Annotated in this window: 49 protein-coding genes and 1 pseudogene (2 of these 50 running past the window's edge); 31 read left to right on the top strand and 19 right to left on the bottom strand. The window is 63.5% G+C overall.

Annotated features, from left to right (window positions below; translation table 11 throughout):
- Positions 1 to 66: the final stretch of a M48 family metalloprotease gene (locus tag ACZ5WT_RS04135; RefSeq protein ID WP_464286121.1), read on the top strand. It extends 1,413 nt beyond the left edge of the window; 66 of the gene's 1,479 nt are visible here — the last part of the coding sequence; the start codon falls outside the window, past its left edge; its stop codon occupies positions 64 to 66.
- A gap of 42 nt (positions 67 to 108) precedes the next feature.
- Here ACZ5WT_RS04135 and ACZ5WT_RS04130 read toward each other — a convergent pair whose 3' ends face one another.
- From ACZ5WT_RS04130 to ACZ5WT_RS04115, 4 genes are all read right to left on the bottom strand, one after another.
- Positions 109 to 516 (bottom strand): (deoxy)nucleoside triphosphate pyrophosphohydrolase, encoded by a 408-nt coding sequence (locus tag ACZ5WT_RS04130; RefSeq protein WP_464286120.1) that lies wholly within the window; start codon positions 514 to 516, stop codon positions 109 to 111.
- Entirely contained in the window at positions 513 to 1,259 is a 747-nt protein-coding gene (locus tag ACZ5WT_RS04125; RefSeq protein WP_464286119.1) for a GNAT family N-acetyltransferase, read from the bottom strand. The genes ACZ5WT_RS04130 and ACZ5WT_RS04125 overlap by 4 nt, the downstream gene beginning before the upstream one ends.
- A 1-nt stretch (position 1,260) precedes the next feature.
- The gene (gene argJ, locus ACZ5WT_RS04120) at positions 1,261 to 2,496 is read right to left on the bottom strand and encodes a bifunctional glutamate N-acetyltransferase/amino-acid acetyltransferase ArgJ (RefSeq protein WP_464286118.1); all 1,236 of its coding nucleotides are present in this window, start codon (positions 2,494 to 2,496) and stop codon (positions 1,261 to 1,263) included.
- A gap of 151 nt (positions 2,497 to 2,647) precedes the next feature.
- Complete coding sequence (locus ACZ5WT_RS04115) at positions 2,648 to 3,550, bottom strand: peptidylprolyl isomerase (protein ID WP_464286117.1); 903 nt, start codon at positions 3,548 to 3,550, stop codon at positions 2,648 to 2,650.
- A gap of 373 nt (positions 3,551 to 3,923) precedes the next feature.
- Here ACZ5WT_RS04115 and secA point away from each other — a divergent pair, with 373 nt between their 5' ends.
- Positions 3,924 to 6,671 (top strand): preprotein translocase subunit SecA, encoded by a 2,748-nt coding sequence (secA, locus tag ACZ5WT_RS04110; RefSeq protein ID WP_464286116.1) that lies wholly within the window; start codon positions 3,924 to 3,926, stop codon positions 6,669 to 6,671.
- 73 nt (positions 6,672 to 6,744) lie between these two features.
- Here the strand turns inward: secA and ACZ5WT_RS04105 are convergent, their stop codons facing one another.
- The 5 genes from ACZ5WT_RS04105 to ACZ5WT_RS04085 all read right to left on the bottom strand — a co-directional run bounded on the left by ACZ5WT_RS04105 (position 6,745) and on the right by ACZ5WT_RS04085 (position 11,092).
- Complete coding sequence (locus tag ACZ5WT_RS04105) at positions 6,745 to 7,377, bottom strand: hypothetical protein (protein ID WP_464286115.1); 633 nt, start codon at positions 7,375 to 7,377, stop codon at positions 6,745 to 6,747.
- A 110-nt stretch (positions 7,378 to 7,487) separates the two neighbouring features.
- On the bottom strand, positions 7,488 to 8,516 hold the full coding sequence (locus ACZ5WT_RS04100) for a L,D-transpeptidase family protein (protein ID WP_464286114.1): 1,029 nt from the start codon (positions 8,514 to 8,516) through the stop codon (positions 7,488 to 7,490).
- Between the two features lie 267 nt (positions 8,517 to 8,783).
- Positions 8,784 to 9,737, bottom strand: a complete 954-nt coding sequence (locus ACZ5WT_RS04095) for an acetyl-CoA carboxylase carboxyltransferase subunit alpha (RefSeq protein ID WP_464286113.1) — start codon at positions 9,735 to 9,737, stop codon at positions 8,784 to 8,786.
- A gap of 228 nt (positions 9,738 to 9,965) precedes the next feature.
- The gene (gene xerD, locus ACZ5WT_RS04090; protein WP_464286112.1) at positions 9,966 to 10,874 is read right to left on the bottom strand and encodes a site-specific tyrosine recombinase XerD; all 909 of its coding nucleotides are present in this window, start codon (positions 10,872 to 10,874) and stop codon (positions 9,966 to 9,968) included.
- Positions 10,871 to 11,092: a hypothetical protein gene (locus ACZ5WT_RS04085; RefSeq protein ID WP_464286111.1), complete on the bottom strand. Its 222-nt coding sequence runs from the start codon at positions 11,090 to 11,092 to the stop codon at positions 10,871 to 10,873. The genes xerD and ACZ5WT_RS04085 overlap by 4 nt, the downstream gene beginning before the upstream one ends.
- 146 nt (positions 11,093 to 11,238) lie before the next feature.
- Between ACZ5WT_RS04085 and ACZ5WT_RS04080 the strand changes: the two genes are divergently transcribed.
- Positions 11,239 to 11,823, top strand: coding sequence for a shikimate kinase (locus tag ACZ5WT_RS04080; protein WP_464286110.1), 585 nt, complete (start codon positions 11,239 to 11,241; stop codon positions 11,821 to 11,823).
- Between the two features lie 4 nt (positions 11,824 to 11,827).
- On the top strand, positions 11,828 to 12,940 hold the full coding sequence (gene aroB, locus ACZ5WT_RS04075; RefSeq protein ID WP_464286109.1) for a 3-dehydroquinate synthase: 1,113 nt from the start codon (positions 11,828 to 11,830) through the stop codon (positions 12,938 to 12,940).
- A gap of 49 nt (positions 12,941 to 12,989) precedes the next feature.
- Here aroB and ACZ5WT_RS04070 read toward each other — a convergent pair whose 3' ends face one another.
- Positions 12,990 to 13,277 (bottom strand): BolA family protein, encoded by a 288-nt coding sequence (locus ACZ5WT_RS04070; RefSeq protein ID WP_464286108.1) that lies wholly within the window; start codon positions 13,275 to 13,277, stop codon positions 12,990 to 12,992.
- Positions 13,278 to 13,322: 45 nt separating this feature from the next.
- Here ACZ5WT_RS04070 and ACZ5WT_RS04065 point away from each other — a divergent pair, with 45 nt between their 5' ends.
- The 4 genes from ACZ5WT_RS04065 to ACZ5WT_RS04050 all read left to right on the top strand — a co-directional run bounded on the left by ACZ5WT_RS04065 (position 13,323) and on the right by ACZ5WT_RS04050 (position 18,070).
- Positions 13,323 to 13,949: a J domain-containing protein gene (locus ACZ5WT_RS04065; RefSeq protein ID WP_464286107.1), complete on the top strand. Its 627-nt coding sequence runs from the start codon at positions 13,323 to 13,325 to the stop codon at positions 13,947 to 13,949.
- A gap of 97 nt (positions 13,950 to 14,046) precedes the next feature.
- Entirely contained in the window at positions 14,047 to 15,030 is a 984-nt protein-coding gene (gene cobS, locus ACZ5WT_RS04060) for a cobaltochelatase subunit CobS (RefSeq protein ID WP_464286106.1), read from the top strand.
- Positions 15,031 to 15,188: 158 nt separating this feature from the next.
- The gene (gene cobT, locus ACZ5WT_RS04055; RefSeq protein ID WP_464286105.1) at positions 15,189 to 17,075 is read left to right on the top strand and encodes a cobaltochelatase subunit CobT; all 1,887 of its coding nucleotides are present in this window, start codon (positions 15,189 to 15,191) and stop codon (positions 17,073 to 17,075) included.
- Positions 17,072 to 18,070, top strand: a complete 999-nt coding sequence (locus ACZ5WT_RS04050; RefSeq protein ID WP_464286104.1) for an esterase-like activity of phytase family protein — start codon at positions 17,072 to 17,074, stop codon at positions 18,068 to 18,070. Before cobT ends, ACZ5WT_RS04050 begins: the two co-directional genes overlap by 4 nt.
- A 68-nt stretch (positions 18,071 to 18,138) precedes the next feature.
- Here the strand turns inward: ACZ5WT_RS04050 and ACZ5WT_RS04045 are convergent, their stop codons facing one another.
- Both ACZ5WT_RS04045 and rpmB read right to left on the bottom strand, forming a co-directional pair.
- Positions 18,139 to 18,825: a VUT family protein gene (locus ACZ5WT_RS04045; protein ID WP_464286103.1), complete on the bottom strand. Its 687-nt coding sequence runs from the start codon at positions 18,823 to 18,825 to the stop codon at positions 18,139 to 18,141.
- Between the two features lie 215 nt (positions 18,826 to 19,040).
- A complete protein-coding gene (rpmB, locus tag ACZ5WT_RS04040; protein WP_464286102.1) occupies positions 19,041 to 19,325 on the bottom strand; it encodes a 50S ribosomal protein L28 in 285 nt (94 codons plus the stop codon).
- A gap of 217 nt (positions 19,326 to 19,542) precedes the next feature.
- Here rpmB and ACZ5WT_RS04035 point away from each other — a divergent pair, with 217 nt between their 5' ends.
- From ACZ5WT_RS04035 to ACZ5WT_RS04010, 6 genes are all read left to right on the top strand, one after another.
- Positions 19,543 to 20,325 (top strand): DUF3108 domain-containing protein, encoded by a 783-nt coding sequence (locus tag ACZ5WT_RS04035; RefSeq protein WP_464286101.1) that lies wholly within the window; start codon positions 19,543 to 19,545, stop codon positions 20,323 to 20,325.
- An 867-nt stretch (positions 20,326 to 21,192) separates the two neighbouring features.
- Positions 21,193 to 24,168: a helicase-related protein gene (locus ACZ5WT_RS04030; protein WP_464286100.1), complete on the top strand. Its 2,976-nt coding sequence runs from the start codon at positions 21,193 to 21,195 to the stop codon at positions 24,166 to 24,168.
- A gap of 4 nt (positions 24,169 to 24,172) precedes the next feature.
- Positions 24,173 to 24,583 carry an RNA-binding S4 domain-containing protein gene (locus ACZ5WT_RS04025; protein WP_464286099.1) on the top strand — a complete coding sequence of 137 codons (411 nt, stop codon included), beginning with the start codon at positions 24,173 to 24,175 and terminating at the stop codon, positions 24,581 to 24,583.
- 11 nt (positions 24,584 to 24,594) lie between these two features.
- Complete coding sequence (locus ACZ5WT_RS04020) at positions 24,595 to 25,107, top strand: GNAT family N-acetyltransferase (protein WP_464286098.1); 513 nt, start codon at positions 24,595 to 24,597, stop codon at positions 25,105 to 25,107.
- A 136-nt stretch (positions 25,108 to 25,243) separates the two neighbouring features.
- Entirely contained in the window at positions 25,244 to 25,582 is a 339-nt protein-coding gene (gene fdxA, locus ACZ5WT_RS04015; protein ID WP_464286097.1) for a ferredoxin FdxA, read from the top strand.
- 440 nt (positions 25,583 to 26,022) lie between these two features.
- A complete protein-coding gene (locus ACZ5WT_RS04010; protein ID WP_464286096.1) occupies positions 26,023 to 26,583 on the top strand; it encodes a CarD family transcriptional regulator in 561 nt (186 codons plus the stop codon).
- Between the two features lie 61 nt (positions 26,584 to 26,644).
- Here ACZ5WT_RS04010 and ACZ5WT_RS04005 read toward each other — a convergent pair whose 3' ends face one another.
- Positions 26,645 to 27,481 carry an SAM-dependent methyltransferase gene (locus ACZ5WT_RS04005; RefSeq protein WP_464286095.1) on the bottom strand — a complete coding sequence of 279 codons (837 nt, stop codon included), beginning with the start codon at positions 27,479 to 27,481 and terminating at the stop codon, positions 26,645 to 26,647.
- Between the two features lie 120 nt (positions 27,482 to 27,601).
- Here ACZ5WT_RS04005 and ACZ5WT_RS04000 point away from each other — a divergent pair, with 120 nt between their 5' ends.
- From ACZ5WT_RS04000 to ACZ5WT_RS03985, 4 genes are read left to right on the top strand one after another with little or no spacing between them, the layout of a single operon-like run.
- Positions 27,602 to 28,318, top strand: coding sequence for a ComF family protein (locus tag ACZ5WT_RS04000; RefSeq protein ID WP_464286094.1), 717 nt, complete (start codon positions 27,602 to 27,604; stop codon positions 28,316 to 28,318).
- A gap of 35 nt (positions 28,319 to 28,353) precedes the next feature.
- Positions 28,354 to 28,608 carry a glutaredoxin 3 gene (gene grxC / locus ACZ5WT_RS03995; RefSeq protein WP_464286093.1) on the top strand — a complete coding sequence of 85 codons (255 nt, stop codon included), beginning with the start codon at positions 28,354 to 28,356 and terminating at the stop codon, positions 28,606 to 28,608.
- A 9-nt stretch (positions 28,609 to 28,617) separates the two neighbouring features.
- Complete coding sequence (locus ACZ5WT_RS03990; protein ID WP_464286092.1) at positions 28,618 to 29,445, top strand: carbon-nitrogen hydrolase family protein; 828 nt, start codon at positions 28,618 to 28,620, stop codon at positions 29,443 to 29,445.
- Entirely contained in the window at positions 29,442 to 29,867 is a 426-nt protein-coding gene (locus tag ACZ5WT_RS03985) for a DUF1178 family protein (RefSeq protein WP_464286091.1), read from the top strand. Before ACZ5WT_RS03990 ends, ACZ5WT_RS03985 begins: the two co-directional genes overlap by 4 nt.
- Positions 29,868 to 29,950: 83 nt before the next feature.
- On the opposite strand, the gene ACZ5WT_RS03980 is transcribed toward ACZ5WT_RS03985, so the two are convergent.
- The 3 genes from ACZ5WT_RS03980 to ubiG all read right to left on the bottom strand — a co-directional run bounded on the left by ACZ5WT_RS03980 (position 29,951) and on the right by ubiG (position 34,244).
- A complete protein-coding gene (locus ACZ5WT_RS03980) occupies positions 29,951 to 30,928 on the bottom strand; it encodes a VOC family protein (protein ID WP_464286090.1) in 978 nt (325 codons plus the stop codon).
- A gap of 279 nt (positions 30,929 to 31,207) precedes the next feature.
- Positions 31,208 to 33,052, bottom strand: coding sequence for a dihydroxy-acid dehydratase (gene ilvD / locus ACZ5WT_RS03975; protein ID WP_464286089.1), 1,845 nt, complete (start codon positions 33,050 to 33,052; stop codon positions 31,208 to 31,210).
- A gap of 451 nt (positions 33,053 to 33,503) precedes the next feature.
- Positions 33,504 to 34,244 carry a bifunctional 2-polyprenyl-6-hydroxyphenol methylase/3-demethylubiquinol 3-O-methyltransferase UbiG gene (ubiG, locus tag ACZ5WT_RS03970; protein WP_464286088.1) on the bottom strand — a complete coding sequence of 247 codons (741 nt, stop codon included), beginning with the start codon at positions 34,242 to 34,244 and terminating at the stop codon, positions 33,504 to 33,506.
- A 182-nt stretch (positions 34,245 to 34,426) separates the two neighbouring features.
- Here ubiG and ACZ5WT_RS03965 point away from each other — a divergent pair, with 182 nt between their 5' ends.
- Complete coding sequence (locus ACZ5WT_RS03965; protein WP_464286087.1) at positions 34,427 to 36,430, top strand: autotransporter domain-containing protein; 2,004 nt, start codon at positions 34,427 to 34,429, stop codon at positions 36,428 to 36,430.
- On the opposite strand, the gene ACZ5WT_RS03960 is transcribed toward ACZ5WT_RS03965, so the two are convergent.
- On the bottom strand, positions 36,427 to 37,329 hold the full coding sequence (locus ACZ5WT_RS03960; protein WP_464286086.1) for a LysR family transcriptional regulator: 903 nt from the start codon (positions 37,327 to 37,329) through the stop codon (positions 36,427 to 36,429). The two genes, ACZ5WT_RS03965 and ACZ5WT_RS03960, sit on opposite strands and share 4 nt — an antisense overlap.
- Positions 37,330 to 37,431: 102 nt before the next feature.
- Here ACZ5WT_RS03960 and ACZ5WT_RS03955 point away from each other — a divergent pair, with 102 nt between their 5' ends.
- A complete protein-coding gene (locus tag ACZ5WT_RS03955) occupies positions 37,432 to 38,328 on the top strand; it encodes an aldo/keto reductase (RefSeq protein WP_464286085.1) in 897 nt (298 codons plus the stop codon).
- Positions 38,329 to 38,340: 12 nt separating this feature from the next.
- Here ACZ5WT_RS03955 and ACZ5WT_RS03950 read toward each other — a convergent pair whose 3' ends face one another.
- Positions 38,341 to 40,563 carry a methyl-accepting chemotaxis protein gene (locus tag ACZ5WT_RS03950; protein WP_464286084.1) on the bottom strand — a complete coding sequence of 741 codons (2,223 nt, stop codon included), beginning with the start codon at positions 40,561 to 40,563 and terminating at the stop codon, positions 38,341 to 38,343.
- A gap of 384 nt (positions 40,564 to 40,947) precedes the next feature.
- Here ACZ5WT_RS03950 and ACZ5WT_RS03945 point away from each other — a divergent pair, with 384 nt between their 5' ends.
- From ACZ5WT_RS03945 to ACZ5WT_RS03895, 11 genes and pseudogenes are all read left to right on the top strand, one after another.
- On the top strand, positions 40,948 to 41,412 hold the full coding sequence (locus ACZ5WT_RS03945) for a hypothetical protein (protein WP_464286083.1): 465 nt from the start codon (positions 40,948 to 40,950) through the stop codon (positions 41,410 to 41,412).
- 735 nt (positions 41,413 to 42,147) lie between these two features.
- Positions 42,148 to 43,065 (top strand): aminoglycoside phosphotransferase family protein, encoded by a 918-nt coding sequence (locus ACZ5WT_RS03940; protein WP_464286082.1) that lies wholly within the window; start codon positions 42,148 to 42,150, stop codon positions 43,063 to 43,065.
- Between the two features lie 154 nt (positions 43,066 to 43,219).
- Positions 43,220 to 44,485 (top strand): aspartate kinase, encoded by a 1,266-nt coding sequence (locus tag ACZ5WT_RS03935; RefSeq protein ID WP_464286081.1) that lies wholly within the window; start codon positions 43,220 to 43,222, stop codon positions 44,483 to 44,485.
- 68 nt (positions 44,486 to 44,553) lie between these two features.
- A pseudogene (gene ptsP, locus ACZ5WT_RS03930) lies at positions 44,554 to 46,820 on the top strand (phosphoenolpyruvate--protein phosphotransferase).
- Between the two features lie 167 nt (positions 46,821 to 46,987).
- The gene (gene prfA, locus ACZ5WT_RS03925) at positions 46,988 to 48,064 is read left to right on the top strand and encodes a peptide chain release factor 1 (RefSeq protein ID WP_464286080.1); all 1,077 of its coding nucleotides are present in this window, start codon (positions 46,988 to 46,990) and stop codon (positions 48,062 to 48,064) included.
- Between the two features lie 44 nt (positions 48,065 to 48,108).
- Positions 48,109 to 48,927, top strand: coding sequence for a peptide chain release factor N(5)-glutamine methyltransferase (gene prmC, locus ACZ5WT_RS03920; RefSeq protein ID WP_464286079.1), 819 nt, complete (start codon positions 48,109 to 48,111; stop codon positions 48,925 to 48,927).
- A gap of 338 nt (positions 48,928 to 49,265) precedes the next feature.
- Complete coding sequence (locus tag ACZ5WT_RS03915; RefSeq protein WP_464286078.1) at positions 49,266 to 50,006, top strand: DUF4167 domain-containing protein; 741 nt, start codon at positions 49,266 to 49,268, stop codon at positions 50,004 to 50,006.
- A gap of 136 nt (positions 50,007 to 50,142) precedes the next feature.
- Complete coding sequence (locus tag ACZ5WT_RS03910; RefSeq protein ID WP_464286077.1) at positions 50,143 to 51,285, top strand: glycosyltransferase family 87 protein; 1,143 nt, start codon at positions 50,143 to 50,145, stop codon at positions 51,283 to 51,285.
- 147 nt (positions 51,286 to 51,432) lie between these two features.
- Positions 51,433 to 54,048, top strand: coding sequence for an ATP-dependent chaperone ClpB (clpB, locus tag ACZ5WT_RS03905; protein ID WP_464286076.1), 2,616 nt, complete (start codon positions 51,433 to 51,435; stop codon positions 54,046 to 54,048).
- Between the two features lie 115 nt (positions 54,049 to 54,163).
- Entirely contained in the window at positions 54,164 to 54,502 is a 339-nt protein-coding gene (locus ACZ5WT_RS03900; protein WP_464286075.1) for a VOC family protein, read from the top strand.
- Between the two features lie 42 nt (positions 54,503 to 54,544).
- A complete protein-coding gene (locus ACZ5WT_RS03895) occupies positions 54,545 to 56,017 on the top strand; it encodes an MFS transporter (protein WP_464286074.1) in 1,473 nt (490 codons plus the stop codon).
- A 2-nt stretch (positions 56,018 to 56,019) separates the two neighbouring features.
- On the opposite strand, the gene ACZ5WT_RS03890 is transcribed toward ACZ5WT_RS03895, so the two are convergent.
- On the bottom strand, positions 56,020 to 57,063 hold the 3' portion of the coding sequence (locus ACZ5WT_RS03890; protein ID WP_464286073.1) for a M23 family metallopeptidase. 927 nt of this gene lie beyond the right edge of the window; the window shows 1,044 of its 1,971 coding nt (coding positions 928-1,971); its start codon lies beyond the right edge, outside the window; the stop codon is at positions 56,020 to 56,022.

Below are 57,063 nucleotides of genomic sequence, written 5' to 3'. Positions count from 1 at the left end.
AACGACCTCTATCCCGGCGACGCGGTGGTCCCGGGCGAGAAGTACAAGATGGTCGTGCTTCAGTAGTCTTTCGCGGGCAGGCCTGATGCCTGCCCGACATCTCCATTGCTAGAGCAGGTCGCACAAGGCTGCGATGAGCGGTTCATCCGCGGGCGGCATGGGATAGTCGCGCAGATTTTGTGGTCGCACCCATTTCAGCGCCTGATGTTCGCGCAGCTGGGGTTCGCCCTGCCACTTCCGGCAGACATATAGCGGCATCAGCAGATGAAAGCCCTCATAGGCGTGGCTGGCAAAGGATGCCGGGGCCAGGCATGCGGTCTTGGTGGAGACACCAAGTTCTTCTTCCAGTTCGCGGATGAGCGCGTCCTCAGGGCTTTCCCCGGGCTCGACCTTGCCGCCAGGAAACTCCCACAGCCCGGCCAGGGATTTTCCCTCGGGGCGCTGGGCGATCAGCACGCGCCGGTCGGCATCGACCAAGGCGCAAGCAACGACGAGAAGCAACTTGTTCTGGCTCATGCTTGTCCCGGAATGCGATAGGAATAGTCGTATTGGTATTGATAGCCGAGCGAGGAATAGAGTGCCTGTGCGGCCACATTGTCGGCCCCGACATTGAGCGCGGCAAACTTCGCGCCTTCGCGTTTGGCCCAGGCGAGGCCAGAGCGCATCATCGCCGCGCCGAGCCCCTGACGACGGCGAGTGCCATCGGTCACAACATTGCCGGTGATGACGATTCCATTGGCGATAGACATGATCGACGACGCGACGGGCTCACCATCGCGCGCCAGCACCACGCCGGTCGCGGGCACTTTGAGGGCACCGAGGAGGTTCTTGAGCCCCGTCATGGTTGCGTCGTCGTAGCCCTGCAGTTTCTGCGCCGCCGCGAGAAACTTTGGGTCAAGCACGGGGAGGAATTCGGCTTCCTTGTCGGCCTCGTGCTCACCCAGTTCCATGGCCAGCAGCTGACTGTCTTCGATATGGCGCCAGCCTGACTCATCGAGCGTCGCGTTCAACTCCGGGCTCGACAGGGGCGTGATGCGAAACACCGGCTTGATGCCGCGAATGACCATCCAGGTGCTGGCCGAAATGACCCGGATATCGGCGTCTTCGAAGTCATCCGGGTCAAAGCATTGTGTGGAATTGGCGCGCTTGGTGTAGCCGCCTGCGGCGCGGCGCACCCAGTTTCCATCCCATTTGACTTCAATGCCGGGCCAGGCCTCTAGGCCCGCCCGCTCAAACGCTTCGACGTCCGGAAATGCCATCTCAGCTCCGATAGTCGCCATTGATGGTGATGTAGCCATGGGTGAGGTCGCAGGTATAGACCGTGGCCTTGCCCTCGCCGAGGCCGAGCGAGACGGTCAGTTCGAGGTCTTCGCCCTTCATGTAGGCCGATGTCGCTGCTTCGTCATAGACGGCAGCGCGCTCGCCGTCCTTGGCGACCAGCAGGTCCCCGAAGCGGATGGCGAGGCGGTCGCGGTCGGCGGGTTCACCCGCCTTGCCCACGGCCATCACCACGCGGCCCCAATTGGCGTCTTCGCCGGCAATGGCGGTCTTGACCAGCGGGCTGTCGGCGATCGCCTTGGCAATGCGGAAGGCCGAAGCGTCAGACGTCGCGCCCTCGACATTGATGGAAACCTGCTTGGTGGCGCCTTCGCCGTCGCGCACCACCTGGATGGCGAGATCGAACAGCACATCGCGCAGCGCTTCGCCAAAGATCTCGGCGCGCGGATCATCGAGGCTGGTGATTGGGTCAACGGCGACCTTGCCGGTGGCAAAGGCGAGCAGGGTGTCGGAAGTCGAGGTGTCGCTGTCGACGGTGATGGCATTGAAGCTGGTCTGCACGTGCCGGGTCAGCAATGCCTGCAGTACTGGGGCGGCGATGGGCATGTCCGTGACGACAAAGCTCAGCATGGTCGCCATGTCGGGAGCAATCATGCCCGAGCCCTTGGCAATGCCGTTGATCTTGACCTCGGTGCCGTCAAGATCGACCACGGCGCCGCTGAGCTTTGCAAACGTGTCGGTGGTCATGATGGCCTTGGCCGGGTCCATCCAGGGCTGATCGACGAGGCGCGTCGCCAGGTTGTCGAGCACGCCATCGAACTTGGCTGCATCCAGCGGTTCGCCGATGACGCCGGTCGAGGCGAGGAAGATTTCGCTCGGCGAACAGCCCAGGGCCCTGGCGGCGATATCTGCGGTCAGCGCGACGCTCTGCTTGCCCTTGAGGCCGGTAAAGGCATTGGCATTGCCCGAATTGACCACCAGCCCGCGCGCCACGCCGCCCGGCAGGTTGGCCTTGCACCAGTCGACGGCAGCGGAGGAGCACTTGGACTTGGTCACGACGCCAGCGGCCGTGGTGCCTTCGTCAAATGCCATCAGCAGCACGTCAGTGCGGTTCTTGTACTTGATCCCGGCTTCGGCCGTGGCAAAGCGCACGCCCGCAATGGCCGGCAGATCCGGATAGGATTTGGGAGCGAGGGGTGAAACCGGGATGGCAGCCATGGCGTGAAACTCCGAACTTGGTTGTTCGGATGTGCCTTAAACTCCTGCGGTTCGCAAGGCCGTCGAAAAGGCGCGGGCCGGGGATTTGCGGGCGAGCCAACAGGCGCGCCGGGTGGTCCAGGGGCTCATGGCCCCCGGACCGTATTTGGGCTTACTGGGCGCCAGTCTCGGACTGGGCGTCGACGGCTGCCTTGAGGGCGGCGTCGGGGATGTCGACAGTCACGCCGTCCATCAGCTTCTCGACCGTCTCGTCAAAGGTGCGCATCAGCAACTGCTGCTGCAACTGACCGGCGACCTGCTCGAAAGCCGGCGGGGTCGACTTGCGCTTTTCTTCAAGCTTGATGACGTGCCAGCCGAACTGGGACTCAACGGGGTCGGAAATCTGGCCCGGCTCGGTCATGGCAAAAGCCACAGCCTCGAACGGGGCAACCATCATGCCCTTGCTGAAGAAGCCGAGATCGCCGCCATTGGCAGCACCCGGATCGATCGACTTTTCCTTGGCGACGGTAGCGAAATCGGCGCCGCCATCGAGCTGGGTCTTGACGGCCTTGGCTTCCTCTTCGGTGGGAACCAGGATGTGGCTGGCGCGGATTTCGTCGGCCGGCACGAAGTCGGCAACGAACTTGTCATAGTCGGCGCGCACGGCGGCTTCCGTCACAGCACCGCCAATGGTCTCGGCGAAGAAGGCGCGACGCAGGGCGCGGTCCTTCAGGTAATTCAGGCGCTGCTGGAACAGCGGGGTGTCGGCCATGCCGGCATCCTGGCCAGCCTTGGCCATCACCTTCATGTCGATCAGCACGCGCAGCAGGAACGGCTTGCGCTGTTCGGGAGGCATCTGCTGAAGTTCCTGGGTCAGGTCTTCGGCGGCAAAGCTGAGGTCGGCTTCGGTGATCGGCTCGCCGCCAACGGTGGCAACGACGGTATCGGGAGAGATGGTTACTTCTTCAACGGCCGGCGCTGCATCCTGCGCGACCACCGGGGCAATGGCACCAGCGGTCAGCATGAGTGCGACGACACTCACAGTCCGGGCAAGGCGCGAGGGGGATAAAATCATCAGGACGGTCTCCTTGGCAGGCGCGTTTTGGGCGTCCTGGCTCGTTGGTGGTCGGCATCGTGCACGCCGTGGTACGGTCTGGCACCGCGATCGGGGGCCTGCCTCACACGTCATCGCGGCCAAAATGTGCCGCGCCGCATTGCGTGAACAACCAGCCCTCGCAACCACACGCTGCGGCCGGGGGCAGGCAGATGTCGCTGATTTCTGCAACGTTGACAAGACAAGGGTGCGCTCTTACATCTCACCCGCTTTTCCTCCGCATGGCGGAACATCAGAAATTCAAAGCCGGAAAGGCTTTCTCATCGCCTCGCTGCGGCCGAACGGGCCTATCCGCACTCCCAACCGGCGCGATGATAATAAAAGGACCTGACATATGGCACTTGCTGCGCTAGCCCGGCGGATCTTCGGGTCTCCGTCCGACAGGCATGTCAAGCGGTTCCAGGGCAAGGTAGCCCAGATCAACGCGCTGGAAGCCGAGTACGAAAAGCTCAGCGACGAGCAGCTGCGGGCCAAGACCGCCGAGTTCAAGGCGCAGCTGGCCAAGGGCACGCCCCTCGATGACCTGATCGTTCCCGCCTTCGCGACGGTGCGTGAAGCGTCAAAGCGCGTATTGGGCATGCGTCACTTCGATGTGCAGCTCATCGGCGGCATGGTGCTGAACGATCGCTCGATCGCCGAGATGCGCACCGGTGAAGGCAAGACGCTGGTGGCAACGCTGGCCGTCTACCTCAATGCCCTTACGGGCGAGGGCGTGCACGTCGTCACGGTGAACGACTACCTGGCGCGTCGCGACGCCGGCTGGATGGGCCAGATCTACAACTTCCTCGGCATGAGCTATGGCATCATCGTCCATGGCCTCAACGACGAAGAGCGCAAGGCTGCCTACGCCGCGGACATCACCTACGGCACCAACAACGAATTCGGCTTCGATTATCTCCGCGACAACATGAAGTATACGCGCGCCCAGATGGCGCAGCGCGGTCATGCTTTCGCAATCGTCGACGAAGTCGACTCGATCCTGATCGACGAGGCCCGCACGCCGTTGATCATTTCGGGTCCGTCCGACGACCGCTCCGATCTCTACATGAAGATCGACGCGCTGATGCCGATCATCGAGGAAGGCGACTTCGAACTCGAGGAAAAGCACCGCTCCGCAACCTTCACCGATCAGGGTATCGAAAAGCTCGAAGCCAAGCTCGCCGAAGAGGGCCTGCTCAAGACCGGTTCGCTCTACGACGTGGAAAACGTCGCGCTGGTGCACCACGCCAACTCGGCGCTGCGCGCCCACAAGCTTTTCCGCCGCGACAAGGATTACATCGTCCGCAACGACGAAGTCGTGATCATCGACGAGTTCTCTGGTCGCATGATGCCGGGCCGCCGCTATTCGGAAGGCCTGCACCAGGCGCTGGAAGCCAAGGAACGGGTCAAGATCCAGCCGGAAAACCAGACGCTAGCGTCGATCACCTTCCAGAACTACTTCCGCCTCTACAAGAAGCTGGCCGGCATGACCGGTACGGCAGCGACGGAAGCCGAAGAATTCGCCGACATCTACAAGCTCGAAGTCGTCACCGTGCCGACCAACGTGCCGGTGCAGCGTATCGACGACGAAGATGCGATCTACCGCACCGCCGCCGAAAAGTTCGACGCCATTGCCGACATCATCAAGCAGTGCCAGGAGCGCGGTCAGCCCGTGCTGGTGGGCACCACTTCGATTGAAAAGTCGGAAATGCTGGCCGAACTGCTGCGGGCCAAGAACGTTGGCCAGATGAACGTGCTCAATGCCCGTCACCACGAGCAGGAAGCCTTCATCGTCGCCGACGCCGGCCTGCCGGGTGCGATCACCATCGCCACCAACATGGCTGGCCGTGGTACCGACATTCAGCTGGGCGGCAACCTCGAAATGCGCGTCCAGAAGGAAGCCGCAGGCCTCGAGGGCGCGGAGCGCGAAGCCAAGATCGAAGAGATCAAGCGCACCATCGCCGAAGACAAGGCCAAGGCATTGGCTGCAGGCGGCCTGATGGTCATCGGCACCGAGCGCCACGAAAGCCGCCGCATCGACAACCAGTTGCGCGGCCGTTCCGGCCGTCAGGGCGACCCGGGCCATTCGGCCTTCTTCCTAAGCCTTCAGGACGACCTGATGCGCATCTTCCCGGTCGACAGCATGGATTCCATGCTCGGCAAGCTGGGGCTGGAACAGGGCGAGTCGATCACCCATCCGTGGGTCACCAAGGCGATCGAACGCGCTCAGGGCAAGGTCGAAGCGCGCAACTTCGATATCCGCAAGAACATCCTGAAATACGACGACGTGATGAACGATCAGCGCAAGGTGATCTTCGAACAGCGTCTGGAAATGATGGACGCTGAAGACGTCAGCGAGACCGTCATCGACATGCGCCACGATGTCGTCGAGAACATCATCAACAAGGCCATTCCGCCACGCTCCTATCCGGAGCAGTGGAATGTCGAGCAGCTCGAAGCTGCGGCCAAGACCTACCTTAACATCGAAATTCCGATCAAGGATTGGGCGGCCGAGGAAGGCATCGACGCCGAGATCGTGACCGAGCGGCTGATTGCCGCGGTCGACGAGCAGGCCAGGGCCAAGGAAGAGCGCACCATCGCCGCCATGGCCGCTGCCGGTTCGCCGAACCCCACCATCATGCGTCAGGTCGAGAAGTCGATCCTGCTGCAGTCGATCGATGGGCTCTGGCGCGAGCACCTGGTTACGCTCGATCACCTCTCCAAGGTGGTCGGCTGGCGCGGCGTTGCCCAGCGCGATCCGCTGAACGAATACAAGCAGGAAGCCTACGAGCTGTTCCAGAGTCTGCTGGTCAACCTGCGCGAGCTGGTGACCACCCAGCTCAGCCATGTCGAGCTGCAGCCGCGCCCGGTGGCGCCGCCGATGCCCGACCTCAGCCGCCTGCAGCAAACTCATATCGATCCGCTCACCGGCGAGAATGATGCCGACGAGGGCGATGCGAGCAATGCAGGAGCGCTGGGCGCCACCGGTGGTGATCCATCGCTCAAGCCGATCGACCCGGCCCTGCTGGTTGGCGTGTCGCGCAACGCGCCCTGCCCATGCGGCTCGGGCAAGAAGTTCAAGCACTGCCATGGCGCCTTCTAGGCACCGTTGATCCCAAAAAGAAAGGCCCGGAATGATCCGGGCCTTTTTTTGCCTGTGCGATGGCGTGCTGGCCTTAGCAGGTCACCTTGATCTCGGCATAGCCCGTCATGGCGTCTTCGCCGGCCGACACCACGCCGATCATGCAGGCGGTGCCCGGCAGGCCGATATTGCCGCCGGAGGCGATCACCGTGCCATCCGCGAGCGAAATGAAGCCGTTGTCCACCGAGCCGATCTCTACGCTCCCGGCCACGCCGCAGATGGGGTAGCGGTCGCCCGCTGTCACGAGGAAGCGTGTGCCGGTGGGCAGGCAGTCACCCAGATTGGCACTGGGTTGGGTGTTGGCTTGTGCCGCGGCCGGGGCGGGGAGCGCGGCCGTTGCCGCGCTCGGGGGCGCATTGCGCCAATTGTCTTCCAGGATCGCGATACGGTTGGAGAGATCCTGCAGGCTCGCGTCGTCGGTGCCCGAGGGCGTGCCCAGCTGGCGGCCGAACAGTTCGAGGCTCAGGCGGAACTGCGCGATGTCGGTGGAAAGCCGGTTGATGTCGCGCTGGGTCTGGGTGAACACCCAGGCACTGCTGGCGAGAGCGGCGACACCCACCAGCCCGACAACAATGCTCAGCACCGTGCCCATAGGCATGCGCGCGGACGCATTGGCGGGCGCTGGCCGGGGGTCCGGTTTGATGTCCACGGTTACCGAATCTTCCAAGGCGCTCGTCTCCATCCTGGATGCCAGCCTAGCAGATCGCCGCAGAATACGCCCTCAATAGGGTGGTCGCCAGCTAACCCCGTCTAAATCCTTCAGGCGGCGCGGCCGTCTCAGCGCTGCAGGGCCGGCTGCGGTGTAGGAGCGGGCTGGCCAGACATTACGGGCGCGACATTGGCGTCCTTGCCGCCGAAGAGGCCTCCAATGAAGCCGGAGATGGCTTGTCCCCGCTCCTTGGCGGCCGCAGCCTCGCGGGCGGCGCGTTCAGCGTCGGCCGCTAGCCGGGTAGCCTTCTGCGCTTCGCTCTCGACGGCGGCGGCATATGCGATCTCGTCAGCCTTCTGCTGGGCTGCCTGATCGGCGGTCAGCGTCACAGCCGGGCAGGCCCCCATGGGGTTGAGCGCGCCGCCGCCGCTGGCGTTGAAGATGTAGCGGCGTTCGCACACGTCCCAGGCCGGGGGCGCCTTGCTCACTTCGAACAGGTCATAGCCGGTCTTGATGTTCTTCCAGAAGCCGATGTGCTCGCTGCCGGCATGCTTGGCCAAGTTTCCGGCGGTCATGCGGAACGGAAAGATCTGCAGCTGGAAGCTCGGATTGCCGCCCTTGAAGGTTTCGCGCGCCAGCGAATAGATTTCGGCAATGCCCTCGTCGGTCATGGCGTAGCAGCCGCGCGACGAGCAGTCGCCATGCACCATCAGGTCGCTGCCGGTCCGGCCATGGGCGCGGTCGAACTTGTTGGGAAAGCCGGTGTTGAACGAGAGGTAATAGCTCGACTTGGGATTCATCAGGCCGGGCGTGATCGTATAGAAGCCCTCTGGGCTCTGGCGGTCGCCTTCGCGGATCTTGGGACCAAGGTCGCCCGAATAGGCGCAAATCTCATAGGTCTTGAACAGACGGAACTGGCCGGTATTGGTGCGCTTCCACACTTCCAGCGCCTGCTCCTGCTTGAAGATGCGGATCACCATGGCTTCCCCGGGCGAGGATCCCATGTTGCGCAGGCCCGCCTGGGTCACGCCCGACAGGGGCTGGTTGTGACGATTGTCGCTCGACTTGGGCAGGAAGCCGCCACAGGCGGCAAGGCCGAAAGCAACCCACACCAGGATCACAGCCGAACACAGTTTGCGAAGCAGAGTAGCGGTCACGATTTGCGGCCCGAAAGACGAGAATTGGAGCGGTGACCCATAGGGCCGTTTGGTTACCGCAGCATGAGTTTTGCTGGTGAAGGAAGCCTTACCACGGCGCAAAAAGCCGAGATAGCGGGCAAAAATCACGCAGATGTGTGGGGATTGTTGTGGCGCGCATCCGGTCCATCAAAACGCCATTCCCGCGCAGACGGGAATCCCCCATCTTTTGATGAGGGAGATTCTCACTTGCGCGGGAATAATGCCGAGTTTGGTCCGGTTTGGCGCCTAGAGCGTCGTGCCGATGGCGAGGAACTTTTCGCGACGGTGCTCGCGCGTTTCCAGGCGGCCCTTGCCGGCGAATTCTGCGAGGAAGCCGGCAATGACATTGCGCGTCGAATCCATGATCACGTCATGGTGGCGATGGGCGCCGCCGGCCGGTTCGGCGATGATGGAGTCGATCACGCCAAGGCCAAGCAGGTCCTGCGCGGTTATCTTCTGGGCCGTCGCCATGTCCTGCGCGCGCGCGGCGTCGCGGAACAGGATCGAGGCACCTGCTTCGGGCGAAATTACCGAATAAATCGAGTTCTCGAGCATGATCACGCGGTTGGCCACGGCGATGGCGATTGCGCCACCCGAGCCGCCTTCGCCGATGACGATGGCGATGTTGGGCACGCCCAGTTCAAGGCACTTTTCGGTTGAACGGGCGATGGCTTCAGCCTGGCCGCGCTCCTCGGCGCCGATGCCGGGATAGGCGCCGGCGGTATCGACGAACGAGATCAGCGGAACATTGAAGCGGTCGGCCATTTCCATGACCCGCACGGCCTTGCGATAGCCTTCCGGGCTCGCCATGCCGAAATTGTGCTTGAGGCGGGTCTCGGTAGAATTGCCCTTTTCCTGGCCCAGAATGGCGACCGATTGCCCGTTGAAGCGGCCGAAGCCGGCTTGCAGGGCCGGATCTTCTCGATATTTGCGGTCACCGGCCAGCGGCGTCCATTCGGTGATCAGCTTGCTGACATAGTCCGAGAAATGCGGACGCTGCGGGTGGCGTGCCACCTGCGTCTTCTGCCACGGGGTCAGGCGCTTGTAGATTTCCACCAGCGCCTCGTCGGCGCGGCTGGAGAGCCGGTTGACCTCTTCGTCGATGGACACGGCATGATCGGTTGCTGCCATCGCCTTGAGTTCGGCGATCTTGCCTTCAAGATCGGCCACCGGCTTTTCGAAATCCAAATAAGACTGCATCCCACCCGCCTGCTCGGGCCCGCGCGCTTGGTATTCCAAACGGCCGACCCACTGGTTTCGTTGTCGCGAAAAGTTGTTTCCGCGCCTTGCGTAATCTGGCCGCTGCTGTTGCGCCCTAAAGTGGCCGGAAAGTGACGATGGCGCAATGCCGAGTCAAGACTTGAGGGGCAATCTGTGCGGTTATGAGGCAGCAAAGCTAACAGCTTGCTGACACGGACCGTGCCCACGCTACTCCGCCAGCGGGTGATGGGTCTCCACCAGCGTGCGCAGTTTCTCATCGAGCACGTGGGTATAGATCTGGGTGGTCGAGATATCCGCGTGTCCCAGCAACATCTGTACCACGCGCAGGTCGGCGCCTCCCGCCAGCAGGTGGCTGGCAAAGGCGTGCCGCAACACGTGCGGGGCGATCCGGGCCGAGCTGATGCCGGCGCGCGCGGCCAGGCTCTTGAGATCGCGAGCAAAGACCTGACGGGTGAGATAACCATCGGCTCCGCTGGCCGGGAACAGGTAGGGGCCGGGCTCAAGCGTTTTCAGGTAGGCCTTGATCGCGTCGCGGGCCCGATCGTTGAGCGGCACCACCCGATCCTTGTTGCCCTTGCCGGTGACCGTCAGATAGCTGGTGTCGCGCATCACGGCGGTGCGGCGCAAGCTCACCAGCTCGCTGACGCGCAGCCCGGTGGCGTAGAGCAGTTCGAGCAGCACATAGAGCCGCACCGCGCCGGCCTGCTTCTGCGGCGACATCGGGGCATTGGCTTCCGCCTCGGCGGTGCTGAGCAGGCGATCCACCTCGGCGATGGAAAGCACCTTGGGCAAGGCACGGCGGCTTCTCGGGCTGGCGACGATCCGGGTCGGGTCGTCCCCGCGCAGAGCATCGGCGCAGAGAAAGCGGTGAAACTGGCGGATGGCCGACAGGCGCCGGGCTGCTGATGAGGCCGATAGCCCCTCGCTGTGCAGGCGGTCGAGGTAGGCGGTTACGGTTTCGCGGCCCACATCGAGCAGGGTCTGCTGCCGTCCCGCGACAAAACCCGAATAGTCAGCAAGGTCCCGTCGATAGGCAGCGATCGTATTCTTGGCTGCGCCGCGTTCGGCGCTCATCATTTCAAGGAAGGCGTCGATCAGATGGCCGCCGCCACTCATTGCGCGGGCGTCGCTATTGGGGCCGATGCCGGTTCTTCCGCCGGAGCTTCCTGTCCGGGCAAAGTGGGTTGCCCGCCGGCCAGTAGGTCGCGTGAGGGGATGCGAATCGTCACTTCCTTGGGCGTCGGCTCGACAAAGGCCACCAGCGCGAACATGCCGGCATAGACCAGTCCGGCCAGGAAAAGCAGTGTGATGACAAGGCGGATCAGAGTGGGCATGGCAGTCCGTCTGGCGATTTTGCGACAAATTGCCAGTAAAAGGTTTCGTTTCCGTAGGCATAGTGGGATGAGACGGCGACGGCTGCAAGTTCTTGACAGTCGGGGTGTGGACGGCTTGATAGCGGCTGATTGACTGGAGTGCCCACTTGAACCGACCCGACGCGGTATCGCGGCAGGCCCGCGCCGAACAACTTGCCGAGCGGCTCGGCGGCAAGCCGCTCGTGCTCATCGGTATGATGGGCGCTGGCAAAACCACGGTCGGCCGGCGACTCGCCGCCCGACTCAACCGGCAATTTCTCGACAGCGATGAGGAAATCGAGCGCGCCGCGCAGATGACCATCCCCGAGATTTTTGAGCAGCGGGGCGAACCTGAGTTTCGCGCCGGTGAAACGCGGGTGATTTCCCGCGTGCTCAAGGATCAGGGCGTCGTGCTGGCCACGGGGGGCGGGGCTTTCGTCAATGGCGAGACCCGCGCCCTGGTCAAGGCCGAGGCGATCTCGATCTGGCTCAAGGCTGATCTGGATGTGCTGTTCGAGCGCGTTTCGCGCCGCAGCAACCGGCCCTTGCTCCGCACCAGCAACCCGCGCGCCACGCTCGAAAAGCTGATCGAGGATCGCTATCCCATCTATGCCGAAGCCGATGTCACTGTGTATTCGCGCGACGTTCCGCAGGACGTGGTGGCGAGCGACGTGATCGACGCCGTACTTGCTTATCTCAAACGCCAGGACTGATCGCATGGCCGATATTGCCCACAAGGTTCACGTTGCGCTGGGCGAGCGGGCCTATGACATCCTGATTGGCGATCACCTGCTCGATGATGCTGGGGCGATCCTGGCTGAGCGCTTTCCTGGCCGGCGCTACGGTATCATCACCGATGACATGGTGGCCGCGGCGCAATTGCCGCGCCTGCTGGCCTCGCTCGACGCGGCGGGATTGTCGCATACCGAGATCATCCTGCCGGCTGGCGAATCGACCAAGTCCTGGGCTCTGTTGGGAGAGGCTGTCGAGGGCATCCTCGCGGCTCGGCTGGAGCGCGGCGATCTGGTAATCGCGCTGGGTGGCGGGGTGATCGGCGACCTCGCCGGCTTTGCCGCCTCCATTGCGCGGCGCGGCATGGATTTCGTGCAGATGCCGACGACACTACTCGCGCAGGTCGATAGCTCGGTCGGTGGTAAGACCGGCATCAACTCGCCGCATGGCAAGAACCTCATCGGCGCCTTCCACCAGCCCAAGCTGGTGCTGGCCGACCTGTCGACCCTTGATACGCTGAGTCCCCGCCAGTTCGCCTCGGGCTATGCCGAGGTGGTCAAGTACGGGCTCATCGACGATGAGCAGTTCTTCTTCTGGCTCGAGGAAAAGCAGCCCGAGATTTTCGCCGGCGGACCGGCGCGCGGCGAGGCGATTGCCCGCTGCTGCGCCCACAAGGCGCGCGTCGTCATCGAGGACGAGAAGGAGCTCGGCGTTCGTGCGCTGCTCAATCTCGGCCACACCTTTGGCCATGCGCTCGAAAAGGATACGGGCTATTCCGACCGCCTGCTGCATGGCGAGGGCGTCGCCATCGGCATGGTTCTGGCGCATGGATTTTCCGCACGGCTGGGCCTGGCGCCCAGCCAGGATAGCGGCCGCATCGCCGCGCACTTGAAGCGGGCCGGCCTGCCCACCACTTTGTCAGATATCCCCGGCACGCTGGGCTCGACGGATATCCTGATGGCCGCCATCGCGCAGGACAAGAAAGTCTCACGCGGGGCGCTGACATTCATCCTCACCCGCGGTATCGGCCAGGCCTTTATCGAAAGGGGCGTTGATCCGCAGGCCGTGGGTCATTATCTCGACGAGATGCGCAAGTAGACACCACGTCATCCCCGCCTGGGCGGGAATGGCGACCTGGGCTGGGTGACTACCCCTCTATGGCGGGGAACGGCCCATTCGCCGGCAAAACCTCGATGGCGAGGGCATGGACAGGGTTGTCCATCAACTCGGCCAGCACATCGTGAATGGCGCGGTGTTGCGCCACGCGGTTCATGCCGTCAAAATGGCGGGTCGCGATTCTGACACGAAAATGGGTTTCACCACCCTCGCGCCAGCCCGCATGTCCGAAGTGCTTGTTCGATTCGTCGATCACATCGAGGAAAGCGGGGGTAAATTTGTCGGTGAGCTTGGCGGCAATGATGTCTCTGGCACTCATGGCGTTGGGTCTCTAGTAGGTGGTTTAGGCTCGTAACTAGGCGTAATGAAACTGCAATCCAAGATATTCGATTCAATCCGCATCAAACCGCGTCGGGAAGAAAAGCCGGCGCCAGTCGAACACGTTTGCGATTGGGACGGCTGTGAAGCCGCCGGCGAATATCGCGCGCCCAAGGGCCATCGCAACGAGGGGGAGTATCACCACTTCTGCCTCGAGCATGTTCGCCACTACAATACCTCGTTCAATTTCTTCTCCGACATGGACAAGGACGAGCTCGACGAAGCCCTGCACGCGCCGCCCAAAGCCGAGTCGCGTTCAAGCTTCGCCACCGGCAATCCGGGTGTGCGCGGGGCCCGCAAGGCTGCCGAGTCGCTGCGCCCGGGTGATCGCTATGGCGATCCGTTCGGTGTCTTTGCCAAGTATCGTCACCGCCAGAGCCAGAAGCCTGCTGCCGAGCGAGTAAAGCCGCTGCACGAACCGGACCGGCGCGCGCTGGAAACCCTGGGTATTGTCGGCCACGCCAAGTCCGACGAGATCAAGGCGGCCTACAAGACCCTGGTCAAGATCCACCACCCCGATGCCAATGGGGGCGATAAATCCTCCGAGGACCGTCTGCGCGCGATCATCGCCGCCTATTCCCATCTCAAGAAAGCGGGCTTCGTCGCGAAGTAGCGTTGCCGTTGTGGTGGCTACCGCCACCGTCACAATGCTGCTATAGAGCCCGCGTCTTTTCTGCCCCCGCCTCGATTTCCCTGCCAAGAGCATTGTCATGACTGAGTACACCAATCTGCCCGATACCGAATATTCGGCCCGGGAGTTGTTCGGCATCGATACGGACATGAAGGTGATGGGCTACAAGGAAGCCAATAGCCACGTGCCGCCGGTCGACCCGGACTATCTGTTCGATCGCAACACCACTTTGGCCATCCTTGCTGGCTTCCAGCACAATCGTCGCGTGATGGTGCAGGGCTATCACGGTACGGGCAAATCCACCCATATCGAGCAGGTCGCGGCGCGCCTCAACTGGCCGCTGGTCCGCGTTAACCTCGACAGCCACGTGTCGCGTATCGACCTCGTCGGCAAGGACGCGATCGTGCTCAAGGACGGCAAGCAGGTCACCGAATTCCGTGACGGCATCCTGCCATGGGCCGTGCAGAACAACGTTGCCCTGGTGTTTGACGAATATGACGCCGGTCGCCCCGACGTGATGTTCGTGATCCAGCGCGTGCTCGAAGTGGCGGGTCGCCTGACCCTGCTCGACCAGAACCGCGTGATCACGCCCCATCCGGCATTCCGTCTGTTCTCGACCACCAACACGATTGGTCTGGGCGATACGTCGGGCCTCTATCACGGCACCCAGCAGATCAACCAGGGTCAGATGGACCGCTGGAGCTTGGTCACCACGCTGAACTACCTGCCGCACGACAAGGAAGTCGGCATCGTTCTGGCCAAGAACAAGTCGTATGGCGAGACCGAAAAGGGCAAGAAGCTGATCGCCAACATGGTGCGTCTGGCTGACCTCACCCGTTCGGCCTTCATCAATGGCGACCTCTCGACCGTCATGTCGCCGCGCGCGGTGATCACCTGGGCCGAGAACGCCCAGATCTTCGGCGGCGACGTCGGCTTTGCCTTCCGCCTGACCTTCCTCAACAAGTGCGATGAGCTCGAACGCCCCGTGGTTGCCGAGTTCTACCAGCGCGTGTTCGGCGAAGATCTGCCGGAATCCTCGGCCAATCTGGCTGTCACGGCTTAAGGAACTCCCTTCCGGCTTCGCCGGAAGGCCCCTCATCGGGCCCTGCGGGCCACCTTCTCCCGAAGGGTGAAGGAAACGCGGTGGCCCTCCATGCTCCGACGCAGCCCTCTCCCCAAAGGGGGAGGGTTGGCGTGAGGGGTCATCTGGATCGAACGATCATGGCACAACCACCACGCAGCAAAGCCAACAAGCCCGACCAGACCCAGCTGTTCAAGTCAGCCATGGGCGCAACGGTCCGCGCCATCGGTGGCAAGCCTGATCTCGAGGTGACCTTCACGGCCGACCGGCCGCTGTTGACCTCGGACAAGGCTCGCCTGGCCAATCTGCCGCGCCTGCCGTCGCGCCGCGATATCGCCATTGCCCGCGGGCAGGGCGATGCCATGGCGATGCGGCTGGCCAGCCACGACCCGGAAACCCACCGCAAGCGCTCGCCGATGGATCCCGTCGCTCGCGCAGCCTTTGACGCGTTGGAGCAGGCTCGTGTCGAGGCGCTGGGCTGTGTGCGCATGCCCGGCATGGTCGGCAATATCGGCGAGATGCTGGAAGACCGGCTGTTCCGCGCCAATTTCGCCGAAGTCAGCGATAAGGGCGATGCCCCGATCGCCGAGGCGCTTGGGTTGCTGCTACGCGAAAAGCTGGCCGGCGTGCCGGTGCCCCCTTCGGGCCATGCGCTGGTCGATCTGTGGCGCAAGGAAATCGAAGACAAGGGCGGCAAGTCGCTCGACGACCTGCTCGATGTTTATGAGGACCAGGAAGAGTTTTCGCGCGCCGCCAAGGCCCTGCTGCGCGATCTCAACCTCGTTCCCGAAAGCGATATGGACGATCCCGATTCCTCCGATGAGGAAGACGGCGAGCAGGACCCCGATCAGGGCGATAATTCCGAGCAGTCGCCCGAACAGGGCGAAGGCGAGAACGACAGCCAGGATTCCAGCCAGGACGAGCAGGCCGGCGACAGCGAGGAAACTGGCGACGTCGACGGCATGGAATCGGACATGGCCGATACCGATGAGGACGCGGCCGCCGAAGCGGGCGAAGACGCGCCCATGCCACCCCCGGCCAAGGATGGCGGCGAGCGGCTGACCAACCAGTTCCAGTACAAGGTGTTCACCACCAAGTTCGACGAAATCGTCAAGGCGGCTGAACTCTGCCCGCCCGACGAGCTCGACCAGCTCCGCGCGCTGCTTGACAAGCAGCTGGAGAACCTCGCCGGTGCCGTGGCCCGGCTGGCCAACAAGCTGCAGCGTCGCCTGATGGCCAAGCAGAATCGCAGCTGGCAGTTCGATCTCGAAGAGGGCCTGCTCGATACTGCCCGGCTCACCCGCGTCGTGACCGACCCGATGCAGGCCCTCAGCTTCAAGGTCGAGAACGACACCGATTTCCGCGACACTGTGGTGACGCTGCTGATCGACAATTCCGGTTCGATGCGCGGCCGTCCGATCACCATTGCGGCCATCTGCGGCGATATCCTCGCCCGTACGCTGGAGCGCTGCGGCGTCAAGGTCGAGATCCTGGGCTTCACCACGCGCGCCTGGAAGGGCGGCAAGAGCCGTGAAGCCTGGCTTGAAGCAGGGCGCCCGGCCAATCCGGGCCGCGTCAACGACGTGCGCCACATCATCTACAAGGCCGCCGACGAGCCCTGGCGCCATGCAAGGCGCAATCTGGGCCTGATGATGCGTGAAGGCCTGCTCAAGGAGAACATCGACGGCGAGGCCCTGGAATGGGCGCGCAAGCGCCTAATGTCGCGCCCCGAAGCGCGGCGCATCCTGATGGTGATTTCCGATGGCGCGCCGGTCGATGACAGCACGCAGTCGGTCAATGCCGGCAATTATCTCGAAGCCCACCTTCGCCAGGTGATCGAGGATATCGAAACGCGCTCGCCGATCCAGCTGGTGGCGGTGGGTATCGGCCATGACGTGACGCGCTACTACCGTCGCGCCGTGACCCTGCTTGATGCCGAGGAACTGGCCGGCGCGCTCACCGATGAGCTGGCCGCGCTGTTCGATGAGGAAATGCCGGGTCCGGCACGGCGCCGGGGGCGGGGATGACCCGTCGGCTCGCCGCAATCGCTGCGGCGTTGCTGGCGGGCCTCATGCCCGTTTCAGGGGTTGAGGTGAGCGTCACCGCTTCCCCGGTCACCCATTTCAAGGACGTAACGGTCGGCCAGAAGGTCGACGGGCTGATCTTTCGCGGCGGCATTGCCCTTGTCAGCCAGGATGACACGTTTGGCGGCCTGTCCGGTCTCACCATGACCGGGCCAGACCAGCAGGTGGTGTTTGTCAGCGATCGCGGCAATTTCGTTTCCGGCAAGCTGGTCTATGACGATGCGGGACAGCTCTTCGGCCTTATCGGGGTCCGGGTTGAGCCGATGCGCAATTCCAAGGGCGAGGTACTGCCCCGCCAATATGCGCGCGACGCCGAAAGCGTCGATACCGTCTATCGCGATGGCGAGCCGGTGGCGGTTCGCGTCGGGTTTGAAAACCTCACCCGCGTCGCCGATTTCGCGCTGACCGATGGCTTGCCTGGCGGCCCAGCCCGCGAGGTCGCCATTCCCGACTGGCTGAGCGATCTGCGCACCAATGAAACGCTAGAATCGGTCTGCATTGCGCCCCCGGCGTCCCCGATCGCGGGCTCGACCTTGCTCCTGACCGAAGAAGCCCTCGACGAGAACGGCAATCATCGCGGCTGGCTCCTGGGGCAGAACGACAAGGGTCCCATCGCCTATCAGAATAGCCCGGTGGTCAATCCGACCGAATGTGCGTTCCTGCCCAATGGCGACCTGCTGGTCCTGGAGCGCGGCGTTTCGATGCTGAGCTTCGTGATGAATCTGCGCCGCGTCCCGGCGGCCGAAGTGCGGCCCGACAACCTGATGGTCGGCGAGCTGCTGCTCTCGGCGACTGGGGGTACTATCGACAATATGGAGTCGATGACCGTTCACACCGCGCCCGACGGCGAGCTGCGCATCCTCATCGGCTCGGACAACAATTTCAACGACTGGCAGCGCAGCCTGTTGCTGGAATTCGCCCTGCCAGCGGCCCCATAGGCGCTAGCGCCCGGGCGCAGAAATGCCCGCGGACTGGATCCGCGGGCAGATAATGTGATCGGACAAAACTAGGCGCGCGCCCCAATCGGGGGCAGCGGCATGATCCTGCCCATCAGGGCGCGATAGGGCGCCAGCAGCAGCAGGGCTGCAAGGAACTTCACCATGAAATCGCCGGTGGCCAGCGAGGTCCAGAGTGGCACGTCCGGGCCGACGCCCAGCCAGGGGGCGGGGAAGCCGAGCGAGCCGTCTTCCAGGCCGAACAGCGCATCAATCCCGGCCAGAGCGGGCGCAAAGGCTACGGTGAAGAAGATCGTCGTATCGATGATCGACCCGAACAGCGATCCGGCAAGCGGGGGCAGGAACCAGGACTTGTTGGCCCGCAGGCGCGAGAACACCGCGATATCGAGCAATTGGCCGGTAAGGAATGCCGCAGCGGAGGCCAGCGCAATTCTCTGGGTCGTCGCCGGACCGCCCTCGGGGTTCCAGGGCAGGGGATTGTAGCTCAGGTAGAAGGACAGCCCCAGGCCGACGAGAAAGCCCACCAGCACGACCAGCCGGGCATTACGCGGGCCGTCATAGCGGTTGGTCAGGTCGGTGATGAGAAAGGCAAAGGGGAAGGTGAAGGCGCCCCAGGTCAGCAGGTCGGCCAGACTAACTGAGCCAAGGTGTGCCTGCAGCGGGTAGAGCACCAGGATATTGGACGCGGCAACAACCACGACCATGGCGGCAAGGGCCGCCATGAAACGAGCAAGCATCAGAATGCACCTCTATGTACCCGCGGCCCGGCATCAGACCGGCGCGGAAATCTAGTCTAGCAAGCCGGCTCCCGCAGGGCCAGCCAGTGGATTGTCGGGCGCGGGGTAATCCCGCTCCGTCGGTGTGCCGTCGGCAGCCTGGCCACCGCGATACCAAAGGAAAACCGCGTGGAGAGAACTCCACGCGGTTGAAATCTAAATCAGCGTCCGGTCGCTTAGGCAGCGAGGGCGGCGCGGATTTCCTTCTTGATGCCTGCGGCCAGCGGCGACAGGGTGTCGTCGCTCTGCTTGAGCAGGAAGGCATCGAGACCGCCGCGGTGCTCGACCGTGCGCAGGGCTGCAGCCGAAACGCGCAGCTTGATGGTGCGGTTCAGCGCATCGGAGATGAGCGAAACGGTAACCAGATTCGGGAGAAACCGGCGACGGGTGCGGTTAAGAGCGTGCGAAACGTTGTTGCCAACCATTACGCCCTTGCCAGTCAGTTCACAGCGACGTGCCATTATTCGATATCCTATTTGTGTAAAGGTCCTGCGTGGCGGACAATTCCGCGACGGGCCTCGATTGTTATGAATTCTGGCGTGTCTCTAGAGAAAATGGGTGCTCCCGTCAACCCGAAGCGGTCTCAAAGGGCCGCGAGCGCCTTGCATGGGCCATATCGGGCAGGCAGTTTTGCCTGATCACCTGATTCGTTCCGCCCTTCGCAGAGACCTTACGCCCTTGAACCCGTTCCGCCTTGCCCCGCTGGCCGCGCTGGCCCTGTTTATCAGCCATCCGGCGACCGCAGCCGAGGTCGATGCGACGGCCAGCTATGTGATGACCCTGGGTGGCATCAATATTGCCGCCATGAAGGTCGACCTCAAGGACGACGGCAGCCGGTATAGCCTGGATCTGTCGGCCAATGTGGCGGGGCTGGGCACGTTCGTTGCCAGCGGCACTGCCAAGGCCAGTTCCAGCGGCCGCTCTTCGGGCGATGGTCTGGCCGCCCAGAAATTCGATCTTCAGACCAAGGCCAATGGCGAAACCTTCTCGGTCGACGTCACGTTTGCCGGGCGCGATGTGTCCGCCTTCAAGGTCGAGCCGCCTATTCTCGACAATTATGATCGCGTCCCGCTGGAGCGCCGTCACCTGACCGGGGTGGGCGATTTCCTCTCGGCCTTCGTGCTCAAGGGCAAGGCGCTCGACAAGAACCTCTGCCAGCGCAAGGCCAATATCTTTACCGGGGTCGAGCGCTTCAACATCGCCATGACCTATGCCGGCGAAGACAAGGCAACCTCGCCGCGAACCGGCTATCAGGGGCCGGTCGTGCTCTGCACCGTCAACTACGATCCAATCTCGGGCCATTTTGCGAGTTCGGAGATCACCACCTACCTCGCCGAGAGTGAGCGCATCATCGTCTGGTACGCGCCACTGGGCGAAACCGGTTACTACATCCCCTATCGCGTGCTGCTGGGCACCAATATGGGCGATCTGTCGATGATCCTGACCGGCCTCAAATCCTGATCGCGCCGTCCCGCTTCGGGACGGTCAACGGGTTTTTCGTTAGGATAGGCTTTCCAAGGCCCCGCGCCGCCTGTGCCGGGGCCTTAATTGTGTCTGGGTGTTCGCGCTTTTGTGCGCAACGCTCTGGTCACACTTCCCACAAACCCGCCGGAATTAACCGCGCGATAACCAAGCTGAACGGGTTTCGGCCGCGGGCGCGTGCGTTCGGCTATCACGGCGCAGCGCTTGTGGCTCCCAGCGCAGGGCCGCCACCATCTATCGTGGTGAACAAAGCGGCATTGGGCGAAATGCCCCGATTCTGCCCCTGTTCGTTCCGGGTTTGGGCTGTGTATGAACTCCTTGGCGGCATTTGAGCTAAATTTGTGCCAATCTGAGACGTTGCCGTTCTGATCTCGTTGGGAGCACCGTCCGGGCCTGGTCCCCACGGCCGGCCGGCTGATGCTGTGTCCCAGTTTGGGGCGGTCAATCGGTGATTTCGTCAATTTGTGCGCTGCAGCCCCAGGCATGCCGGGCCATTGCGAATAAATCTGCAAAAAACACCATGGGGCCAGCCCTTTACCTTCCGTTGAGGATTGGCGCTTTCCATCGAAAATTAACCCGTCATTAGCGATGTTGAAGGGCCGGAGGCTGTTTTGGCCAGTTGCGACGGGCCGGGTGTGCTCTCTGGTGGCATGGCCATGCCGCACCCACCATCCCTAGCCGTGAACGAATCCAGATTCAGCGATTCACACCGATTCGGTTCCGTTTCGTTCTCTTTGTGTTCTGCGCGTTAAGCTCGGTGACAAAACCGTGGCAATCCTCGTCCTTTCTTGGGACAATGCGCGCCACCTCTCGCATCGCCGGTTTCGACGTCCTACATTGCGCCAAATGACTTTCGCGCCCCCCCAATCGGTCAAGGCGATCCTTGGCCCCACCAATACCGGCAAGACCTACTTTGCCATCGAGCGCATGCTGGCCCATCCCACGGGGATGATTGGCCTGCCGCTGCGTCTGCTGGCGCGGGAGGTCTATCAGCGCTGCGTCGAGCGGGTCGGCGTGCAGGCGGTAGCCCTGGTGACCGGCGAGGAGCGCATTGTTCCGCCCAAGCCGCGCTATTGGGTGTGTACGGTGGAAGCAATGCCCACCGATATCCGTGTCGATTGCGTCGCCATCGACGAAATCCAGACGGCGATCGATTTCGACCGCGGCCATGTGTTCACCGATCGCATCCTCAATGCGCGGGGCAGCAGCGAGACCCTGCTACTGGGGGCCGCCACCATGGCTCCGGTGATCCGGAAGCTCCTGCCCCATACCGATATCGTCGACCGGCCGCGCTTCTCCCAGCTGACCTATTCCGGGTCCAAGAAGATTTCGCGCCAGCCGCCGCGCTCGGCCATCGTCGCCTTCTCGGCGCGGCAGGTCTACGCGATCGCCGAACTGATCCGCCGCGAACGGGGCGGGGCGGCCGTGGTGATGGGCGCGCTGTCGCCGCGCACCCGCAATGCCCAGGTCGATCTCTACCAGAATGGCGATGTCGATTTCCTGGTCGCCACCGACGCCATCGGAATGGGTCTGAACCTCGATATCCATCACGTGGCCTTCGCCGATGACAGCAAGTTCGATGGCCATACCAGTCGTCCGCTGACGCCGGCCGAGCTGGGCCAGATCGCCGGCCGGGCCGGCCGGCATGCCCACAATGGCACCTTTGGCGTCACCGGCGGCACCGAGGGATTCGATGAAGAAATGGTCGTTGCGCTCGAAACGCACGACTTCGAGCCGCTGAAAGTGCTGCAATGGCGCAACAATCAGCTGGATTTCTCTTCCATCAATGCCTTGCGCAACAGCCTTGAAGTGGCCCCCGAGCACCGCAGTCTCACCCGGGTCCCGATAGCGACTGACCAGCATGCCCTGGAGTTCGTGGCGCGCAATGAAGCGGGGGCCCTGGCACGGGGGCTTGATGGCGCGCGCCTGCTCTGGGAGTGCTGCCAAATCCCGGATTACCAAGGAATTTCGCCTGCCAATCACGGCGAAATCGTCACGCGGATTTACTCGGACTTAGTCAAGCGGGGCAAGGTCAACGAGGACTGGATTGCCGAGCAGGTTCGCTTTTGCGACAATGCGAGCGGCGATATTGACACTTTGAGCAACCGGATCAAGCAGATCCGGACTTGGACCTTTGTCGCGAACCGCAAAAACTGGCTTGCAGACCCTTCACATTGGCGCGAAAAGACCCGAGACATTGAAGACCGCCTGAGCGACGCTTTGCATGAGCGTCTCACACAGCGGTTCGTCGACCGGCGCACCAGTGTGCTGCTTCGTCACCTGAAAGACAAACGTATGGCATCTCCCGAGATCAATGAGCGCGGCGAAGTACGGCTGGAAGGCCACCTCATCGGCACGCTTGAAGGCTTCCGATTCACTCTGGCGCGCAATGATGGTGATGCCGATATCCGGGGCCTGCGGGCGGCGGCCGATCAGGTCGTCGCGCCGGAGATCCACAACCGGGCCGACCGGCTGGCTGGTGCCCCCAATGAAGAATTCGTACTGGCCACTGACGGCCGCATGCGCTGGAAGGGCGATATCGTCGCCGAACTGATCGAGGGCGATGCCCTTTATCGTCCGCGCATCCTGATCCTGGCCGACGAGTCCCTCACCGGCACCGATCTCGAACGCGTGCAGGATCGCCTCAATCTCTGGCTGCGCCACCATATCAATACCGTGCTTGAGCCCATCATGGCGCTCGAAGCGCCAGCCGATCTCGACGGCGCGGCACGCGGCATTGCCTTCCAGCTGTTTGAGCATCTGGGCCTGCTGCCACGCAGCCAGGTCGCCGATGAGGTCAAGGGCCTCGACCAGGACGTGCGCGGCAAGATGCGCAAGCTTGGCATCAAGTTCGGCGCCTATCACATCTACCTGCCGCTCAGCCTCAAGCCCGCCCCGCGCGAGCTGGCGCTGATTCTGTTTGCGCTCAAGCATGGCGGCGTGCGCCAGGCCGGCGTCACCGATATCCCGCACATCGTGCTGTCGGGCCGGACCAGCTTTGTGGTCGATCCCGAAGTCGATACGCGCCTCTATGAAGTTGCCGGCTTCAAGGTCGCCGGCAAGCGTGCCGTGCGCGTCGACATCCTCGAGCGCCTGGCCGATATCATCCGTCCGTTGATCGCGCTCGATCCGACCCGCCATCAGGGCGAGCTGCCGGCTGGCGCGGCTGAGGGCAATGGCTTCCGCGTCACCGTGGAAATGACCTCGCTGCTGGGCTGCTCGGGCGAAGATTTCGCCTCGATCCTCAATTCGCTCGGCTATCGCGTCAAGCGCATCCCCAAGGTGGCGGCCCCCGCCGCCGAGGCAAGCGCTGAAGCCCCGGCGCTGGAAGAAGTGCTGTCGGAGAACCCGGCCGCCGTCGAACCCGCTGCGGAAGCCGCCACGGTTGAGGCAGAGGTTGTGCTGCAGGATGCCGTGCCCGCCACCACCATCGTGGAAGCTGCACCGGCAGATGCCGCCGCAGAACCCGAATTCGACGAAATCTGGTCGCCTGCCGGCAAGCGTCCCGATGCGCGGCGTAATGAGCATCGCCGTCGTCCCGAAGGCGAAGTTCAGGCCAAGCGTCCTGAACGCCACCAGCGCCCGCAGGCGCCGCGCCGACCCGAGGGTGAAGTGCAGGACCTGTCCAAGGCCCAGCATCTGCGTCCCAAGAACGACAATCGCGGCCGCAACGACAACCGCCGTCCTGCCGACCAGCAGGGCGAGCGCGCCAAATTCGAGCGGCCCCGCGAAGAGCGCAAGGAAAAGGCTTTCGATCCCGATAGCCCCTTTGCCAAGCTGATGGCGCTCAAGGCGCCGGCTGGCAACAAGTCCGGCCAGTAAGCGATTGAGCGAACCTGTCGAACCGACCCGCAAGGAGCGGCTCGACAGGTTTCTGTTCTTTTCGCGCGCTATCAAGTCCCGCACCCTGGCGCAAAAGATCATCGAAACCGGCGCGGTTCGCGTCAATTCGGAACGCACGGATCGCTCCGACCACAAGGTCGGGGCGGGCGACGTGCTGACCATGAGCCTGCATGGGCGCATCGTGGTCTGGCGCATCATTGACTGCGGCACGCGTCGCGGTCCCGCCACCGAAGCCCAGGGGCTCTACGAAGACCTCTCGCCCCCGCCGCTCCCCAAGGCCGAGCAATCTCCATATGACGCTGTCGTCGCCCCGCGCGGCGAGGGGGCGGGCCGCCCTACCAAGAAGCAACGTCGCGAGACAGATCGCCTTCGCGGCGGCGGCGACGAGGATTAACGAGGGGCGACATGGCCGACATCCCAACGATCACCACTGAACGGCTGACGCTGCGCGCCCCCACCCTGGCTGATTTCGATCCCTTGGCCGCATTGCTCGCCTCGCCGCGCTCGATAGGCGTTGGCGGCCCCTATAACCGATTTGCCGCCTGGGGCCTGTTCTGCCATGACCTTGCCTGCTGGCAGCTCTTTGATCACGGGGCGCTGATGATCGATCTCAGCGCCACCGGAGAATGCGTCGGCCAGATCGGTATCAACCATGGTCCACTATTCCCCGAAAAAGAACTCGGCTGGATGCTCTATGAGGGTCACGAAGGGCATGGCTATGCCCTTGAGGCTGCCGCGGCGATGCGCGACTGGGCCTTTGCCGAACGGGGCTTTGACTCGCTGGTAAGCTATTGCGATCCCGCCAATACCCGCTCGGTTGCCGTCGCCAGGCGTCTTGGCGCTGTGCTCGATCCCGACGCCCCCAGGCAAGACCCCGAAGACCTGGTGTTCCGCCACCTCCGCCACGCGCCGCGCTGAGTCTCGGCGGCGCCGGAGGCATGGCTTTCCAAGGGCAGGGCCCCCTGCGCCAATCCATCCCCTGCCGCAGCCTTGCAGCGGGCGGCAAAAGGGTTTAGCACCGGACCGTTGAGACCCTGCCGGACTGCCGCCCGAGATGACCTACATCGTCACCGACAATTGCATTGCCTGTAAGTACACCGACTGCGTGGAAGTGTGTCCCGTGGACTGCTTCTATGAAGGCGAGAACATGCTGGTGATCCACCCGGACGAGTGCATTGACTGCGGCGTCTGCGAGCCGGAATGCCCGGCCGAAGCCATCAAGCCCGATACCGAGAGCGGGCTGGACGAATGGCTGGTGCTCAACACGAAATATGCTGCCATCTGGCCCAACCTGACCGAGCGGCGTGATCCGTTGCCCGACGCCAAGGACAAGGACGGCGAAGACGGCAAGCTGGCCAAGTATTTCTCGGAAGCGCCGGGCGAGGGCGACTGATACTCGCCGGTTCGGGCTGCTTGCCCGAACCCAACCCGTTGGTCGGCGAGTGGCCGCAGGCGGGATTCCCCAGCAGGCATGCCCCTGCTGTGGATAGGTTGTGGATGACGACTGGCATGGGCATTTGCCACGACATTGCCCCATTGAACGGTGTGCTCGGCACGCCGGACTTTGTGCTGATTCGTATTTTTTGATTTTGCTGAAATTTTGTGCTACGGTGCTTGCAGTTGCAGTAGAGCCCGTCACCAGCCCGTGCCTTAAGGCACGATTTTTTTGACAACATCACCCGATGCCTGGACTTCCGGAGAAAGCGGACCGGATGGCCATGGGGCTTGCGCTGCGCGCGGCGTCCCGTCTGGACGCAGGTAAAAGAGTATACGTGGACGGTCTTTCCCGCGAGGAACTGTCCATCTGGGGCGTCAACAAGGAGTTCCACGACTATGGTAGCCAAGAAGTCACAGCAGCGGCTGGGGTTCAAGACGGGCGAGTATGTTGTCTATCCGGCGCATGGCGTCGGCGTGATCGTCTCGATCGAGGAACAAGAAGTCGCCGGCCTGACCCTTGAGTTGTTCGTCATCAGCTTCGAACAGGACAAGCTGACCCTTCGCGTGCCCGTCGCCAAGATCAAGTCCGTCGGCATGCGCAAGCTCGCCGAGGAAGATCTGGTTACCCAGGCGCTCACCACCGTCACCGGTCGCGCCCGCGTCAAGCGGACCATGTGGTCGCGCCGTGCGCAGGAATATGAAGCCAAGATCAATTCCGGCGACCTGATCGCCATCTCCGAGGTCGTGCGTGACCTCTACCGTTCTGAAGAGCAGCCCGAGCAGTCTTACTCGGAACGCCAGCTGTTCGAGCAGGCGATGGATCGCATGAGCCGCGAAATCGGCGCCGTCAACAAGCTCACGCTGACCGAAGCCGTGCAGCTGATCGAAAAGAATCTGGCCAAGTCGCCCAAGCGCACCAAGGCCGACGCTGCCGAAGCCGACGAAGAAGCTGCATAAGCGCGACGTCGCAATCAGTATTATGGGGCCGGTGGCAACACCGGCCCTTTTTGTTTGCGCGCTACTGCGGCGTTTTTCCTAGCACGTCGCCGAGCCGGGTCGTGGCGCTCCCCGGGCGGAGGGGCTTTTGCTGGCTTTCGTGTGGCACCCAGCCTGAAAGCCAAATGATTTCAAGCGTCGCGCGAATGCGCCCATCGGGGTCGCTGTCCCGCTCGGCATAGGCCGCGGCGGCTGCGGCCAGCAGCGCTGGCGTCGCCAGCCGCCGCGGCCGGTCAGCCAGTGGGTTGGAGGCGCCGAGGGCTTTCAGTTCCACCATCAGGGCGATCGGATTGCCATAGCGCACGACGTGGGTTTCCACATCGGCCACTGGCAGCGCCAGCCCGGCGCGTTGCAGCAGTGCCCCGGCGTCACGCACCTGGATCATCGGCGCCACCCGGGCCGAGGCGCCCCCAAATACCTCGGCGTCGGCTGCCAGAAAGGCTTCGCGCAATTCGGTGAGGGTCTCGCCACCCAGCGCGGCGACCATTAGCAGGCCATCGGGCACCAGAAGCGCGCGCAGCCGGGCGAGATAGCCGGGCACGTCGTTGATCGCCTGCAGTTGCAGCACCGAGACGATGAGGTTGTAGTCGCTGCCGATGCCGTCCGGCAGGTCATCGTCGGGGCAGAAGGCGGCCACCCGTTCGAAGGCAAATTGCGCGCTGGCGGTCTGGCCGCGGGCCGGGAGCCTCTCGACATCCGGCCCGATGATCAGGGCTTTGGGGAAGTCGCGGATCAGCGCGCCGAGGCGATCCTCGAGATCGCTCAGCACCAGGTCGGTGACGAAATCGGCGGCTTCTGTCCGCCGCGCCAGATGGCGGGCGATCAGGGCGGTATCGAATATGGCGGGTGGTTGGCTCATGGACTTGCGCCGGGTTCCGGACATGGCACTATGCGCCTTATGGAGAGTGCTGGGGAGCTTGTCAAAAGAGGGTTCTGGCGCTAGTGGCTCGTTGCGGGCGCGCGACGGCTCGGCGATGCCGTGCTCGATCTGGCCTATCCCCCGGTTTGCCTGGCCTGCGAGGCGCCGACCGACATGGCCGATACGCTCTGTGCCGGTTGCTTCAAGCAGATGCGCCCGATCACCGCGCCGCTCTGCCCCCGGCTTGGCCTGCCCTTCGAGGTGGCTTTGGGCCCCGATGCCCTTTCCGCCGAAGCCCTTGCCGATCCGCCTCCCTTTGGCCGCGCCCGCAGTGCGGTGATCTATAACGCGCTGGCCCGCACCATGGTATCGCGCCTCAAATATGGCGACCGGCCCGAACTGGCCCGCTTCTGCGCGCGGCTGATGGCCGGGGCCGGCCACGAGCTCTGGGGACCCGATGCCCTGCTGGTGCCGGTGCCGCTCCATCCCGCCCGCCATCGTGCGCGGCGTTACAACCAGTCGGGCGAACTGGCCAACGCCCTGGGGCGCCTCACCGGTGTGCCGGTTGATGCCCAACTCGTTCGGCGCGGCCGCATGACCCGCCAGCAGGTGGGGCTCAGCGGCAGCGCGCGGCAGCGCAACGTGGCGGGAGCCTTTACGGTCCATCCCGATATTCTGGTCCGGGCGCGAGGCAAAAGGGTGGTGCTGGTCGACGATGTGTATACGACCGGTGCAACGCTCAAGGCGCTTACCCGCACCCTGATCCGGGCCGGGGTGGAGCAAGTCGACGCGGTCAGTTTCGCTCGCGTTGTCATCGGCGCGGACTTACCCATATAAGGAACAAACGCCTTGTCTCGATTGAGAAAAGTTTGATGGCCAGAATCGAAATCTACACCACCCCGACCTGCCCCTATTGCCACGCCGCCAAGTCGCTGCTGGCCGACAAGGGGGTCGAGTACACCGAGATCAGCGCGCTGGATCCGGAAGTGCGCGAAGCCATGACCGTGCGCGCCCATGGCCGCCGCACCGTGCCGCAGATCTTCATCAATGACGCCCATGTCGGCGGTTATGACGATATGGCGGCGCTTGATCGCAGTGGCGGGCTCGATCCGCTGCTGGCGCAATAGGAAAGCCCGATGAAGATCGCCGCCATCCAGATGCGGTCGGGGCTCGACCCCGCAGCCAATCTTGCCGCGCTGGAGCCCATGCTGGCCGAAGCCGCCGCTGCGGGTGCGGAATATGTGCTGACGCCCGAAGTCACGATGATCTTTCCCGAAAGCCGGGAACAGCTGACCAGCGTCGCCGCTCCGTTCGAAGGCCACCCGCAACTGGCCCGGATTGGCGAACTGGCGCGCGAGCATGGCATGCATGTTCACATCGGATCGCTGGCTGTGCCGCTGCCCGACGGGCGCTTCGCTAACCGCTCCGTGTTGTTCGGGCCCGATGGCGCCATTGCTGCCACCTATGACAAGATCCATCTGTTTGATGCCGATATTGCCGGGCTCAACGCCTATCGCGAAAGCGCCACCTATGCGGGTGGCGAGGCGGCGGTGATTGCCCCGCTTGGTGGTTTCACCCTGGGCATGAGCATCTGCTACGACATGCGCTTCCCCAAGCTCTACAATGCGCTGGCCAATGCCGGCGCCAACCTGATCGCCGTGCCGGCCGCCTTCACCGTGCCAACGGGGCAGGCGCACTGGCATGTGCTGCTGCGGGCGCGGGCCATCGAAACGGGGTCCTATGTGATTGCCGCGGCGCAGGGAGGCCAGCATCCCAATGGCCGGGCGACCTATGGGCATTCGCTGGTGATCGATCCTTGGGGCCGCATCATCGCCGAGCTCGATCACGACGAGCCGGGTGTGCTGATGGCCGAGATCAAGCCCGAGCTGGTTGTCGAAGCGCGCGATCGCATTCCGGCGCTGGCCAATGCGCGCAGCTTTGCGCTGCCCGAGGTTTCGCCGTGATCCAGTATTCACTTCATTGCTCCAAGGGTCACCAATTTGACGCCTGGTTCAAGAATGCTGCCGCCTATGACGACCAGCAGGCGCGGGGCATAGTGACCTGCGCCGTGTGCGGGGACGGGGCAGTTGAGAAGGCCCCCATGGCCCCCGCCGTGGCCCGGACCGATGGCGACAAGCCGTCGATGGGTGCCGTCAATCCGGACGCCGCCCGTTTCCGGGAACTGCTGCGCGCCTATCGCAACAGGATCACCAAGGACGCCGACTATGTGGGCGACAAGTTCGCCGAAGAGGCCCGCAAGATCCATTTCGAGGAAGTGGAAGCGCGCGGCATCTATGGCGAAGCGACCCGCGACGACGTCATGGGACTGCTGGATGACGGCATCGACTTCGTCCCCCTGCCGGACCTGCCTGAAGAGCATAACTAACCCGCGGCCCTTGGCGTAGCCTGTGCCGGATTGCGCGAGGCCCGCGGATCAAGTCCGCGGGCAGCGCCGGTGGTATGGGCTCGCTAGACCACGGCGACACGAATGGCGGTTCCCCAGGGGTCGGCCGCGATGAGTTCACCTTCATTTTGTTCGATCGCATGCCCGGCGGCGGCGAGGCGTGCCCGCATGTCTTCGATCAGCCGGGCTTCCGTCACCGCCAGGGTGAATTGGGCGAGGCCTGTTGCATCGGGGTCGCGCATGCCGGCTCCGGCGCTTTGCCAAGTGTTGAGTGCCACATGGTGGTGGTAGCGCCCTGACGACAGGAACACCGCGTCTTCGCGGCCGCTGGTGATGTCGAGGCCGAGCGCAGCATTGTAGAAGGCGCGGGCCGCTTCGATGGCGCCGGCGCGCAGATGGATGTGGCCGATGCGCAAGCCCTTGGGCGCGGCGGGATAGGTGTCGATGTCGTTGCGCACCAGTCCGAGCAGGCTGTCGAAGTCGATGGCTTCGGAGCCCATCACTACGGTGTCGCCGTTCCAGCTCCACAGCTCGGATGCCCGGTCGGCGTAGACTTCGATGCCATTGCCCTCGGGGTCATCGAGATAGATCGCCTCGCTGACGCGATGGTCGGCGAAGCCCGAGAACTGGACCTGCAGCATGGCGGCATGCACGAGCCAGGCGGCGAGATCGCTGCGCGAGGGCATGAGGAAAGCGGTGTGATAAAGCCCGGCCTCGGTGGGCGCGCCAAAGGGCGCGTCGGGGCGGTGGTCGAGGGTCAGTAGCGTGACGCCATCAACGCCAAGCCGGGTCGAGGTGGCGGAGCTGTCGAGCACGGCAAAGCCCAGTACCTGCACATAGAAATTCGTCATCAGCGCCATGTCGCGCACGCGCAGGGTCACGTCGCGGACATGGAGCGGGGTATTGGTGGCAAACATTTCGCCGGTGCTGGGCGGCAGCAGCGACCAGCCGCCTTCGGCCCGCACCGCACCGGCCAGGGCCGCAGAGGCGCTCGCGGCGCCGGCAAGGGCAAGCAGGGTGCGGCGGGTGATAAAGGAGGTCATGGCACGGCTCGCGCTGGTATCGGTGGCAAACCGCTAGCATGGCCGCGGCGTGGCGCGCGCCACAAAAGCCCGTGTAGGGACGGGGTCTCAAGCGAACGCGGTGTTCGCTGTCACAGTACAATCATGTCGGGGGAGGGGGATAAGGTCGGTTCGATAGGGAGGGTGGAATCCCCGCTATCGAACCTAACCCAACAGCAGCCTTGGCAGACCGCTGAGAGGCTGGCCGTGCGAATAGCACCAGCCAGCCGTCATGTCACGTTCATATTCCCGTCAAAGCGATCAGGAATCGAGTTTCCCCAGATCGCGCACGGCGCCACGGGCGGCGGAGGTCACGAAAGCCGCATAGGCCTTGAGTGCCTGGGTGACGTTGCGCTGGCGGGGATGCGCCGGCTTCCAGCCCAGGCGATCCTGATCGTGACGGCGCTGCACCAGCTCGTCATCGGTCACCAGCAGCGTGATGGTGCGGTTGGGGATGTCGATCTCGATCGTATCGCCTTCGCGAACCAGGCCGATCGTGCCGCCTTCGGCCGCTTCGGGTGAAACGTGGCCGATGGAGAGGCCCGAAGTGCCGCCCGAGAAGCGCCCGTCGGTCAGCAGGGCACAGGCTTTGCCGAGGCCCTTGGACTTGAGGTAGCTGGTTGGGTAGAGCATTTCCTGCATGCCGGGGCCGCCGCGCGGACCTTCGTAGCGGATGACCAGCACGTCGCCTTCCTTGATCTGGTTGGCGAGAATGGCGCGCACGGTATCGTCCTGGCTCTCGAAGACGCGGGCCGGGCCGGTGAACTTCAGGATCGAGTCATCGACGCCGGCCGTCTTCACGATGCAGCCATCGATGGCGATATTGCCCTTGAGCACGGCCAGGCCGCCATCCTTGGAGAAGGCGTATTCGGACGAGCGGATGGCGCCGTCCTTGCGGTCGGTGTCGAGCTCGGTCCAGCGGTTGGACTGGCTGAAGGCCTGCGTGGTGCGCACGCCGCCGGGTGCCGCCATGTAGAAATTGCGCACTTCTTCGGAATTGGTGCGGGAAATGTCCCACTTGTCGATGGCATCGCCCAGGGTTGGAGCATGCACGGTAGGCTCGGCGCGGTTGAGCAGGTTGGCGCGATCGAGCTGGCCCAGGATCGACATGATGCCGCCGGCGCGGTGCACGTCTTCCATGTGAACGTCGTTCTTGGCAGGGGCGACCTTGCACAGCACCGGAACCTTGCGGCTCAGCTTGTCGATGTCGTCCATGGTGAAATCGACGCCGCCCTCATGGGCCGCGGCCAGAATGTGCAGCACGGTATTGGTCGAGCCGCCCATGGCGATATCGAGTGCCATGGCGTTTTCGAAGGCCGCCTTGGTGGCGATGGAGCGCGGGAGCACCGAGGCGTCGTCCTGCTCGTACCAGCGCTTGGTGATCTCGACGATGGTGCGGCCGGCTTCCTCGAACAGGCGCTTGCGATCGGAGTGAGTGGCCAGGGTCGAGCCGTTGCCGGGCAGGCTGAGGCCGAGCGCTTCGGTGAGGCAGTTCATCGAATTGGCGGTGAACATGCCCGAGCAGGAGCCGCAGGTGGGGCAGGCGGCTTCTTCGACGGCCTGCACTTCTTCGTCGGTATAGTGATCGTCGGCGGCCATCACCATGGCGTCAACCAGGTCGAGAGCCTGCAGCTTGCCCTTGAGCATGGCCTTGCCGGCTTCCATCGGGCCGCCCGAGACGAAGATCACTGGGATGTTGATGCGCATGGCGGCATTGAGCATGCCGGGGGTGATCTTGTCGCAGTTGGAAATGCAGACCATGGCGTCTGCGCAGTGCGCGTTGACCATGTATTCGACCGAGTCGGCGATCAGGTCGCGGCTGGGCAGCGAATAGAGCATCCCGTCATGGCCCATGGCGATGCCGTCATCGACCGCGATGGTGTTGAATTCCTTGGCGACGCCGCCGGCCGCCTCGATTTCGCGTGCGACCAGCTGGCCGAGATCCTTGAGGTGGACGTGGCCGGGCACGAACTGGGTGAAGGAATTGACCACGGCGATGATCGGCTTGCCGAAATCGCTGTTCTTCATGCCCGTTGCGCGCCAGAGGCCACGCGCGCCCGCCATGTTGCGGCCATGAGTGGTGGTGCGGGAACGATATGCTGGCATAGAAATGTCCTCGAAACGCGATGCGCATTGATGTGGCGCTGTTAGCTTCTTTCTTAGACCCATTCCAATCCAGTATCAATCAAAACGTACCGTACCGTACGGTACTGTTTGGGTGGTGGTCGACGGGATTGTACGAGCGGAGCCCCGAGGCGGTCATCGCCTCTGGAGGGAGGAAATAGTGAGACGAGGATCGCCTCGGGGCGTCGGGATTTCTGGTGGGCGGACTCTCTGGTGGCGAACCACCTTCCGCGGACCCAGGGTGAAGCGCGACCTCACCCCTCCCGGCAGTCTTGCCGGACACCGGTCGCTGCAGCGCCGCTCGCATCCCGGTAAGATGAGGGGAGTATAGGGCACGGTGATGGGGCGGGGATAAGATGGGTAAGTGGGCGCCCCATGGTTCGAGGCTCGCGGCGCCGCACCATGAGGGCTATTGGGGTGACAGCGGCTAGTCTCAGGCGGCGGACTTTTTGGCCATGATCATGTAGTTGATGCCCATGTCGCGGGAGCGGCGCCACTCGTCGGCCAGGGGGTGGAACACCACCCCGGTTTCGGCAGTGACGGTCAGCCCGTTGCGCGTCAGCAGCGCCTTGATCTCGTCGGGGGTGAGGAACTTGTTCCAGTCATGGGTGCCCACCGGCAGCCAGCGCAGCACGCGCTCGGCGCCGACCACGGCTAGCGCATAGGCGCGGGCGGTGCGGTTGATGGTGGCGGTCAGCGTCAGCCCGCCCAGCTTCACCAGGTCGGCGCAGCTCTTCATGTAGAGCGGCACATTGTCGACATGCTCCACCACTTCCATGTTGAGCACCATATCATATTGCTCGCCGGCGGCGGCCAGCGCCTCGCTGGTGGTGGCGCGGTAATCGATGGCGAGGCCGGTCTGCTCGGCATGCAGGCGCGCGATGGCGATATTGCGCTCGGCCGCATCAATGCCGGTGACGGTGGCGCCAAGCCGGGTCAGCGGTTCGCAGAGCAGGCCGCCGCCGCAGCCGACATCGAGAATGGTCAGGCCCTCGAACGGGCGCATGGCGCCGCCATCACGGCCGAAATGGGCGAGCAGGTGCTCGCGGATATAGCCCAGGCGCACCGGGTTGAACTTGTGCAGCGGCTTGAACTTGCCCTTGGGGTCCCACCACTCCTCCGCCATCGCGGTGAATTTGGCGATTTCGGCGTCGTTGATGGTGGTGGCGGTCATGATGGCGCTCGCGGCTGGCTCTGTTTGGCGCATATGAGCCGGAGCAGGGGGGGGAGGCAAGCCAATGCTCGGTGAAGGGGCATGCAATCCTGATTTGTCCGTGGGCGGCGAACGGGTTAAATCATTTTAAAGCATTGATTCGATGGAGCTATGGCGCGCTGCGCTGTCGCTGGGGGGACAGAATGAAGACGAAGCGGTTCGCGGCCCTGCCAGCGATAGTGGTGATGGCTGTTGTGGCGCATCCGGCCCAGGCGACGGACACGGCCATTGTGAGCGGGCAGACCGAAACCACAACGCAGATCCTGCCCGGGTCCGGCGATACGCTGTCAGTCGAGGGCGGCGGCAAGGTCTCGGTCAGCGGCAATGGCGTCGAGATGAATGCGGCCAGTCAGTTGCTGACCAACCGGGGTGTCGTCGAGGCCCTGGGCGGGGCCGGGCATGGCGTGGTGGTCAATGGCGCGGCCGCGCGCATCCGCAACCACGGCACCATCTCGACCAATGGCCTTTCGTCCTATGGCATTCACTCGACCGCTCTCAATACTGAGCTGGTCAATTTCGGCGGCATCATCACCTATGCCGACTGCGCCTATGGCGTTTATGCCGTTGCCGACTATTTCTCGATCACCAATAACGGCACGATTTCAACCAGGGCGAACAACTCCTCCTATGGCGTCTATGTGGAGAACGCCAATCATGCCGTTGTCGTCAATAACGGCCTGATCGACACGGCCGGCACCACGGCCAATGGCATCACCCTGTGGGGTTCGCAGACTTCCATCACCAATAGCGGCACCCTGACGACCAGCGGCGCGGGCGCCATCGGCATTTATGCCTGGTACGGCGCCGGACTCGACAGCAGGAACGTCGTGACCAATAGCGGGACCATCCGCACCAGCGGCACCGGCGCGCAGGCCATTTATGCCAATGCCCGCGGGATGACCGTGATCAATAGCGGCACGGTGGCCAGCCAGCAGGCCGAAGCCATCTATATGGGACAGGCCGATCAGACACTGACGCTGCTGGCGGGCTCGGTCGTCGAGGGCGGCATCCGCTTTGATCAGGCGGCGTCGGCGACGCTCAATATCGGCCCGGGCCTGAATGCCAGGCTGACGCTCACCGGGGTTCCCGGAGTCATCAACACCAATGGGCAGGCTTATAACGTCGCCGGCAATGTGCTTGTGGTGGTCTCGGCCGAGGCGACTGGCGCCGGCGGCACTGCGGCAGCGGCCGCTAACGGGGCCGTTGCCGGTACGGTGCGTGGTCATGTCGACGGACGTCGCGCGGGCCTTTCCGGCGGCAGCGGCCTGCCCCTGGCCTATGCGCCCACACCAGCTGCGCCGGATTTCCCCGACTTTGCCCCGAACGAGGATTTCGGCGCCTGGGTCAGCGCCTATGGCGGTGCGACTGCGCCCGGCAATGGCAAGGCCGGCGTGCAGAGCAGCCAGGGCGGCGGGCTCATGGGCTTTGATGCGCGTCTGTCCGAGGACAGCCTGGCGGGGCTGTTCGCCGGCTTGGGCGGTGGCGTCGTACGCTTGAGCGGCGGCTCCAGCGTGGAGACTACGACCCTGGTAGGTGGCGGCTATGGTGCGGTCCAGTTCGGCTCGGCCTTCGTCGACGCCACTGCCTCAATCGGCGCAACCTTCAACCGCAGCGCGCGCCAGGTCATCAACAACATGGTGGCCGGTGGCGTGGAAACGGCAAATGGCCAGTATTCGGGTGTCTTTGTCAGCCCGTCGGTGACGTTGGGCTTCGATCACGATCTCGGACCAGCCCGGCTGACGCCGAGCATTTCGGTGCTCTATGCGGGCATCTATCAGGGCGGTTACGCCGAAACCAATTCGGCCAGCAACCTGACGCTGGGGTCCCAGCTGACCCATGTGCTCAATGCGCGCGGAGAAATCGAACTGGGTACACTCAAGCTCGATGACATGCCCGGCGGCTGGCGCGCGGGCGTCAAGGTTGGTGCGGAAGGCACGATCACAGAGGGCGGCGCGGTGAGCGCAGCGCTGCCGGGCGGGACCATTACGCTCGCGGGCAACTCGTCCACCGAGGCGCGCGGTTTTATCGGCGCGAGCCTGGGCTTCACGCAGGGTGGCTATGATTTCTCCGCCAAGGGCGAAGTGGGCTACAGCACGTCCGGCATGGCATCCGCCAGTATCCAGGGCGCCATCGGCGTGCGGTTCTAGGCTCTGCTTGTGGGGCGATGCCGCAAGGCGTCGACGATGACCTGAAAGGCCGGCGATTGCTGGCGGCGGCTGGGATAATAGAGATGAAAGCCCGGGATCAGTGGGCACCACTCGTCCAGCAGTGCCACGAGCTCGCCCCTGACGATAGCGGGGGTTGCCGCCTCCTCGGGGACAAAGGCAATGCCGTAGCCCCTGACGGCGGCATCGATGGACAGGGAGATCGAGGTGAAGGTCAGCTGCCCGTCGACGCGAACGCGCAGGGGGTGGCCGTCGCGTTCAAACTCCCATGCATAAAGGGCTCCGCTGCCGACGAGGCGCAGGTTGATGCAGTTGTGCTCGACCAGATCCTGCGGCCTTATGGGCGTGGCGTGCGCCGCGAGATAGGCCGGTGAGGCCACCGGGATCAGTCTCCCATCGGGCCCGATGCGCACCGCGATCATGTCCTTTTCGACGCTTTCCCCGAGTCGCACGCCGGCATCGAGGCCCTGCGCGGCAATATCGACAAAGCCATTGTCGCTGACGATTTCGACCTTGATGTCGGGATAGTCGCGCAGCGCCGCGGCGAGCTTGGGCCAGAGCGCGGTTTCGGCGGCGTATTCGCTGGCGGTGATGCGGACAGTGCCAGCGGGGCGGGAGCGCAGCGCGCCCAGGGCGATCAGTTCGGACTCGATCTCGTCGAGCCGCGGCCCGACGCTGACGAGCAGGCGCTGTCCCGCCTCGGTCGGCGAGACGATGCGCGTCGTGCGGGTGAGGAGGCGCACCCCGATTTGCTCCTCCAACCGGCGCACCGTGCGGCTCAGCGACGACTGCGACATGCCCAGCCGCGCGGCCGCCTGGGTAAAACTGCGGTCGGTGGCGACGGCAACGAAGGCCAGCAGGTCGTTGATATTCTCCCGCATTGATTATTGCTCCAGGCGCATAAGCTCATGCCGATTATATCGGATTATCGCATCAGCACGCCGGGAATAAATTGGTGGCATCCTCCACGGGAGAATCCCTGCATGTCCGTCCCCTCACTCACTCTCAACAATGGCGTCCAGATGCCGGCGCTCGGCTATGGCGTGTTCCAGACCCCGCCCGACCAGACGCGTTCGGCCGTGGCTGAAGCGCTGCGCGTCGGCTACCGCCACATCGATACTGCCGCCGCCTATGGCAATGAACGCGGCGTGGGCGAGGCGATTGCCCGTTCGGGCCTGGCGCGCGGGGATGTGTTCATCGAGACCAAGATCTGGATCAATGATTACGGCTATGACGAAACCCTGCACGGCTTCGAAAAGGGCCGGGCCAAGCTCGGCGTCGAGCAGTTGGACCTGTTGATCCTGCACCAGCCGCTGGCCCCCGATTTCGAGCGGACGCGCGGCGCCTATCGCGCCCTCGAAACGCTGCTTGGCGAGGGCAAGGTGCGGGCGATCGGCGTCAGCAATTTCATGCCGCATCACCTCGAACAGCTGCTGGACAAGGCCCAGGTGGTGCCGGCCGTGAACCAGATCGAACTGCATCCGTACTTCCAGCAGCCCGAAGTGGAACGCCTGCACCACCAGATGGGCATCCTCACCCAGGCCTGGTCGCCGATTGGCGGCATTACTTTCTACCGGGGCGGCGAAAAGAGCACGCTCGCCGATCCGGCCATTCTCGAAATCGCCGCGGCGCATGGCAAGAGCGCGGCGCAGGTGATGTTGCGTTGGGGACTGCAGCATGGCCGGTCGGTGATCCCGAAATCGGTGACACCGTCCCGCATTGCCGAGAATTTCGCGGTGTTCGATTTCGTGCTGACGCCCCAGCAGATGGCCGAGATCGACGCCCTCGACACCGGTCTCCGCGGCGGCCCCGACCCCGACATGATCAGCCTCGCCAATTTCAGCCGAGATATTCCGGAGGCGGAGCCATGGCGGGGCTGAGGCGGCAGGCCGCTAGGCGGCGTGTTCGGCACGGCGCGGTTCAACACGATCCGGCCCCGGCTGCGCCAGCGTGAAGGATTGTACCACTTCATCAAGCTCGGCGGCCTGCTCGCCTGTTTGCGCCAGAGCGGTATTGAGCTGCTCCACGAGAGCGGCATTGCGATGGGTCATATCGTCGATTGTAGCTACGGCGTGGCCTGCCTCTTCGAGGGCAAAGGCCTGTTCGCCGCTGGCGACGGCGATCTGCTTCATCTGGGCAGCGCTGTGGGTCAGGCTCGACTGGACCTCCAGCAGGCTGGTGGCAGCGGCCGAGACCAGGCGCGTGCCATTGGTGATTTCCCTGACGCTGGTTTCGATCAGTGTTTTGATATCGGCGGAGGCGGCAGCAGATGACTGCGCCAGGCGCCGCACCTCGATGGCGACAACCGCGAAGCCCTTGCCCGCTTCTCCGGCCCTGGCCGCTTCAACCGAGGCGTTGAGCGCCAGCAGATTGGTCTGGAACGCGATGTCGTCGATCATGCCGATGATGCTGACGATTCGCGTCGAGACATCGGTGATCCGCTGCATGGCGCCATTGGCCTGCTGCATCGCGGCACCCCCGTCGGCGGCAATCCGGGCCACGGCTTCGACATCGGCGTTGAGGTCGCGCGCTTGGGCGGCGTTCTGCTGCACGGTTTGCGACAGGTGACGCATGGTGGTCGAGGTTTCTTCGACGGCCAGGGCCTGACGCGACGTTCGGTTTGCCAGATCGGTGGCGCCGGAGAGGAGCTCCTCGCTGGCGGTCTTGAGTGAAAGCGATGTGATGCGCAAATCCTGCATGATGTGTGACAGGCGGTCGGCCACGCCGTTGGTGCTCCGCTTGAGCACGGCAAAATCGCCTTCATAGTCGTCGGTGACGCGTTGTGTCAGGTCGGCATCGGCGACGGCCGCTAGCACGGAGGATGTCTCGGCAAGTCCGCGCTGGATGGTGTACAGCAGTTGATTGATGCTGGCCGCGACTGGGGCAAGTTCGGCAAGGGCAAAGTCGCCGGGCAGGCGTTGCCGCAAATCGCCCCGGGCGGCGGCATGGGCCAGATCGGCGAGAGCGCGCTGGAAGCGGGCCAGTTCCTCCTGCCGCACACGCTGGCTGGCCAGTTCCTCGGCCCGTGCTTCCTGCTCGACCTGCAAGGCGCGCCCATTCGTGCCAAAGATCTGGAGGGCCTGGGCGATCCGGCCCAGCTCATTGCGCGGGTCGGCCTGAGGCAGCGTGACGGAAAAGTCGCCTTCGGCCAGCCGCTCAGTCGCCGACGCCAGTTGCCGGATGGTGCGCGACAGCCAGCGGGCGATCAGGAAGGCCAGAGCTCCACCAATGGCCAGCGATAGAAAGCCCGTCACCAAAACCCAGGCTTGGACGGCGTCCGAGTTCGCTGCCGCAACAGTCTCACTCTCGGCCTGCCGCGCCGCGTTGAGGTCCGATGCCGCCGCAGAGGCCTGCTCCAACACCAGTTCAAGGTCTGCAAGGGCAGTGCGCAGCGTTTCGCGTTCGGTCAGGCGCGCGAAGACGGCCTGCACCTCTGAACCATAGGCAGCAAGTGCCGCCGATACTGAATCGACGCTCGCCAGGTCTTCGGTTCTAAAAAATGTGGCACGCAGATCGACCAATGCAGCGGCGGACGCGTCCGCGGAAGCAAGAGCCGCGGCCAGTTGCGCCGCCTGCGGAGACTTGATCAGGTCGGCGACGCCCAGACGCAATTGCAACAGGTTCTGCATCGCAAGGCCTGCCAGCGCGGCAGCCTTGGCATTGAGATTGGCGGACTGGGAGGACTGGCCGATCATCGCGCTCAGCGTCTGGGTCGCAGAAATGCCGGCGGCGTCAAGCTCGACCAGTTGAACGGCAAGCGCGTTGTCGAGGGCAATCAGCGTGGCCGCTTCGGCACCATAGGCAACAATATCCGGCGCCATGTCGCTGTTGGCCCCCAGAGCGGTCAAGCCGGCAATGCTCTGGCTGGCCAGTTCCGCGCTGGCGGGGCTGGGGGCAGCCGCATAGTTCTGCACCGCCAGACGGGCGCTGGTCAGCGTCGTGGTCAGGCTGCGCACATGGGTGGCTTCGTCGGTCGCGGCGCGAAAGCCGTCAAGCGTGCCTGCAATGGTCTGCACGCCGGCAACGGCCAGAAATGTCAGGATAGCCAGCAGGCCGATCATCACGGCAAAAGAAGCATAGATCCGGCCGGCAATGGTGACTTTCGAGAAGAGCATAATGCACCCCGAGAACACATTCAGCTCGGGCAATAGAGAGGCGGGCGTAAATGAGTTGCAAACGGGATTGTCTTGCAGTTGTCACAATCCCTGCAAACTACCGCAGGGCCGGGCATTGCCGGGGGTGTATGAAATTTGCATGACATTTCATTCAGTTGGCCAGATGCTGAGTGCTACTCAAGGACTTTCAAGGGCTGGAGTGCCCGTCCGTGACGTCGCAGTCCGTGCGTGTCGACGGTGTGGACGTGGTTTGGCAGAACGACTGCTCGAAGAGTTCTTTCTTAGGGACTCAACGCTGGTGGCAGCTGGTGATGCTGGAAGGTCAGAGGCAACTCCTCGAGTTGTCTGAAGCTTCCCCCGGGCAGTGGCGATCCGGACTTTGATATGAAACGAGTGAAAATCGGCGATATCGTTGAGATACCCACCAAGAAGGGTCTCTCCTATGCTCAGTTCACGCACAAACATGTGCAGTACGGCGCGTTGCTGAGAATATTCGGTGAGCACCACGCCTCGCGACCGATCAAATTCGATGCGATAGTACGCTCTCGGCCGGCGTTCATGATTTTCTTCCCGCTCGGTGCTGCGGTTAACCGAGGTATTCTTTCGGTGGCGGCCAATGTAGCCGTGCCGCCCCACGCGCAGCCCTTCCCCACGTTTCGTTGTGCTGGTCTCCAGGACCCCGTGACCGGCAAAGTAGATGCGTGGTGGTTATGGGATGGAGAAAAGGAGTGGCGGGTCGGAGAACTCACGAAGGAGCAGCGAAGTCTTTCCATCCGCGGCGTCTGCAATGATACGCTGCTGATTGAGCGAATTGATGCTGGATGGACCCCAGAGATGGACCCCAGGTAGCTCCACGTTGACTACTAGCTCTCCGGACATCCCATTCGAAGAAGAGTTATCTTACCCGATGCCAGTCTGCTTACCAATTGACCCCGGCATTTCCGACGGGCGTCTGGCTGTCGTACTGCCCACATGTGGTGGGTGTCGGATTCGTGCTCCTCAAGCCGGTACCCTGTCCAACCAGTTCTCGATACGAGCCATTACTTCGTGCGTCAGAGGAAATGCGAACTGCATATCTTCTTCCCATTCGGACGTTACTAGTTCGTGAGTGAGTGATCCGAGTTCGCGCCTTAGATTCTCTGGTAGGCTTTCCAATGCACTCGCGTGGCTCTCAAGCGAGTCTTCCGCTTCCAATGTGCTGATTTTTCGACTTCTTAGCGAAGCAACGACCTCACGCATTCGGCCGACTATCGACGCGTTTGACACGGCAGGCTCCATCTCGAGGCTTGCCCCATTGGTGCTTCGCACCACTGCTGACGAACCGCGCCGGGAACCGCTCCTGTTAGGCTCTCAGATGCGAGGATAGAGGCCGAAGCGCCCGGGTTGGCGATTCCATATATGTCCGCCACCTACCCTTGGAAGTCCAGAAGCTGCCCTTCTGCTCCCCACCCCCCCAAAAAAAAATGTCAGCAGCCCACCCCAGTTCGGCCGTTTGAACTGACGCCCGCCTAAGCTCCAAAACTGACGCTACATAATTTGGACTAATTGCTTGGCCGTCTATGCGGGAGGGATGGAGGGACTGTCATGGACAACTCGAAGGTCGAAATCACCGCAGACCTCATTGCTGGCTTGCTTCGCCAGCAACATCCCGATCTTGCCGGATTGCCGCTAACGCTGGGCGCACTGGGTTGGGATAATCAATTGTGGAGGTTGGGCGCGGACCTTGCCGTACGATTGCCATGGGCTACTGACGATGCGGACGACCTGCTGCTGAAAGAGTACAATTTGCTGCCCGGCCTGGCATCGCGCCTGCCGTTGACAATACCAGTCCCGAAAAGGCTCGGTCAGCCGTCTGACGTGTTCCCGCGCAGCTGGATTGTCACCTCTTGGGTTCCTGGCGAGCCCGCCGATAGAATGCCAGTTACCGACGGTTTTGCAGCGGCAGACGCACTGGCCGGCTTCCTGTCGGCTCTTCATAAGCCCGCACCATCAACGGCACCTGTTGGGCGCCATGGACGCGGTGGGTCACTGTCGGCCTCTGCTGACGGAATGACCCAATTTCTCGATATGGCGACTGAACGTGGGCTGATCGAGAATTCCGACAAGGTGCGAAATGTTTGGGAGGATGCAGCGACTGCTTCCGAATGGAACGGTCCGGCAACGTGGATACACGCGGACCTGCATCCCGCGAACGTGCTGGTCAAGGATGGCCGCCTTTGCGGCGTTGTCGACTTTGGCGACCTGTGCGCGGGGGACCCTGCCTGTGATCTTGGTGCAGCGTGGCTATTGCTGCCAGATGGGGCGAGCGATCGGTTCTATGAGCGATACGTTCATGGCGCCGACGAACCGATGATGCGGCGCGCACGAGGGTGGGCGCTTCTCAAAGCCCTGGTTTGTTTGATTATCGGCGACGATGGGAGCCACGGACGGCCCGGCGGCAAGGCAACGTGGGGGCCGCCCGCCTTGGCCGCTATTGACCGGCTCACCCGGACCGTCGCCTAAGACGCTGCTTGACGCTCGAGGCGGCCAGCTTCCCCCATCCCCGCATGCGACATCGCAGGCGCGGCACCATCGGCGTTGATTGTGCTTTGCATCTGTCGTATGTCGTCGCCTGAATTAGCGTACCGCCGGGTTCGGTGGTTTCTCGGGGGACAAATTGGCCCGTATCGTCGTCAAGTTTGGAGGCACGTCCGTCGCCTCCGTCGAACGTATCCGCCAGGCGGCACGTCACGTTAAGCGTGAAGTCGAAGCCGGCAACGAGGTTGTCGTTGTCGTCTCCGCCATGTCGGGCAAAACCAACGAGCTCGTTGGCTGGGTCAATGAAGCCAGCGCACTGCATGACGCCCGCGAATATGATGCGGTTGTCGCATCGGGCGAGCAGGTTACCGCGGGCCTCATGGCCATCGTGCTCAGCGAAATGGGCGTGCAGTCGCGCTCGTTCTCGGGCTGGCAGGTGCCGATCCATACCGACGATGCCCATGGCGCCGCCCGTATCGTCGATATCGATCCGACCGAACTCAACAAGCGTCTCAAGGACGGCTGGGTGCCCGTGATTACCGGTTTCCAGGGCATCTCGCCCCATGGCCGCGTGACGACTCTGGGCCGCGGTGGTTCGGATACGTCGGCCGTCGCCGTGGCGGCCGCCATTGGCGCCGATCGCTGCGATATCTATACGGATGTGGACGGCGTTTACACGACTGACCCGCGCATCGTGCCCAAGGCGCAGCGCCTGACCCGGATTTCCTTCGAGGAAATGCTGGAAATGGCCTCGCTCGGCGCCAAGGTGCTGATGATCCGCTCGGTCGAAATGGCCATGGCGCACAAGGTGCGCCTGACCGTGCGTTCAAGTTTTGCTGACCCCGATGCGCCGCAGGTGGCGCCCGACGGGACCCCCGGCGTTCCGGGTACACTGGTTTGCGATGAGGAAGAGATCGTGGAAAAGCAGATCGTTTCGGGCGTGACGCTCGCCAAGGCAGAGGCCAAGATCACCCTGCGCGACGTCAAGGACAATCCCGGTGTGGCGGCCGCCATCTTTGGCACGCTGGCCGACCAGGGCATCATCGTTGACATGATCGTGCAGAATATTGCCGATGATGGCGCGACCACCGACATCACCTTCACTGTCCCCGACAGCGAATATGACAAGGCCATCAAGACGCTGCAGAATGCCGGCGATCGCATTGAATATGCGCGTCTCAGCGGCTCCAAGGGCGGGGCAAAGGTCTCGGTTGTGGGCGTGGGCATGCGTAGCCATGCAGGCGTTGCATCCTCGATGTTCAAGGCCCTGGCCGACAAGGGCATCAACATCCAGCTGATCACCACCAGCGAAATCAAGACCTCGGTTTTGATTGATGAACAGTATGCCGAGCTTGCGGTTCGCGCTCTGCATACCTATTACGGGTTGGACAAGAAGGACGACTGAGCTCCCGCCGAGGGAATGGAGCCGCGTCCAGTCAAGGGGGGCGGCTCTGCGGGTCGTCAAATGAGGTCATGGTCACGTCCATAGGCGGCCCACGGGTGCTGCTGCGGCAGCTGCGCGAGACGATGGCGGAGCCGCTGGCTTCGCAGGATCGGCTCGACAAGATCGTGGGCCTGATCGCCGACAATATGCGGGCCGATGTTTGCTCGTTCTATGTGCTGCGCGACGACGGCGCACTCGAACTGTTCGCGACCAAAGGCCTTGCCGCCGAGTCGGTGCATATGACCACGCTGCGGTTGGGCGAAGGGCTGGTTGGCCTGATCGCCGCCGAAGCCGAGCCGCTCAGCCTGGAAGACGCCCCCAGCCATCCCGCCTTTGCCTATCGCCCGGAGACCGGCGAGGAGCGTTACAACGCCTTTCTTGGGGTGCCTGTGCTGCGGGCCGGCCAGACGCTGGGCGTGCTCGTGGTGCAGAATGCCGAACGCCGCCATTTTGGCGAGGATGAAACCGAGGCGATGCTGACTACGGCCACAATCCTGGCCGAAATGATCGCCACCTCCGATTTTGACAATCTCATCAAGCCGGGGTCCGATATCGATCTCAGGCGTCCCCGTATGTATTCCGGCGTAGGCTTCACTGATGGCATCGCGCTGGGCAAGGTCGTGCTGCACGACCCGCGCGTGGTGGTTTCCAACTTCATCGCCGAGGATACCGACGCCGAAAAGGTGCGGCTCGAGGCAGCGCTGGAAAAGATGCGCGTCTCGATCGACGTGATGCTCGACCATGGCGACATGCAGTCGACCTCCGATCACCGCGAAATCCTCGAAACCTACCGCATGTTCGCCAATGACCGCGGCTGGTGAACCGGCTGACGGAAGCCATCGAGAACGGCCTCTCTGCCGAGGCGGCGGTCGAGCGGGTGCAGAACGACACCCGCGCCCGCATGCTGCGCCAGACCGATCCCTATATTCGCGACCGCCTGCACGATCTCGATGACCTGGCCAATCGCCTGCTGCGCATGCTGACCGGCAATGGCCAGACGCTCGGGCATGAGGAATTGCCCGACAACGCCATTCTTGTGGCGCGCAATATGGGCCCGGCCGAACTGCTGGAATATGATCGCACCAAGGTGCGCGGCATCGTGCTCGAAGAGGGCGGGGCCACGGCGCACGTCGCCATCGTCGCCCGGTCGCTGGGCATGGTGGCGGTGGGGCAGGCGCAGTCGATCGTCTCGATGAGCGAAAGCGGCGATGACATCATCATCGATGGCAATGCCGGCATCGTGCATGTCCGCCCGACGCCCGATATCGTCCAGACCTATGTCGACAAGGTGCGGGTAACGGCCAAGCGCCGTGCCCATTATGCCGCGCTGCGCGACAAGCCCAGCGTCACCAAGGACGGCACGGCGATCACGCTGCTGCACAATTCGGGGCTCGTCGCCGACCTGCCGATGCTCGAGGATACCGGCGCTTCCGGCGTCGGGCTGTTCCGCACCGAATTGCAGTTCATGATTGCCAGCAAGCTCCCTAAGCTGAGCGAGCAGCAGGAACTCTATACCGAGGCGATGAGCATTGTCGGGGATCGCCCCATCGTGTTCCGCCTGCTCGATATCGGCGGCGACAAGGTGCTGCCCTATCAGCGTTCGATGACGGAGGAGAACCCCGCCATGGGGTTCCGCTCAATCCGGCTGGGACTCGAGCGGCCCGGCCTGCTGCGCACCCAGATCCGGGCGCTGCTGCTGGCGGCCAATGGGCGCCCGCTCAAGATCCTCGTGCCCATGGTCACGGAGACCTTCGAGTTCACCGAGACGCGCAAGGTCGTGGACAAGGAAGTCGAACGGCTGCGCCGCCAGGGCAAGCCGCTGCCATCCAAGCTCGAACTGGGCGTGATGGTGGAAGTGCCCTCGCTGCTGTTCGAACTCGACCAGCTGCTGCCTGAGGCCGATTTCGTCTCTATCGGCAGCAATGACCTCGTGCAGTTCCTGACGGCCTCGGACCGCGCCAATCCGCGCGTCGCCAAGCAGTATGATCCGATCGGCATGCCGCGCCTGCGCGCCATCCGACTCGTGGTCGATGCCGCAAAGCGCTACAATGTGCCGATCACCATGTGCGGTGAGCTGGCCGGCAAGCCGCTCGAAGCGCTGGCGCTGATGGCGGTAGGCATGACGCGCCTGTCGATGGGCCCGGCGTCGATCGGGCCGATCAAGGAGCTGGTGCTCAATCTCGATCTGCAGCCGATCCAGGCGGCGGTCGGGGCAGCGCTGAGCGAGGGCGCGGATGGCGTTTCCATTCGTGCGCTGTTGCAGGAATGGATCGAAAAGCAGAACCTGCCGGTGTAAGGCAGGCGCTTGCGGTGTGGCGCTGCACGCATTAAACGCACCACGTTATCCCGGTTCCGGCCGGGATCCATGTTGTGAACCATCCGCACCATCCAGAGCCGGGACTGTCCCGCGCATGGATTCCGGCCTCCGCCGGAATGACCCGGTGGTTTCTATAGGACGGTAGAATGGCATCTCTCCCCCAGGACAAGCTCGACGCACTCGAAGTCCGCTTCCAATATGTCGAAGCGGCGCTGTCGGGCGGAGCCGGGCCGGACGAATTCGTCAAGTTTTCGCGCGAGCATGCCGAACTGGCGCCGGTCGTCGGTGAAATCCGCGCCTACAAGAAGGCCCTGAGCGATCGGGCCGAAGCCGAGGAACTGCTGAAAAGCGGCGACAAGGACCTCGCGGAAATGGCCGAGGCCGAGATCGCCGAGCTGGACGAGAAGATCGAGGCCCTGTTCCAGTCGATCCGCGTGCTGCTGCTGCCCAAGGATGAAGCGGACGAGAAGTCCATTATCCTTGAAATCCGCGGTGGTACCGGGGGCGACGAAGCTGCGCTGTTCGCAGGCGACCTGTTCCGCATGTATGAGCGCTACGCCGCCAACCACGGCTGGAGGGTGACGGTGATGGAAGAAAGCCCCGGCGAAATGGGGGGCTTCAAGGAAATCATCGTCAACGTTTCGGGCAAGGGCGTTTATGCCCGCATGAAGTTTGAATCGGGCGTGCATCGCGTGCAGCGCGTGCCGGCGACCGAAACGCAGGGGCGCATCCATACCTCGGCGGCCACCGTGGCGGTGCTGCCGGAGGTGGAAGACATCGACATCGAAATCCGCAACGAGGATATCCGCATCGATACGATGCGCGCTTCGGGCGCGGGCGGCCAGCACGTCAACACCACCGACTCGGCGGTGCGCATTACCCACCTGCCCACCGGGCTGGTGGTGACCTCGGCGATGAAGAGCCAGCACCAGAACCGCGCGCAGGCGATGATCGTGCTGCGCTCGCGGCTCTATGAACTGCAGCGCGAAGAGCGCGACAGCGCCCGCTCGGCCGAGCGCAAGGGGCAGGTGGGGTCGGGCGATCGCTCCGAGCGCATCCGCACCTACAATTTCCCGCAGGGCCGGGTGACCGACCATCGCATCAACCTGACGCTCTACAAGCTCGACAAGGTCATGACCGGCGAAGCGCTGGATGAACTGATCGAGGCGCTGATCACCACCAGCCAAGCCGAGCAACTGGCCGCGATGGAGACGGTCAACTGACCGACACGCCAACCATTGGCGCGCTGTGGCGCGGCTGGCGCGACGTGCTGGCGCGGCTCGGATTTGACAGCGCGGCGCTCGATGCAAAATTGCTGACCGGACACGGGCTGGGGCTTGGCGCGCTGGAACTGGCGACGCAGGAGCACCGCCCCGTCGATGGGGGGGGCGCGGCGCGGGTTGCGGCACTGATCCAGCGCCGCATGAGTGGGGAATCGGTGGCCCGCATCATCGGAGAGCGCGAATTCTACGGGCTGGCCTTCGGGCTCAACGAGGCAACGCTCGAGCCGCGGCCCGAGACCGAATTGCTGGTCGAGATGGCCCTGGGTGCGTTGCCGGTGGGTGGACATCTGCTCGACCTCGGGACGGGCACCGGCTGCATTCCCATCGCCATTCTCGCAAACCAATCCGATGCCACGGCCGTGGCGGTGGATCTGAGCGAGCTGGCGCTGCAGGCGGCGCGGGACAATGCGGTGCGCCATGGGGTCGATGGACGGCTTGAGCTTGTGCAGAGTAACTGGTTCGCGGCGTTGGCCGGCCGGTCCGATGACGGATTGTTGTTCGACCTCATCGTCTCAAATCCGCCCTATATCGCTTCGGCTGTGGTCGAGACGCTATCGGCCGAAGTGCGCGATTTTGATCCGCGCCTGGCGCTCGATGGCGGACCCGACGGGCTCGCGCCCTATCGCCTGATCGCGGCAGAGGCCGACCAGTGGCTCAAGCTCAACGGGCGGGTTCTGGTCGAGATCGGCTATGATCAGGGGGCAGCGGTGAGCGCGCTCTTTCTCGAAGCCGGGTTCGAGGCGGTAAGTGTGCACCGTGATCTAAACGGTCTTGACCGTGTGGTTCTGGCGCACCACATCTAGCGATATGAAGGGGCAAGCGAGGCGCCGCCTGCAATTAATGCTGGCAAAGTCGCCTCGAACGATATAGTTTGATTTTGCTGTCAACGGTGCTTCATGAGCGCCACGGCGACTAGACACCCGACAATTCCATTGGCTGCCAAGGCAGCGCGGTTCCTGCAAGGGCGGGAGCGACGCAGGATAGGTTCGGATCGCTGTCTGACGGTTTCGGTCTTCATGAAGCCAGGTAGAGCCGGTGTGAGAAGCGCAAGAGCTTCGCTCCGGGATTGGCCAGACTAGGCAGTGTGCCAGTCCGCCAGCAGTGTGACGCTTAATTTTCTAGAGTTAGATAAAGCGACCAGATGAGACCCAACAACCAGAATAACAAGAACCGGCAGCGCAGCCGGAACGGCGGACGCAAGCACGTCAACCCGTTGTCCCGTAATTTTGAGAGCAACGGTCCGGATGTGAAGGTGCGCGGCAACGCGGCCCATATCGCCGAAAAATACCTTCAGCTGGCGCGCGATGCGCAGTCGAGCGGGGATTCGGTGATGGCGGAGAATTATCTCCAGCACGCCGAACACTATTTCCGCATCGTTTCCAGCGCGCAGCAGGCCCAGAACGGCCAGCGGCCGGAAGGTCAGGGCGACGACGATTTCGACGACGACATGCCCGACATGAACTCGCGTTTCGCCTCGCCGCAGCCGCCCCAGCAGCAGTTCGTGCAGGCTGAAGGCGACGAGCAGGGCGAAGGCGAACAGCCGCGCCAGCAGCAGAACGAACAGCGTGGCGAAGGCGAGCGCCCGCAGCGCGGCGACCGTCGCGATCGCCAGCGTGGCCGGGAACGCTTCCGCCCCGAAGGCGAAGTGCAGCAACCGGTTGCTATCGAGCAGGCCCAGCCTGCTGCCGCCGAAGCCGCCGTGTCCGAGGCGCCCGCCGAAGCTCCGGCTGAAGCCGCTGCCGAAGGCGAGGCCCGCAAGCCGCGTGAGCGCCGCCCGCGCCGCCGCCGTGTCGCCGAAGGCGACCTGGCTGGCGCCGATCAGCCCGATGTCGGCGAACTGCCGGCCTTCCTCACCGCCGGTACATCCAGCGCTGCGGAGTAGCAGCGACCAGAAAATCAAAAAGGCCGGGCAGCGATGCCCGGCCTTTTCGTTTGCTGAGCAGGCCGTGCGGCGCAGCGCCCTAAAGCCAAATTAACGCCGGGCCAGTAGCTTCCGTTCGCATTTGAGTGGGGGTGAAATGCCAGATCAGGACAAACGCGTTTATGCATGGATGCTGACTGTTGCTGCAGCTTTCTGCATGGCGGCAGTCGCGCTGCGCTTCCCCCAATTGATCGGCATCGAAGGCATCGCCTATCCCGATGGACGGGTCGTTGGCGGCGACTTTATCAATCTCTGGTCGGCGGGAAGGCTGCTGCTCGAGCAACGTGTCGACGAGATCTACCGGTCGGCGGCGTTGCAAGCCTATCAGGAGTCGATGGCCGGATTGGGCATCGGGCTGCGGCTGTGGGTCTACCCGCCCTATTCGCTATTCCTAGCGGCGCCCTTCGGGCTCCTCGACTACTATCCTGCCCTCGTGCTGTGGACGGTCATGGGACTTGGCATGCTCTATTTCGGGGCGCGCCATTTTGGCTTCAGCCAGTTCGAAACGCTGGTCATTCTGGTATCGCCCGCAACGCAGTTGTGCATCGACAATGGGCAGACCGGCAATTTTGCCGCCGGGCTGCTGCTGCTATGTCTGGCACCGGCGCGACGCGGTCTCCTGGCGCCGCTGGCGGCAGGCGTCCTGACGATCAAGCCCCAACTGGGCATATTGTTGCCGCTATACTGGCTGCTGCAGCGGCGTTGGCGCGATATCGTTTTCACCGGGCTTTTCGTGGTCGGGGTGGTGGCGCTGTCGCTGCTGGTCTGGTCTCCGTCGCTCTGGGTCGACTATCTGCACGACACATTGGCAACGCTCAGCACGTTGGAACGGCACGGCACCGGGCCATTCATGCGGATGATCCCCTCGGTATTCATGTCGATGCGGATTGCCCTTGCTGATCCCGAACTTGCCCTGCTGATCCATGCCGGATGGGCCGTAGTGGTGGGTATAGTGCTGCTTTGGCGACTCGTCAGGGTCAAGGATGCAACGCGCCGTGCCGGGCTGGTGCTTGTCGGGACGGTGTTGCTCACGCCCTACATCCACAATTACGATCTCAACTTGCTGACTTGTGGGGCGTTGCTGGCGTTGCGGCAGGTGCGGGCTGACGGAACGCGGGTACAATACCGGGAGCCGCTCGTCGTCGTTGCCTACATCGTTCCGATTTTGGTTCTGGGGCTGAATGCGATTGGCCTGCCGATTTCGCCGTTACTGATCCTGCCGTTGATCGTGATGCTGTAGCGCCGCCCTTTTCATCGCCGAAACTGCCCCCATATATCTCTTCGTGATGGAGCAGCGCTGCCGGGCAGGCGTTTCATCATTCGACGCTTCCGACGTGTGTTCAGGCGCCTTGATGGGCTTGGCGACGGGCGAGACAAGGAGAGTTGCATGAATATCGAGAAGTACACCGAACGTGCTCGGGGCTTCATTCAGAGCGCGCAGACGACCGCGCTGGGCAAGGGGCACCAGCAGTTCGCGCCGATCCACCTGCTGAAGGTTCTGCTTGATGACGATCAGGGCATGGCCAATGGGTTGATCGAGCGAGCCGGAGGGGATCCGAAGGCCGCACGGGCCGCCGTCGAGGCCGCCCTTACCAAAATTCCATCGGTTTCCGGCGACGGATCGCAGCTCTATCTGAGCCGCGAACTGGCGCGGGTATTCGACACCGCTGAATCGGCAGCGCAAAAGGCGGGCGACTCCTATGTCACCGTCGAGCGGCTGCTTTTGGCGCTGGTGGTCGAGAAGGACACCGATGCCGGCAAGATCCTGTCTTCGGCCGGGGTGACGCCGCAGGCGCTGAACGGCGCCATCGAAGCCATTCGCAAAGGGCGCAGCGCCGACTCGGCGACGGCCGAAAACAGCTACGACGCGCTCAAGAAATATGCGCGCGACCTGACCGCCGACGTGCGCGAAGGTCGGCTCGACCCGGTGATCGGGCGCGACGAGGAAATCCGTCGCACCATCCAGGTGCTCAGCCGCCGCACCAAGAACAACCCGGTGCTGATCGGCGAACCCGGCGTGGGCAAGACCGCCATCGCCGAGGGGCTGGCCATCCGCATCGTCAATGGCGACGTTCCGGAGAGCCTCAAGAACAAGAGCCTGCTCTCGCTCGATATGGGCGCCTTGATTGCCGGCGCGAAATATCGCGGCGAGTTCGAGGAGCGGCTCAAGGCCGTGCTCTCGGAGGTGACCGCTGCCGAAGGCAAGATCATCCTGTTCATCGACGAAATGCACACGCTGGTTGGCGCCGGCAAGGCGGACGGGGCGATGGACGCCTCCAACCTGCTCAAGCCCGCTTTGGCGCGCGGCGAACTGCACTGCGTTGGCGCGACCACGCTGGATGAATACCGCAAGCATGTCGAGAAGGACCCGGCGCTGGCCCGTCGCTTCCAGCCGGTATTTGTCGACGAGCCGACGGTGGAAGACACCATCTCGATCCTGCGCGGGCTCAAGGAAAAGTACGAGCTGCACCACGGCATCCGCATTTCGGATTCGGCGCTGGTGAGTGCGGCGACGCTGTCCAACCGCTACATCACCGACCGGTTCCTGCCCGACAAGGCCATCGACCTGATGGACGAAGCGGCGGCGCGGCTGCGCATGGCCGTCGACAGCAAGCCTGAAGCTCTTGATGAACTTGATCGCCGCATCATGCAGCTCAAGATCGAGCGCGAAGCCTTGCGCAAGGAAGATGACGAGGGCTCCAAGACCCGGCTCGGCCGTCTGGAAACCGAACTGGCGGATCTGGAAGAGCAGGCCCAGGGGCTCAGCGCCAAGTGGCTTGCCGAAAAGGAACGCCTGCAGGGCAGCCAGAAGCTCAAGGAAGAGCTGGACACGGCACGCTCGCAGCTCGAAATCGCGCAGCGCCAGGGTGACCTGGCCAAGGCCGGCGAGCTGGCCTATGGCGTCATCCCCGATCTTGAAAAGCGCATCAAGGCCGCCGAAGGCGCCAATGCCGACGGTAAGGCCGATGCGGTGATGGCCGCCGAAGTGGTGACCCCGAGCGACATAGCCGCAGTGGTCAGCCGCTGGACCGGCATTCCCGTCGACCGCATGCTGGAAGGCGAGCGCGAGAAGCTGCTGCATATGGAAGACTCGATCGGCGCGCGCGTCATCGGGCAGTCCGAGGCGGTGGCCGCCGTGGCAAAGGCTGTGCGGCGTTCGCGGGCGGGTCTGCAGGATCCCAACCGGCCAATCGGCTCGTTCATGTTCCTCGGGCCAACCGGCGTGGGCAAGACCGAGCTGACCAAGTCGCTGGCGCAGTTCCTGTTCGATGACGAGACCGCAATGGTGCGTCTGGACATGAGCGAGTTTATGGAAAAGCACTCAGTCGCCCGGCTGATCGGCGCGCCTCCGGGCTATGTCGGCTACGATGAAGGCGGTGTGCTCACCGAAGCCGTGCGGCGGCGGCCCTATCAGGTCGTGCTGTTCGACGAGATCGAGAAGGCCCATCCGGATGTGTTCAACGTGCTGCTGCAGGTGCTCGATGATGGCCGCCTGACGGACGGGCAGGGCCGCACGGTCGACTTCCGCAATACGGTGATCATCCTCACCTCCAACCTGGGCGCCGAGTATCTGGTCGAGCTCAAGGACGGGGAGTCGGTCGAGCTGGTGCGCGGCAAGGTGCTTGATATGGTCAAGTCGGCGTTCCGCCCGGAATTTCTCAACCGTATCGACGAGATCCTGCTGTTCCACCGGCTGGGCCGCGAGCATATGGGTGCGATTGTCGATATCCAGTTCAAGCGGCTGACCAACCTGCTGCGGGATCGCGACATCACCCTGGAGCTGACGCCCAAGGCCCGCGAATGGCTGGGCAATGAGGGCTATGATCCGGCCTATGGCGCGCGTCCGCTAAAGCGGGTGATCCAGCGCTCGGTCCAGGATGGACTGGCCGAGGAAATCCTGGCCGGACGGATCAGCGATGGCAGCCGCGTGGTGGTAGATGCCGATGACGACGGCATCGTGCTGCGCTCCGGCACGGACCTGGCCGCCGACGCCGCCGAATAAGATCAAGGGGGCCGGTCGCAAAGACCGGCCCCTTTTTTCGTGGCAGGCGCGCGAACCGGCATTGCTCTCCGCTCAAATCCATTCTAGAACAAACAGAGAACTTAGGAGCAATGCCATGGCCGACAAGATAGATTATCTGGAGTTCCCTTCGCGCGATCGCGCCGCAACGAGCGCGTTTTTCCAGACGGCATTTGGCTGGGGCATTACCAGTTATGGTCCCGACTACGACGGGCTGGAACAGGCCGGCATCGATGGCGGCGTCGATCAGGCCGAGGGCAAGGTCGCCGCGACGATGGCGATCGTGCGGACCGACGATCTCGACGCAGCCGAGCAGCGCGTGCGCGCCGCCGGCGGCACCATTACCCGGGCCCAGTTTGATTTTCCCGGCGGCCGGCGCTTTCACTTCCGCGAGCCCGGCGGAAATGAGTTGGCGGTCTGGATCGCGCGGGAATAAGCTCCCAAAACCTAACCCCGTTCCCCTTACACCGGACCTGGCATGAGCACCGACATAGCCGCCCCGCAGAGCCGACGCTTTGTATTGATGGCGGCTATTCTCGCCTCCGGGATGGGCTTTATCGACGGCTCGGTGATCTCCATCGCCATCCCGGCCATCCGCGCCGATCTCGGAGCGACGCTGGCAGAGGCGCAGTGGGTCAATAATGGCTATCTGCTGCTGCTGTCGGCGCTGATCCTGCTGGGTGGCGCCGCGGGCGACAGCTTTGGGCTGCGCAAGATGTTCGGCATTGGCATCGCTGTCTTCGTCGGCGCATCGATGATCTGCGCCATTTCACCAAACCCGCTGGTGCTCATCATTGCGCGCGTCGTGCAGGGAGCGGGGGCTGCCTTCATGGTGCCGGGGAGCCTGGCCATGATCGCCAAGGCCTATCCGCGCGAGGAGCGCGGCAAGGCCATCGGCACGTGGGCCGCCGCGTCTTCGCTCACCACCATTGCCGGGCCGATTATTGGCGGCTTCCTGCTGACGGCTCTGGGTGACTGGAGCTGGCGGCTGGTCTTTGCCATCAACCTGCCGCTGGGACTTGCGGCGCTGGCCATGCTGTGGTTCCGCGTCGCGCCCGATCGCCCCGAGGCGGGGCGCAAACTCGATGTGGTCGGGGCCGTGCTGGCGACGCTGGCGCTATTGCTGATCGCCTATGGAGTGACGGGTGATGGCAGCGCCAGCACGCCGATGATCTCCCATACCGTGATCTATTGCGGTTTGGGCCTTATTCTCGCCGTGCTGTTCCTAGTGTGGGAGCGGCGCACGCCGACGCCCATGCTGCCGCTGCGCCTGTTTGCCAATGTCAGTTTCGCGGGGGCCAACGGGCTGACTTTCGCGCTCTATTTCGCGCTGGCCGGCATCATGTTCTTCCTGCCGATGACCATGATCGGCGGCTGGGGTGAAACCCCGGCAACGGTCTCCTTCGCCCTGTTGCCGCTCGGCGTCATCCTGACGGCCCTCTCCTCCTTCAGCGGAAAATGGGCCGACCGGTTCGGGCCTGCTCCGTTGATTGCGCTGGGCTCGTTGATCGTGGCGCTGGCCTTCACCATGCTTGGAGTGACCGCGCCGCTGCACAATGTGTGGTTTGCCGTGCTGCCGTCGATCGGCCTGCTTGGGCTCGGCATGGGGCTGGTGGTTTCGCCGCTGTCGACCGCGGTGATGACATCGCTCGATGACAGCGATACCGGCGTCGCCTCGGGCGTCAACAATGCGGTGGCGCGCGTGGCGGGCCTGCTGGCGGTGGCGCTGCTCGGGGCGGTGGTGGCCTTCGTGTTCGAGCGATCGCTGGGTTCGTCCGCCGAAAGGCCAATCTTTTTCGGCCTGCCGGCCAGCGGGTTGAGCGCGGAAGAAGACGCCATGAGGCTGGCGGCGACCGACGCCGCCTTCGCCACGATTGCCTATATCACCGCGGCCCTCAGCGTCGTGTCGGCCATTGTCGCCTGGCTGACCCTCGAGCGCAAAAGCGGCTAGGCCTATTGGGCCTGGGCCACCGTCACGGGGGCCGGATCGCGCGTCATCAGATCGTTGATCTGCGAAATCGTCTGCTGAAAGGCGACTTCGTAATTCTGCGGCAGCACGCTGTCCTTGGGAAGCTTGACGCTCAGCGGATCGACGAGGTTGCCATTGATCTTGATCTCGAAATGCAGGTGCGGGCCGGTCGACTGGCCGGTGGAGCCGACATAGCCCACCACCTGGCCCTGGCGCACATGGCTGCCAACGCCCAGCCCATCGGCAAAGCGCGACATGTGTCCATAGGCCGTCTCATAGCCGTTCACATGCTGGATCTCGACCTTGTTGCCGTAGCCGGACTGCCATTTGTAATACTGGATCACGCCGTCGCCCGCCGCGTAGATCGGGGTGCCACTGCGCGCTGCCAGGTCGACGCCGGTATGCAGCTTGCGCGTCTTGAAAATCGGGTGGATGCGATAGCCGAAGCGCGAGCGCAGCGTGCCGCCGCCCTCAAGCGGGCGGCGCGTCAGGAAGCGTTTGCCCGTTTCGCCATCGGGATCATAGAAGTCGATCACCCCGTCATCGGTGGCAAAGCGGTAGAGCTGGCGCGTGGTGCTGCCCAACTTGAGGCCGACATAGAGCAGCTCGGTGCGCCCTTCGGTGTCGGGCGCGCTTTGCAGCAGCTCGATCGTGTCGCCGGCGGCGATCTTCTTGGTCATGTCGACGTCATAGGCAAACATGCCGATGATCCGCTCGATCGTCTCGTCGTCGAGATCGTGCTTGCGGCCGGTTTCCCAAATCGAGCGGTAGATGCTCGGCAGGTTGGCGACGTTGACCTCTTCGGTGTCTTCCTCGGGGAAGGTGATCTCGGCGGGCGCCAGGCCCAGCACATATTGCCCCTTGTCGGTCAAGGCGACCGTGGCGCGATGCACGTCGAGATTGCTGCCATTGTCATGCAGATAGATGCTCATGCGATAGGGCACGAGCGTATTGGAGGTGCGCGAGGGCCCGAACAGAATGCGCAGGCGCGCCCCTTCCGGCAGTTCCGTCGATGGGAAGACGTTCTG

Source organism: Devosia sp. T2-14 (assembly GCF_055397495.1).
Note: the sequence above shows the minus strand (reverse complement) of the source record. Positions and strands in the feature narration are given on the sequence as shown.

What these genes read in the sequence shown, in the direction of transcription:
- ACZ5WT_RS04130 (WP_464286120.1), bottom strand. Translation starts at nt 516, where the DNA reads ATGAGCCAGAACAAGTTGCTTCTCGTCGTTGCTTGCGCCTTGGTCGAT.
- ACZ5WT_RS04125 (WP_464286119.1), bottom strand. Translation starts at nt 1,259, where the DNA reads ATGGCATTTCCGGACGTCGAAGCGTTTGAGCGGGCGGGCCTAGAGGCC.
- argJ (WP_464286118.1), bottom strand. Translation starts at nt 2,496, where the DNA reads ATGGCTGCCATCCCGGTTTCACCCCTCGCTCCCAAATCCTATCCGGAT.
- ACZ5WT_RS04115 (WP_464286117.1), bottom strand. Translation starts at nt 3,550, where the DNA reads ATGATTTTATCCCCCTCGCGCCTTGCCCGGACTGTGAGTGTCGTCGCA.
- secA (WP_464286116.1), top strand. Translation starts at nt 3,924, where the DNA reads ATGGCACTTGCTGCGCTAGCCCGGCGGATCTTCGGGTCTCCGTCCGAC.
- ACZ5WT_RS04095 (WP_464286113.1), bottom strand. Translation starts at nt 9,737, where the DNA reads ATGCAGTCTTATTTGGATTTCGAAAAGCCGGTGGCCGATCTTGAAGGC.
- xerD (WP_464286112.1), bottom strand. Translation starts at nt 10,874, where the DNA reads ATGAGTGGCGGCGGCCATCTGATCGACGCCTTCCTTGAAATGATGAGC.
- ACZ5WT_RS04085 (WP_464286111.1), bottom strand. Translation starts at nt 11,092, where the DNA reads ATGCCCACTCTGATCCGCCTTGTCATCACACTGCTTTTCCTGGCCGGA.
- aroB (WP_464286109.1), top strand. Translation starts at nt 11,828, where the DNA reads ATGGCCGATATTGCCCACAAGGTTCACGTTGCGCTGGGCGAGCGGGCC.
- ACZ5WT_RS04070 (WP_464286108.1), bottom strand. Translation starts at nt 13,277, where the DNA reads ATGAGTGCCAGAGACATCATTGCCGCCAAGCTCACCGACAAATTTACC.
- ACZ5WT_RS04065 (WP_464286107.1), top strand. Translation starts at nt 13,323, where the DNA reads ATGAAACTGCAATCCAAGATATTCGATTCAATCCGCATCAAACCGCGT.
- cobS (WP_464286106.1), top strand. Translation starts at nt 14,047, where the DNA reads ATGACTGAGTACACCAATCTGCCCGATACCGAATATTCGGCCCGGGAG.
- cobT (WP_464286105.1), top strand. Translation starts at nt 15,189, where the DNA reads ATGGCACAACCACCACGCAGCAAAGCCAACAAGCCCGACCAGACCCAG.
- ACZ5WT_RS04050 (WP_464286104.1), top strand. Translation starts at nt 17,072, where the DNA reads ATGACCCGTCGGCTCGCCGCAATCGCTGCGGCGTTGCTGGCGGGCCTC.
- ACZ5WT_RS04045 (WP_464286103.1), bottom strand. Translation starts at nt 18,825, where the DNA reads ATGCTTGCTCGTTTCATGGCGGCCCTTGCCGCCATGGTCGTGGTTGTT.
- rpmB (WP_464286102.1), bottom strand. Translation starts at nt 19,325, where the DNA reads ATGGCACGTCGCTGTGAACTGACTGGCAAGGGCGTAATGGTTGGCAAC.
- ACZ5WT_RS04030 (WP_464286100.1), top strand. Translation starts at nt 21,193, where the DNA reads ATGACTTTCGCGCCCCCCCAATCGGTCAAGGCGATCCTTGGCCCCACC.
- ACZ5WT_RS04020 (WP_464286098.1), top strand. Translation starts at nt 24,595, where the DNA reads ATGGCCGACATCCCAACGATCACCACTGAACGGCTGACGCTGCGCGCC.
- fdxA (WP_464286097.1), top strand. Translation starts at nt 25,244, where the DNA reads ATGACCTACATCGTCACCGACAATTGCATTGCCTGTAAGTACACCGAC.
- ACZ5WT_RS04010 (WP_464286096.1), top strand. Translation starts at nt 26,023, where the DNA reads ATGGTAGCCAAGAAGTCACAGCAGCGGCTGGGGTTCAAGACGGGCGAG.
- ACZ5WT_RS04005 (WP_464286095.1), bottom strand. Translation starts at nt 27,481, where the DNA reads ATGAGCCAACCACCCGCCATATTCGATACCGCCCTGATCGCCCGCCAT.
- grxC (WP_464286093.1), top strand. Translation starts at nt 28,354, where the DNA reads ATGGCCAGAATCGAAATCTACACCACCCCGACCTGCCCCTATTGCCAC.
- ACZ5WT_RS03990 (WP_464286092.1), top strand. Translation starts at nt 28,618, where the DNA reads ATGAAGATCGCCGCCATCCAGATGCGGTCGGGGCTCGACCCCGCAGCC.
- ACZ5WT_RS03980 (WP_464286090.1), bottom strand. Translation starts at nt 30,928, where the DNA reads ATGACCTCCTTTATCACCCGCCGCACCCTGCTTGCCCTTGCCGGCGCC.
- ilvD (WP_464286089.1), bottom strand. Translation starts at nt 33,052, where the DNA reads ATGCCAGCATATCGTTCCCGCACCACCACTCATGGCCGCAACATGGCG.
- ubiG (WP_464286088.1), bottom strand. Translation starts at nt 34,244, where the DNA reads ATGACCGCCACCACCATCAACGACGCCGAAATCGCCAAATTCACCGCG.
- ACZ5WT_RS03965 (WP_464286087.1), top strand. Translation starts at nt 34,427, where the DNA reads ATGAAGACGAAGCGGTTCGCGGCCCTGCCAGCGATAGTGGTGATGGCT.
- ACZ5WT_RS03960 (WP_464286086.1), bottom strand. Translation starts at nt 37,329, where the DNA reads ATGCGGGAGAATATCAACGACCTGCTGGCCTTCGTTGCCGTCGCCACC.
- ACZ5WT_RS03955 (WP_464286085.1), top strand. Translation starts at nt 37,432, where the DNA reads ATGTCCGTCCCCTCACTCACTCTCAACAATGGCGTCCAGATGCCGGCG.
- ACZ5WT_RS03950 (WP_464286084.1), bottom strand. Translation starts at nt 40,563, where the DNA reads ATGCTCTTCTCGAAAGTCACCATTGCCGGCCGGATCTATGCTTCTTTT.
- ACZ5WT_RS03945 (WP_464286083.1), top strand. Translation starts at nt 40,948, where the DNA reads ATGAAACGAGTGAAAATCGGCGATATCGTTGAGATACCCACCAAGAAG.
- ACZ5WT_RS03940 (WP_464286082.1), top strand. Translation starts at nt 42,148, where the DNA reads ATGGACAACTCGAAGGTCGAAATCACCGCAGACCTCATTGCTGGCTTG.
- prfA (WP_464286080.1), top strand. Translation starts at nt 46,988, where the DNA reads ATGGCATCTCTCCCCCAGGACAAGCTCGACGCACTCGAAGTCCGCTTC.
- ACZ5WT_RS03915 (WP_464286078.1), top strand. Translation starts at nt 49,266, where the DNA reads ATGAGACCCAACAACCAGAATAACAAGAACCGGCAGCGCAGCCGGAAC.
- ACZ5WT_RS03910 (WP_464286077.1), top strand. Translation starts at nt 50,143, where the DNA reads ATGCCAGATCAGGACAAACGCGTTTATGCATGGATGCTGACTGTTGCT.
- clpB (WP_464286076.1), top strand. Translation starts at nt 51,433, where the DNA reads ATGAATATCGAGAAGTACACCGAACGTGCTCGGGGCTTCATTCAGAGC.
- ACZ5WT_RS03900 (WP_464286075.1), top strand. Translation starts at nt 54,164, where the DNA reads ATGGCCGACAAGATAGATTATCTGGAGTTCCCTTCGCGCGATCGCGCC.
- ACZ5WT_RS03895 (WP_464286074.1), top strand. Translation starts at nt 54,545, where the DNA reads ATGAGCACCGACATAGCCGCCCCGCAGAGCCGACGCTTTGTATTGATG.